The 57671-nt window shown below is 37.5% G+C and carries 46 protein-coding genes, 3 riboswitches and 2 other annotated features (2 of these 51 cut by a window edge); of the genes, 15 read left to right on the top strand and 31 right to left on the bottom strand.

The window, feature by feature from the left end; all coding sequences use genetic code 11:
* From ACFOY7_RS06910 to ACFOY7_RS06895, 4 genes are all read right to left on the bottom strand, one after another.
* Positions 1-409: the 5' portion of an aminopeptidase gene (locus tag ACFOY7_RS06910; protein WP_390250729.1), read on the bottom strand. The gene continues 833 nt to the left of window position 1, outside the view; only the first 409 of its 1242 coding nucleotides appear in the window; it begins with the start codon at positions 407-409; its stop codon lies beyond the left edge, outside the window.
* 3 nt (positions 410-412) lie between these two features.
* A complete protein-coding gene (locus ACFOY7_RS06905) occupies positions 413-2296 on the bottom strand; it encodes an ABC-F family ATP-binding cassette domain-containing protein (RefSeq protein WP_390250727.1) in 1884 nt (627 codons plus the stop codon).
* A gap of 32 nt (positions 2297-2328) precedes the next feature.
* Positions 2329-3771 (bottom strand): cardiolipin synthase, encoded by a 1443-nt coding sequence (gene cls / locus ACFOY7_RS06900; RefSeq protein WP_390250725.1) that lies wholly within the window; start codon positions 3769-3771, stop codon positions 2329-2331.
* Positions 3772-3838: 67 nt separating this feature from the next.
* On the bottom strand, positions 3839-4306 hold the full coding sequence (locus tag ACFOY7_RS06895) for an Hsp20/alpha crystallin family protein (protein ID WP_390250723.1): 468 nt from the start codon (positions 4304-4306) through the stop codon (positions 3839-3841).
* Between the two features lie 168 nt (positions 4307-4474).
* Positions 4475-4589, top strand: a riboswitch (SAM riboswitch).
* Positions 4590-4668: 79 nt separating this feature from the next.
* Here ACFOY7_RS06895 and ACFOY7_RS06890 point away from each other — a divergent pair.
* From ACFOY7_RS06890 to ACFOY7_RS06875, 4 genes are all read left to right on the top strand, one after another.
* Positions 4669-6384, top strand: coding sequence for a PLP-dependent aspartate aminotransferase family protein (locus ACFOY7_RS06890; RefSeq protein ID WP_390250721.1), 1716 nt, complete (start codon positions 4669-4671; stop codon positions 6382-6384).
* Positions 6385-6659: 275 nt separating this feature from the next.
* Positions 6660-7589 carry a GDSL-type esterase/lipase family protein gene (locus ACFOY7_RS06885; protein WP_390250719.1) on the top strand — a complete coding sequence of 310 codons (930 nt, stop codon included), beginning with the start codon at positions 6660-6662 and terminating at the stop codon, positions 7587-7589.
* Positions 7590-7604: 15 nt separating this feature from the next.
* Complete coding sequence (locus ACFOY7_RS06880; protein ID WP_390250717.1) at positions 7605-8213, top strand: YpmS family protein; 609 nt, start codon at positions 7605-7607, stop codon at positions 8211-8213.
* 321 nt (positions 8214-8534) lie between these two features.
* Positions 8535-8744, top strand: a complete 210-nt coding sequence (locus ACFOY7_RS06875; RefSeq protein ID WP_390250715.1) for a hypothetical protein — start codon at positions 8535-8537, stop codon at positions 8742-8744.
* A gap of 192 nt (positions 8745-8936) precedes the next feature.
* Here the strand turns inward: ACFOY7_RS06875 and ACFOY7_RS06870 are convergent, their stop codons facing one another.
* From ACFOY7_RS06870 to ACFOY7_RS06845, 6 genes are all read right to left on the bottom strand, one after another.
* Complete coding sequence (locus tag ACFOY7_RS06870; protein ID WP_390250713.1) at positions 8937-9569, bottom strand: response regulator; 633 nt, start codon at positions 9567-9569, stop codon at positions 8937-8939.
* Positions 9569-10597, bottom strand: coding sequence for a sensor histidine kinase (locus tag ACFOY7_RS06865; RefSeq protein ID WP_390250711.1), 1029 nt, complete (start codon positions 10595-10597; stop codon positions 9569-9571). Before ACFOY7_RS06865 ends, ACFOY7_RS06870 begins: the two co-directional genes overlap by 1 nt.
* Entirely contained in the window at positions 10594-11313 is a 720-nt protein-coding gene (gene liaF / locus ACFOY7_RS06860) for a cell wall-active antibiotics response protein LiaF (RefSeq protein WP_390250709.1), read from the bottom strand. Before liaF ends, ACFOY7_RS06865 begins: the two co-directional genes overlap by 4 nt.
* A gap of 124 nt (positions 11314-11437) precedes the next feature.
* Positions 11438-12067 carry a PspA/IM30 family protein gene (locus tag ACFOY7_RS06855; RefSeq protein ID WP_390250707.1) on the bottom strand — a complete coding sequence of 210 codons (630 nt, stop codon included), beginning with the start codon at positions 12065-12067 and terminating at the stop codon, positions 11438-11440.
* A 22-nt stretch (positions 12068-12089) separates the two neighbouring features.
* A complete protein-coding gene (locus ACFOY7_RS06850) occupies positions 12090-12410 on the bottom strand; it encodes a lmo0954 family membrane protein (RefSeq protein ID WP_390250704.1) in 321 nt (106 codons plus the stop codon).
* Between the two features lie 259 nt (positions 12411-12669).
* The gene (locus tag ACFOY7_RS06845) at positions 12670-13245 is read right to left on the bottom strand and encodes a hypothetical protein (protein WP_390250702.1); all 576 of its coding nucleotides are present in this window, start codon (positions 13243-13245) and stop codon (positions 12670-12672) included.
* A gap of 334 nt (positions 13246-13579) precedes the next feature.
* On the opposite strand from ACFOY7_RS06845, the gene ACFOY7_RS06840 reads away from it, so the two are divergent.
* Positions 13580-14512, top strand: a complete 933-nt coding sequence (locus tag ACFOY7_RS06840) for an aldo/keto reductase (protein ID WP_390250699.1) — start codon at positions 13580-13582, stop codon at positions 14510-14512.
* 72 nt (positions 14513-14584) lie between these two features.
* Here ACFOY7_RS06840 and ACFOY7_RS06835 read toward each other — a convergent pair whose 3' ends face one another.
* Positions 14585-16753: a DNA topoisomerase III gene (locus ACFOY7_RS06835; RefSeq protein ID WP_390250697.1), complete on the bottom strand. Its 2169-nt coding sequence runs from the start codon at positions 16751-16753 to the stop codon at positions 14585-14587.
* Between the two features lie 221 nt (positions 16754-16974).
* Here ACFOY7_RS06835 and mgtE point away from each other — a divergent pair, with 221 nt between their 5' ends.
* Positions 16975-18333: a magnesium transporter gene (mgtE, locus tag ACFOY7_RS06830; protein WP_390250695.1), complete on the top strand. Its 1359-nt coding sequence runs from the start codon at positions 16975-16977 to the stop codon at positions 18331-18333.
* A 51-nt stretch (positions 18334-18384) separates the two neighbouring features.
* Here mgtE and ACFOY7_RS06825 read toward each other — a convergent pair whose 3' ends face one another.
* Positions 18385-19743 (bottom strand): TrkH family potassium uptake protein, encoded by a 1359-nt coding sequence (locus tag ACFOY7_RS06825; RefSeq protein ID WP_390250693.1) that lies wholly within the window; start codon positions 19741-19743, stop codon positions 18385-18387.
* Between the two features lie 30 nt (positions 19744-19773).
* Positions 19774-20430, bottom strand: coding sequence for a potassium channel family protein (locus ACFOY7_RS06820; RefSeq protein WP_390252056.1), 657 nt, complete (start codon positions 20428-20430; stop codon positions 19774-19776).
* Positions 20431-20568: 138 nt separating this feature from the next.
* A riboswitch (cyclic di-AMP (ydaO/yuaA leader) is annotated at positions 20569-20716 on the bottom strand.
* Between the two features lie 262 nt (positions 20717-20978).
* Between ACFOY7_RS06820 and ACFOY7_RS06815 the strand changes: the two genes are divergently transcribed.
* On the top strand, positions 20979-22361 hold the full coding sequence (locus tag ACFOY7_RS06815; protein ID WP_390250691.1) for a F510_1955 family glycosylhydrolase: 1383 nt from the start codon (positions 20979-20981) through the stop codon (positions 22359-22361).
* 86 nt (positions 22362-22447) lie between these two features.
* Here the strand turns inward: ACFOY7_RS06815 and ACFOY7_RS06810 are convergent, their stop codons facing one another.
* From ACFOY7_RS06810 to ACFOY7_RS06800, 3 genes are all read right to left on the bottom strand, one after another.
* A complete protein-coding gene (locus ACFOY7_RS06810) occupies positions 22448-24550 on the bottom strand; it encodes a heavy metal translocating P-type ATPase (protein ID WP_390250689.1) in 2103 nt (700 codons plus the stop codon).
* Entirely contained in the window at positions 24537-24902 is a 366-nt protein-coding gene (locus tag ACFOY7_RS06805; protein WP_390250687.1) for an ArsR/SmtB family transcription factor, read from the bottom strand. The genes ACFOY7_RS06810 and ACFOY7_RS06805 overlap by 14 nt, the downstream gene beginning before the upstream one ends.
* Before the next feature lie 99 nt (positions 24903-25001).
* Positions 25002-25562, bottom strand: coding sequence for a redoxin domain-containing protein (locus tag ACFOY7_RS06800; RefSeq protein ID WP_390250685.1), 561 nt, complete (start codon positions 25560-25562; stop codon positions 25002-25004).
* A gap of 221 nt (positions 25563-25783) precedes the next feature.
* Here ACFOY7_RS06800 and ACFOY7_RS06795 point away from each other — a divergent pair, with 221 nt between their 5' ends.
* Complete coding sequence (locus ACFOY7_RS06795) at positions 25784-26440, top strand: YczE/YyaS/YitT family protein (RefSeq protein WP_390250683.1); 657 nt, start codon at positions 25784-25786, stop codon at positions 26438-26440.
* Positions 26441-26658: 218 nt separating this feature from the next.
* Here ACFOY7_RS06795 and ACFOY7_RS06790 read toward each other — a convergent pair whose 3' ends face one another.
* A complete protein-coding gene (locus ACFOY7_RS06790) occupies positions 26659-28884 on the bottom strand; it encodes an alpha-galactosidase (RefSeq protein WP_390250681.1) in 2226 nt (741 codons plus the stop codon).
* A gap of 336 nt (positions 28885-29220) precedes the next feature.
* Positions 29221-30102, bottom strand: coding sequence for an AraC family transcriptional regulator (locus tag ACFOY7_RS06785; protein ID WP_390250679.1), 882 nt, complete (start codon positions 30100-30102; stop codon positions 29221-29223).
* Between the two features lie 95 nt (positions 30103-30197).
* On the opposite strand from ACFOY7_RS06785, the gene ACFOY7_RS06780 reads away from it, so the two are divergent.
* Positions 30198-30518: a hypothetical protein gene (locus ACFOY7_RS06780; protein WP_390250677.1), complete on the top strand. Its 321-nt coding sequence runs from the start codon at positions 30198-30200 to the stop codon at positions 30516-30518.
* A 76-nt stretch (positions 30519-30594) separates the two neighbouring features.
* Positions 30595-32214 carry an ABC-F family ATP-binding cassette domain-containing protein gene (locus ACFOY7_RS06775; protein WP_390250675.1) on the top strand — a complete coding sequence of 540 codons (1620 nt, stop codon included), beginning with the start codon at positions 30595-30597 and terminating at the stop codon, positions 32212-32214.
* A 115-nt stretch (positions 32215-32329) separates the two neighbouring features.
* Here the strand turns inward: ACFOY7_RS06775 and trpA are convergent, their stop codons facing one another.
* The 12 genes from trpA to ACFOY7_RS06715 all read right to left on the bottom strand — a co-directional run bounded on the left by trpA (position 32330) and on the right by ACFOY7_RS06715 (position 45273).
* The gene (gene trpA, locus ACFOY7_RS06770) at positions 32330-33118 is read right to left on the bottom strand and encodes a tryptophan synthase subunit alpha (protein WP_390250673.1); all 789 of its coding nucleotides are present in this window, start codon (positions 33116-33118) and stop codon (positions 32330-32332) included.
* Positions 33111-34316: a tryptophan synthase subunit beta gene (gene trpB, locus ACFOY7_RS06765; RefSeq protein WP_390250671.1), complete on the bottom strand. Its 1206-nt coding sequence runs from the start codon at positions 34314-34316 to the stop codon at positions 33111-33113. The genes trpA and trpB overlap by 8 nt, the downstream gene beginning before the upstream one ends.
* A complete protein-coding gene (locus tag ACFOY7_RS06760; RefSeq protein WP_390250669.1) occupies positions 34303-34929 on the bottom strand; it encodes a phosphoribosylanthranilate isomerase in 627 nt (208 codons plus the stop codon). The genes trpB and ACFOY7_RS06760 overlap by 14 nt, the downstream gene beginning before the upstream one ends.
* Before the next feature lie 2 nt (positions 34930-34931).
* Complete coding sequence (gene trpC, locus ACFOY7_RS06755) at positions 34932-35711, bottom strand: indole-3-glycerol phosphate synthase TrpC (protein ID WP_390250667.1); 780 nt, start codon at positions 35709-35711, stop codon at positions 34932-34934.
* Between the two features lie 2 nt (positions 35712-35713).
* Positions 35714-36739, bottom strand: coding sequence for an anthranilate phosphoribosyltransferase (trpD, locus tag ACFOY7_RS06750; RefSeq protein WP_390250665.1), 1026 nt, complete (start codon positions 36737-36739; stop codon positions 35714-35716).
* Complete coding sequence (locus ACFOY7_RS06745; protein ID WP_390250663.1) at positions 36736-37323, bottom strand: anthranilate synthase component II; 588 nt, start codon at positions 37321-37323, stop codon at positions 36736-36738. The genes trpD and ACFOY7_RS06745 overlap by 4 nt, the downstream gene beginning before the upstream one ends.
* Entirely contained in the window at positions 37320-38699 is a 1380-nt protein-coding gene (gene trpE, locus ACFOY7_RS06740; RefSeq protein WP_390250661.1) for an anthranilate synthase component I, read from the bottom strand. Before trpE ends, ACFOY7_RS06745 begins: the two co-directional genes overlap by 4 nt.
* Before the next feature lie 78 nt (positions 38700-38777).
* Positions 38778-39005: a binding site (T-box leader), on the bottom strand.
* 27 nt (positions 39006-39032) lie between these two features.
* Positions 39033-39287 (bottom strand) — a binding site (T-box leader).
* Between the two features lie 74 nt (positions 39288-39361).
* Complete coding sequence (locus tag ACFOY7_RS06735) at positions 39362-39910, bottom strand: 3-dehydroquinate synthase II domain-containing protein (protein WP_390250659.1); 549 nt, start codon at positions 39908-39910, stop codon at positions 39362-39364.
* A gap of 346 nt (positions 39911-40256) precedes the next feature.
* On the bottom strand, positions 40257-41546 hold the full coding sequence (locus ACFOY7_RS06730; RefSeq protein ID WP_390250657.1) for a Gfo/Idh/MocA family protein: 1290 nt from the start codon (positions 41544-41546) through the stop codon (positions 40257-40259).
* Between the two features lie 239 nt (positions 41547-41785).
* Positions 41786-42586, bottom strand: coding sequence for a LysM peptidoglycan-binding domain-containing protein (locus ACFOY7_RS06725; RefSeq protein ID WP_390250655.1), 801 nt, complete (start codon positions 42584-42586; stop codon positions 41786-41788).
* 210 nt (positions 42587-42796) lie between these two features.
* Positions 42797-44350 carry a bifunctional metallophosphatase/5'-nucleotidase gene (locus ACFOY7_RS06720; RefSeq protein WP_390250653.1) on the bottom strand — a complete coding sequence of 518 codons (1554 nt, stop codon included), beginning with the start codon at positions 44348-44350 and terminating at the stop codon, positions 42797-42799.
* 356 nt (positions 44351-44706) lie between these two features.
* On the bottom strand, positions 44707-45273 hold the full coding sequence (locus tag ACFOY7_RS06715) for a nitroreductase family protein (RefSeq protein ID WP_390250651.1): 567 nt from the start codon (positions 45271-45273) through the stop codon (positions 44707-44709).
* Positions 45274-45444: 171 nt separating this feature from the next.
* A riboswitch (SAM riboswitch) is annotated at positions 45445-45550 on the top strand.
* 87 nt (positions 45551-45637) lie between these two features.
* On the opposite strand from ACFOY7_RS06715, the gene ACFOY7_RS06710 reads away from it, so the two are divergent.
* Together ACFOY7_RS06710 and metE are read left to right on the top strand one after the other, a co-directional pair.
* Positions 45638-47482, top strand: coding sequence for a bifunctional homocysteine S-methyltransferase/methylenetetrahydrofolate reductase (locus ACFOY7_RS06710; protein ID WP_390250649.1), 1845 nt, complete (start codon positions 45638-45640; stop codon positions 47480-47482).
* Between the two features lie 27 nt (positions 47483-47509).
* Positions 47510-49801, top strand: a complete 2292-nt coding sequence (gene metE, locus ACFOY7_RS06705; RefSeq protein WP_390250647.1) for a 5-methyltetrahydropteroyltriglutamate--homocysteine S-methyltransferase — start codon at positions 47510-47512, stop codon at positions 49799-49801.
* 271 nt (positions 49802-50072) lie between these two features.
* On the opposite strand, the gene ACFOY7_RS06700 is transcribed toward metE, so the two are convergent.
* Entirely contained in the window at positions 50073-54704 is a 4632-nt protein-coding gene (locus ACFOY7_RS06700) for a 5'-nucleotidase C-terminal domain-containing protein (RefSeq protein WP_390250645.1), read from the bottom strand.
* 209 nt (positions 54705-54913) lie between these two features.
* Here ACFOY7_RS06700 and ACFOY7_RS06695 point away from each other — a divergent pair, with 209 nt between their 5' ends.
* The 3 genes in view from ACFOY7_RS06695 to galT are tightly spaced (at most 2 nt apart) and all read left to right on the top strand, a layout consistent with a single transcriptional unit that may run on beyond the window.
* Positions 54914-56098 (top strand): galactokinase, encoded by a 1185-nt coding sequence (locus tag ACFOY7_RS06695; RefSeq protein ID WP_390250643.1) that lies wholly within the window; start codon positions 54914-54916, stop codon positions 56096-56098.
* Entirely contained in the window at positions 56099-57094 is a 996-nt protein-coding gene (galE, locus tag ACFOY7_RS06690) for a UDP-glucose 4-epimerase GalE (protein WP_390250641.1), read from the top strand.
* 2 nt (positions 57095-57096) lie between these two features.
* Positions 57097-57671, top strand: partial view of a UDP-glucose--hexose-1-phosphate uridylyltransferase gene (galT, locus tag ACFOY7_RS06685; RefSeq protein WP_390250639.1) — the 5' portion only. The gene runs 913 nt beyond the window's last position; the window shows 575 of its 1488 coding nt (coding positions 1-575); it begins with the start codon at positions 57097-57099; its stop codon lies off the right edge, out of view.

Raw genomic sequence — 57671 nt, 5'->3', positions numbered from 1 at the left:
CATTCATTGTATATTGGCGGAATTCCTTCATCGCCTCACCGCTGGCTTTATTCGCTTTCGCAACTTTAGCTGGGTCAATATCTTTCAGTAAATCAGGATTTGTTGAACGGATCGCAAGTAATGCTGCTCCATCTTTTGCAAAATCTAAATGTTTTTCGACTTGCCATGCTGGAATATCTGTTAATACATCTTCCGGTGCATATTGGAATTTTAATAATGTCAGTTCATCATCCGTCCAATTAATATGTACATTTTTTGCACCTAACTCGTACGCTTTCCGTGCAACAATTCTAGTGAATTCTACTCCTTCAATAGACGAGTTGATCACTAATGCCTGGTTTTTTTGTAAATTGACGCCTGTTTTTAATGCTAATTCTGCGTATTTTTCTAATAATTGCTGTTGTGCCATTTGTTATTCCTCCTTCAATTGTTCCACTAATAGAGACAGTTCTTCCCAGCGCTCCATTTTCATTTCTAATTGCTCTTCTAATTCATTTTGCTTTTCAAATAATGGATTAATTTTGCCGATATCACTGCCAGCAGCTTCAATCTCCCCTTGAATTAACTCCAGTTCTTCTTCTAATGAAGTAATATCTTCCTCAATTGTTGCCCATTCCTGCTGGTCTTGATAGGAAAGTCTTTTCTTTCTGCGACGCGGAGATTGATTATTCACTTTTTCTTCTTTCTTTTGCACTTCTTTCCTATTAAATTGTTCCCTGAATTCTGTATAGTTACCATAAAAATGTGTCAATGTTTCGGTACCCGTGAAGGCTATCACTTGATCAATTGTCTTATCAAGGAAATAGCGATCATGGGAAACAGTAAGCATAACCCCTGGAAAGCTTTCTAAATAATCCTCCAAAACAGCCAAAGTTTCGGTATCTAAATCATTGGTTGGTTCATCCAGAAACAGAACATTTGGTTCTCTCATTAGTACTGTCAGTAAATATAATCTACGGCGTTCGCCACCAGACAATTTACGCACATATGTCCATTGCTGGGATCTTGGAAAAAGAAACCTCTCCAGCATTTGCTCTGCTGTTATGACGTCCCCATTCACTGTATGGACAACTTCTGCTACTTCCCTGACTAAATCGATCACTTTTACCGTCTCATCTAATGGAGGATGGTCTTGAGTATAGTAGCCAATTTTAACCGTTTCACCCACTTCTATTTTTCCATTATCAGGTGTAATCTTTCCAGCCAGAATATTTAGTAAAGTTGTTTTCCCACTCCCATTCGCCCCAACAATCCCGATTCGGTCGCCAGGTTTTATTAAGAAATCGAAATCGCGGAATAAGATCTTCCCTTGATAACTTTTCGACAGACCTTCTGCCTCTATCACTTTTTTGCCTAATCGAATGGAACCAACCTGAAAATCTATTTCATCCTTATTTGTATGAAAACTAACTTCTTTTAATTGCTCTGCCCGATCAATTCTTGCCTTTTGTTTCGTTGTTCGTGCTTTTACCCCACTGCGAAGCCATGCTATTTCTTTTTTCAATAGATTCTGATGTTTTTTCTCTGCTTGTATTTCCTGTTCTTCCCTCATCGCTTTTTGTTCAAGAAATGTTTGGTAGTTCCCATTGTATGTATAGAGATTCCCATTACTAAGTTCAAAAATCCGATTCGTTACACGATTCAGAAAATAGCGGTCATGGGTTACAAGCAATATCGCCCCTTTATATTGTGGTACATATTCTTCTAACCATTCAATCGTATCATTATCTAAATGGTTTGTCGGCTCATCTAAAATCAATAAATCAGCTGGTTGAATTAAAGCCTTTGCAATGGCCACCCTTTTTTTCTGACCGCCAGAAAGCTCTTCCACCTTCTGATTCATATTCGTTATCCCTAATTTAGTCAGTACCGTTTTTGCAACAGTCATAGCATCCCATGCATCCAGATGATCCATCTCTGCTTGCATTTGAAGTAACTTTTGCTGCAAGTGCGTATTCTCCGGTTCCCGCTCTAATTCTAATACAGCCCGCTCATAATTTCGTAGTGTCACAATTGTTTTTGCCTCACCATAATAAATCTGGTCAAGGACAGATAATCCGCTATCTAATTTCGGTTCCTGATCTAAGTATTCCATTCGATAATCATTTGGGTGGTCCATCCCGCCAGATTCAGCTGTGTCTAATTTTGCTAATACTTTCAGTAATGTAGATTTCCCTGTTCCATTTACACCAATCAACCCGATCCGGTCATTCTCACTTACGGAGAAAGTGATACTGTCAAAAAGCACTTTTTCCCCATATGTTTTTGTTAATCCTTCTACTTTCAAGCCTCGCAATGCGGTCAACTCCTTCTTTCAGACATTCCTGATTATAAAATAGGCGATATCAACCGTGATACCGATTCTTTAAATCGAATCCATAACGGCCTTTTTTGATATAGCGCATAAGTTAGTTGTGTTACATTTTCCATATCTTTCTCAAATTCATCCACAAGCATTTCTGCCAATGTCTCATTATATATAAAAGCATTCACCTCAAAGTTCAGACGGAAACTTCTTACATCAATATTTGCCGTTCCGACAGATGCAATGGCTCCATCTACTATAATCATCTTAGCATGTAAGAATCCCTTCTGATAAATATAAACCGTTGCCCCTGCTTTCAGTAATTCACCAATATAAGAGTATGTTGCCCAATAGACAAACGGGTGATCAGGCTTGTTCGGTATCATAATTCTAACATCAACACCGGACAAACATGCTATCTTTAATGCATCTAGCAGACTCTCATCTGGAATAAAATACGGTGTTTGGATAAAAATATATTTCTTTGCAGACATAATCATTTTCATATAGCCATGCTTAATTTGCTCCCACTCCGAATCAGGACCGCTTGAAACAATTTGCATACCAATTTTACCTGCAGGCTTTGTTGCATAATAACGCTTATGGTAATCAATGTCATTGCGAGAAGCCTGATTCCAATCAAGAATAAAACGTGTTTGCATATGGTTGACTGCACTGCCAACAACCCTTAAGTGGGTATCCCGCCAATAACCAAATCGTTTATCAACACCTAAATATTCATCACCAATATTAAAACCACCGATATAGCCGATTTCTCCATCAATGATCGCCAATTTACGGTGATTCCGATGATTAATTTTCAGATTAACTTTTGGAATTAATGGGGGAAAGAATCCTTCCACCTCTGCCCCTGCTTGACGCATTTTCCGTATTAATTTCCGGCTTAACTTCCTTGATCCCATATCATCATACAGAAACCTTACTTCCACACCCTCTTGCGCTTTTCTCATCAGCACATCCGCTAACCGCTGTCCCAAATGATCTGATCTCACAATATAGTAAACTAAGTGAATATGATCTTTTGCTTTCTCAATATCTTCTATTAGTGCATTAAACTTCCGATTCCCATCAGTAAACACTTTTACATCATTATCTTGTGAGAAGATGGCATCATTGTTCCGTAAATGTAAGTAAAACAAATCCTCATATGCATGCATTCTTTCATCATTTACTTGAAACTGTTTTGATTCAATCTCTCTCAATTGGTGTTGTACAGCTGTTTTTACACCTAATTTACTCTTTGTATCCCATGTAAAGATCGTCTTATTACTAAGCTTTCGACCGAAAATTAAGTATAGAATAAATCCAAAAATAGGAATGAATGTTAAAACCATAATCCATGCCCATGTTGATGTTGCATTTTTTCTCTCTAAAAAGATGATCGCTAAAGATAATATAATATTAAAAATTAAAAGAAAACTTATTACTAATTGATAAACACCCATCTGATGCCCCCCTTTCCTTGTCTTAATATAGCATACTTTTCCCTAATACGAGCGAATCAACACTTCGTTAATCAATGGACAAGTATTTTTCGTCTGGACTATTCTTTGGACCTTTGATTTGTAATACGCCATTAGTAAACGTTACTTTGACTTTATCCTTATCAATCATGTATGGTAATGTAATCGTTCGTTCCTTATACTGTTCTTTTCTCTCTTTTCTGTAATAGTGATACGTTTGATCATAATGCTCGGTTTCTTCCTTATGCGAAATATTTATCAATAGTTGACTTCCATGAACAGCTAACTGAATCTGTTCTTTCTTAACACCAGGCAAATCAACACGGACCAGCCATTCTTTTTCTGTTTCTAAAATATCTGCCGGAATTCTCTCAGGGCCTCTTGCTCTTTCAAAAAACTGGTCAATTGTCCCCATAATATTTCGTGTTGGTTTATCGTAGATAAATGCATCCAGCTTTCTAATTAGTTCATCTCCCCAAACCGGGAGTCGTTCTGATCTTTTTTCTTTATTATCCATTTTTATCACCTTTCTTTTTTTATTTTTATACTAGTCTATGCACCTGTAAAGAGAGTGTAATAGGTATTTGCCTAAAAAAATTAATGGAGCTGATTGCAAAAATTGATCATTATGATTGACGCTTACATTCTTTTCACTTATAATATGATTAATAATTTCATTAATAGACTCTTATTGAGAGAGGCAGAGGGACTAGGCCCGTTGAAGCCCGGCAACCGTCAGTTTGGAGCATCCAAGTTGAAAAGGTGCTAATTCCTACAGGTGCAAACCTGAAAGATAAGAGGAGGATATAAGTTAACACAAACCTCTTCTTACCTGGATAAGAAGAGGTTTTTTTATTACATATTAATTGGAGGGGTATTATGACACATTCATTCGATTTTACAGGCAATGAAACATCATTGCTTCATGGCGGCCAACAAGTAGATCCTGCCACTAATTCACGTGCTGTCCCTATTTACCAGACAACATCTTATGTATTTAATGACACAGAACATGCACAGAACTTATTTGCTCTAGCAGAACCTGGCAATATTTATTCGCGAATTATGAATCCTACAGTTGATGCATTCGAACAGCGTGTGGCATTACTGGAAGATGGTGTTGCTGCTGTTGCCACATCCTCTGGAATGGCGGCAATTACTCTAGCCATTCTGAATCTAGCAAATACAGGTGATGAAATTCTTGCTGACAGTAATTTATATGGAGGAACGTTCAATTTATTTAACAAAACGTTACCAAAGTATGGAATTGATGTGAAATTTATCGATGGATCGAATCCAGAGAATTTCCGCACTGCGATCACACCTAAAACAAAAGCAATATTCGGAGAAATTATTACTAATCCAAGCTTAAATATTTTCGATATTGAAGCTGTTGCTGATATCGCACATGAAAATGGTATCCCGCTTATTATTGATAATACTTTTGCTACCCCATATCTATGTAAACCAATTGCATGGGGTGCAGATATCGTTGTCCATTCCGCAACAAAGTGGATTGGAGGTCATGGAACAACCATAGGTGGCATAGTAGTTGATAGTGGCAAGTTTAATTGGAACAGCGACAAGTTTCCAGGTTTTGTTGAACCTGACGAAACATACCATGGCATTCGTTTCGGTATTGATATTGGACCGCCTGCCTTCGCCATTAAATTGCGTGTGCAGTTATTACGTGATATTGGTGCATGTCTAAGCCCGCAGAATGCTTTTTATTTCTTACAAGGGCTAGAAACATTGCATTTGCGTATCGAACGTCATAGCGAAAATACAAAAGCGGTAGCAGAATATTTAAATGATCATCCACAAGTTGAATGGGTAAATTATCCAGGTTTAGAAAATCACCCTTCACATGAATTAGCGAAAAAGTATTTACGCAATCATTTTGGTTCCATCATTACTTTCGGAATCAAGGGTGGCAGAGAAGCTGGACGTGGTATTATTAATAACATCCAGTTATGGTCACATGTTGCAAATGTTGGTGATGCGAAGTCATTAATTATCCACCCCGCCTCAACAACTCATCAACAATTATCCGCAGAACAGTTAAAGTCATCTGGTGTGACAGAAGAACTTGTCCGCTTATCTGTCGGGATTGAAACAGCTGATGATATTATTAAAGACTTAGATCAAGCAATTGCTAAAGCAACAAATAGTGAACCGACAATTAAAATAGATGCTGAAAAAGCGATTGTATGGGCGTTATCTTCACCATATGCCAGAGAGAATGCCGGAATCCGCCAAAAAAATATTGCAGTAGTAGGCTATAGTGAGGAGGCTGCAAATACTGTTGCTAATTTACAAAAGCTAGGTTTTCAAATTACACCTGTCAGTGAACAGGAAAGCACCCTTTATGGTGTTCCAGCAGTTAGTAACCCTTCCGATGCAGAAGGAGACATTGATATAGTATTAGTAGTAGAATCTAATAATCCGAATCTAGTTTCGGGCAAAGCTAAAATCGTGTGGTTTAGAGAAGAAGCTGATAGCACAATTAAAGCAAATGCGGAAGCAAAAGGACAAATTATTGTAGAAAACCGTTGTCCTTACCAAGAGGCTGACCGCTTACGCCGTGGAGAGTAATCCCCTTCCCTATCCGTTATTCAAGAGAGAATAACCGTGGATCTTTATTGATTCACGGTTATTTCTGTTTACCCGGATTGCTTACTGTGATAAAATACACTCATTTATTATTGCCAGAGCAGTGAATGAACTCCCTTAAGCATTTGCCCTGGCAAATTACATATCACATGTTTTCCCTGTTTGATGCATATATTATAACGTGTGAAAAACAAGAAAGATGGGTATAGAAATATACAGTAGAACAATCTAAGAATGTCTAATCGAAGGTGTGTGCAATGAAAAAAATCCTCATAAGTTTGCTTGTCCTATTAATAATAGGCAGTACAGCCAGTGCGCTGATAATAATAGATTTCGGTACTAATAATCAAGACAATATATCAACATCCTCTCCTGACACGAATCAGACAGAAACGAATGAACTAAATATAGATGATCATGATCAGGAATCAGACAATGAAAACCTTTCACAAGAGCTGGAAGAAGAAATTGAAGAGGAAACGGAAAATTTTGGTGATGCAATGAAGGATGTTTTTATTGATGCATTAACTTTCTTCAAGAAAGATACACATATTGTCGCAATTGGCGATTCACTGACTCAAGGTGTTGGTGATGAAACGGATAACGGTGGATATGTCGGTGTATTAGAAGAACACTTCGACAACGAAGAAGCAAAGGTTACCATCGATAATTTCGGTAAGCGGGGAAATCGAACAGATCAATTGTTGAAACGTTTAGAAAATGAAGAAATTGTCACATCGATTGAAGATGCTGATATCGTGCTTATCACCATTGGAGCAAACGACATTATGAAAGTGTTGAAGGATAATTTTATTGATTTAACGGAGGAACCTTTCATTGAAGAGAGAGGGCCTTATAAAGACCGTTTGGGCCAAATTATCAATAGAGTTTTTGAAATTCAACCAGATACAGAAATCTATCTGCTAGGTTTCTTTAACCCTTTTGAACAATACTTTAGTGAAATTGAAGAATTAGAAGTAATACTAACAAGATGGAATAACGAAAGTAGAATGATTGCCAACAATTATGACAAGGTAACATTCATCCCAATGCAGGATATTTTTCAAAACAGATCTGAAAATATGTTTGCAGAAGACAATTTTCACCCGAACAGAAAAGGATACGAATTAATGGCGAAACGTGTTTGGACATATTTACAAAATAATGAGAATCTGACAACTAACTAGAAGGTGTGAGAATAGATGAAAGAATCCCGATTTACTAATTGGAGGAGACTATTTATCATTTTGGCTGCAGTAAATATAGCAATTATACTGGCTATTGTTATATTTATCATGTGGCCTGTAGCAAGTGAAGAGTATCCTGACAAAGAATATATAGAAGAAGCTGCCGGAGCAGAGTTCACCGTTCAATCCAGCAAAGATAACTTGTCACACTTAGTGAATGAATATATTGATAAATTATTAAAGGATAAAAATGACAATTACGCGATTAGCCTTGATCAGGAAGTACATTTAATGGGTACGATCGAGGCATTCAGGTCTGAAGTACCTGTTAATATCACCTTTGACCCTGTTGTTCAAGAGAATGGTGATATTATCCTGCAATCAACAGAAATGTCTTTAGGGTTATTAAGACTGCCGAAAGATAAAATATTAAAATATGTAAATGATAAAATTAACACACCGGAATGGGTGGTTATTGACCCAAAAGAAGAAACCATTTATATCGCTCTAACACAAATGGACTTAAAGAGTAATTATAAAGTAAGGGTTCAACAATTTGATTTAAAGAATGATCAGCTGACATTCCGTATCAAAATACCGAACGAAACATTGGGGTTGGAATAACTATCCTCTTTAGAGCCTGGGATCTAACTAGCCCTAGCAGAATGTTTTTCTTTTGTTCTAGTAAGCGTGGTATCTACACCATTTTAACATGGAGGATATCACGCTTATTTTCATTTATAGAGATTTAGCAATTACACTCATTCCTTACATATCAAAAAGGCAAAATATATGCTGGAAAACTCCAGACTTTCCATTACGGATATTCAGGTTATAATGATCCATCTTATTCCATAAAGTTTTTAAAAGAAATCGAATCTTCTGCTTCATATTTTTTGTATGAAAATAACAAGGTTGCTAAAAGATATAGTGGAGGTGATTTTCATGAAAAAAGAGCAAAAAGGAAATTTTCAAATGCCTAATCCAGCAAATCAGGATGGAGAAATTGGTATAAGAAAAGACATGAACCCATCACAGCCTGCGGATACTATAGAACGTTATGCGGGTGATTCGGTTGATTCACATAAGGATTTAGAGGAGGCTAACGAGTATATTGCTAATAAAGAGATAGGTCAAGTGAGACATAATTCATAGTTAAAGAGCACGAAGACTTCTGTGGGAATGCACGAGCTGAAGATCCCACTATGTAAATGTTCTCCTTCACACAGCAGGTGAAGCCGTGCCCACGGAAATCGAAGTGTTTTGCCGGAAGGAATTGTGCTCAACTATCCATGTTCGGATTCTCTTTTCCCAACCTGCTTATACTTTTATCAGTAAAACAGAAGATTATTTTATAATCCCTTGCTGATAAGCATAAACAGCCGCCTGGGTTCTATCTTGTACTTGCAGTTTGCTGAGTATATTACTTACATGTACTTTCGCTGTCTTTAATGCGATAAAAAGCTCTTCAGCAATTTCCTGATTAGTTTTTCCTTTGGCAATCAGCAGCAAAATCTCCATCTCACGATTAGTTAAACTTTCATGTAATGCTGTCTCGTTTGATCTTCTGAGATTGGCCATCACTTTTGCTGTTACTTCTTTTTCTAAAACGGCCTCACCTTTATGAGTATCTCTGATGGCTTGTGCAATAACATCCGCTTTCGATGTTTTTAAAATATAACTTGCAGCACCTGCTTCTAAAGCTGGATATACTTTATCATCATCAATAAAACTGGTCACAATTAATATTTTCGCTTCAGGCCACTGCTCAATAATCTGCTTCGTTGCTTCAATTCCATCCATCTCATCCATGACTAAATCCATTAAAATGATATCAGGACGCAGCTCTAATGCCAGATCTACCGCCTTTTTCCCATTCTCAGCCTCTGCTATTACATCAATATCGTTTTGTGTGGATAAAAATGCACTAACACCAATCCGTACCATTTCATGATCATCAACGAAAAGAACTCTTATCATCATCTTCCCCCCTCTATCATTGGCACACGAACTTCCAGACGTGTCCCTTTTCCGGGAATACTAATCATATGAACATGTGCCCCCATTTCTGCTGCACGTTCATACATATTGGATATCCCGTAAGATCCTGCCTTCTTTTCTTTCATATCAAAGCCTACACCATCATCTTTTACCCGCAAGATGACAAAACCATCGCGTTCAATGAGGATGGTGTCAATTGCCTCTGCTTTTGCATGCCGTAATGCATTAGACAGAGCTTCCTGTAATATTCGAAATAAGTGATCTTCAATGCCCTTATTAACAAAAACATCTTCAATCTTCCATGTGATACCAAGAGGAACCTTTGCTTTTAACTCTTGGAGTAACTTTTCCATGCCTTCTTTTAAGGTATTATCTTTAAGTGGTACTGGTCTTAAATGCAGTAACAATGCTCGCATTTCTAATTGCGCCTGCTGGATCATTGACTCAATTTGTCCTAATTGTTTGGATATTAATGGATCATGACTCGTATTATTGGCATTTACTGCTGAAACTAACATAGACGCTGCAAATAACTCCTGACTGACAGAATCATGTAATTCTCTTGCCAGTCGATTTCTTTCTTCAGAAATTACTTGGTTCAATTGCTCTTCCTGGTCCTTCGTCCGTTCTTCAATAAGTTTCTGTGTTCGTATTGTCTGCTGTAGAATATAGTCTTGCACATCTTTCATTTTCTGATTAATAACATCTATCTCTTCAAAAACGGGATTTTCTGTAAATGATTGATTTTTCATCACCATCGTTAAACTTTTTTCTAAAAATTTTATCCGTTTTCTCACAACATATGAACCGACTAAACCAATCAACAACCCAAATAATAAGGTCATTGTAGGAACCATGAGGATAAATGGTACCTCAAACACCTTCACTTGCCAAAGTAATTCCCAATTGTTTATTGGAAATGCCAGATAGAATAATAAACTAACCAATACGAGGAAAGTGAATGTTAAAATAACACTTACAACTGCTAACCTTGTATATATTTTCACCCTCTTTTCACCTCAAGCTTTCCCACCAAAACTTGAGTAAATATCTTTACCTTTTGCGGCGCATTCTCATAACCTTCCGTTTTCATGTAAATATTGCGATTTAGTGCATGCTGCTCGATATGATCCATTACAGTAATGTCTCCAAATAATACAGAATGTTCCACAATAACTTCTATATCATATGGTACAACTATTTGAACATTTCCAACTAACTGCCTGATAACAATTACAGATTCCTTTTCCGGGAGGACAGTATTATTTAAATCTATCGTGATATCACTCACAAGAGATTGTAAATTAATATCATGCCATGCAAATGGTTCATTGCCCTTATCAAACGTTCCAAACCACTTATTATTGTATGCAGTTCCTTCTTCCGCACGACTTGATGAAAACCGCGGGATATATAGTGGGCCACCATCCCGTTGATCCTTAGACTGATACCATTTCCAGACGAAATATACAATCACTGCTAATAGGATAAATCGTACAGCAATGGTATCTATAACTATCATAAACAAGAAGAACAATCCCCCAAAAAATATCGTCTTTCCACTTGTTTTATGATAATTATGTTTACCAAAGTAAATGGCTACAGATGCTAACAAGATAATAAACAGGAGGCCTGTGTCGATAAAGATAAACTCAATAACAAATAAAATACATCCTATTATCAGCAATAGACGTATTAAATCTGTAGTACTTAATTTACGCATCTCACTTTCCCCTCCTGTCTAAAACTCTATCTACTCAATCTATAATAGGAAAATTACTTTCTTCTACTCTAAACAGAAAAATTTAGGTGCAGTTATTCCTGCACCTATTTAGAATATCATGTTTTCAGTTCATGTTAGAAGCTTTTTTTTCCAATTCAGCGAATCTTGCATCAAGTGTGTGTAAACGATATTCTGTATGGACACGTTGTTCTATTCTTTCAATATAACTTTCTAATTCTGCAAATTTAGAAGCACTTTTTGAAACGAACTCTGTTTCCAGCACTCTGTTCATACCTTGTTTTGTTCTGGCGATATTTTCGCGGCTTTTCAGCTCTAAACGTTTCACATAAAGATCTTTGAGCTTCTGCTTCATTTGGACATACTGGGTTTCCAGGGTTTCGAGGTCCTCCATTGATCGACTTTCCATAGATTCCAGCTGGTTTATTCTAGTTTCAAACTTTTCTAAATCTACCTTTGCTTCATTTGCTAATTCGGTTTCCTCCAAAGAGGTTGCTAAGTCAAACTGTTTCTTACGTTTCTCGACCATTAATTTTGCCTGCCCTAATTCTTGAGAAATATCATAGTTAATTTCGTATTGTTTTTCTACCAGTTGTTTAATTTTCTTCACCTCATGCTCACATTCACGAATATACTGATTCACATGTGCAATTGGATTTTTTTCTTCCTTCTGGTCCATCATTTCATGTAAGTCTGCCATCACAGAGTCTTTGATACGTGTAAATAGATTTGTCATTATGTTTTTTCCTCCTTTTATTTTACAATTCGTCCCAACTTAAATCGTTTGGTGTATAATTCTTCGTTTCTTTCTCTTGTTTCCACTTCTTATAGGTGTAGTAAAGTACCACTAATGCAACTACACCAATCATTGCAGGGATATTTGACAAGGAAATTGACACACCGATCAGGATGACAATTGCCCACCAAACTTTTGCACCAGTTGTTTCTGCAAGGATGAATTTCTTCACACCATAGTAGGCAATAGTTATACTTATTGCTAACATAATCATTGGACCTACATTTGCTAAAAACATGATCCCTGCTATTACTGTTAAACAAATGAGTAAAAATGTTTTCATTTGTGTTCCCTCCTTCCATAACTCTATGATAGCTCTTCGACAAGTTTTTCATAACTGGCTGTGGATATAATTTCAACTAAGTCTTTGGGCTTATATTTTGATTTACCTTTTAACTAAATGATGTATACTAAGGCAGGACTAACCGAAAAGAATAAAAAAACGTGAATCTCTTCGAAGAGATCCACGTTTTATAACACATATTTAGGGTAATAATAAATAATTACATATTAGTGCGATGAATATTCTATATCTATATCCATTAACTGTATAACCTGTTCCATGGTGTAACCGCCACATCCACTATACGATGCTTTTGCAAGTATACAACAAGGTCACCATGATAGATTAACGTTAATTCATGCCATTCTTTTAAATCTTGTGGTTTTGTCAGACAAGCTGGTTTTGTATCCGTATATATCCCCGCTTCTCTTAACATTGTGGCAACAAATTCCGAACAGAAAAATGCCCGCTCTCTCTGCCATTCCAGATTTAATAAAACACCGATTAAACCTAATAAATTGTATCGGTAATGATCTGTTTCTTTTTCCATTCTTTTCACTCGATCCAGTAATCGTTCATATGTTTCTTCTGTTATGGACAGTTGATAGATTGCACACGTTGCTTTCCTAAAAAAAGGTGCACGAACATTTTCTTTAACAAATCCTCCGCTTAATGGATTGTATGGCTGCCTCCGTCCGAAACTGTAGACCTCTGTCATAGCCTCATCAAAGCTGATGGAAGCATGATTAAGTGAAGATTTTGTAAATAAATTAATGATTCTCGATAAAAATGTACCTGTATCTGTGAAAAGAAGATAAACTTTTCTTTTTTTCACTCTCGCCACCCCTTGTATTTCATATCTATGCATTCGAATTCCTCAGCATCTTTGCCACTATATGCAATGGCTTTCTGACAAGGGTTCTTATGCTTTCACATCTTCATACGTGGTAAAAAATGCAATAAATAGTGTATTTTAAATATAGTATATGTCAGAGACAAGTGCAAGATTGAATTAACCTTTTTTTAATGGAGAGACCGCAATATCAAGCACCAGAATGGTCCGACCTCTCCATCTATCTTTTTTATATGAGCAAATCTTTTCTTCATGACCTTAATATTTGTTACAATTTTCCTGAAAGATAAATAACGGATAAGGGTGTGGATTTTATATGAAGAAACAAGTTCAATTAGGGAAGTCTGGTCTTTTTGTCAACCCGATCGGCCTTGGGGCAAATGCTGTAGGCGGACATAATCTTTACCCGAATTTAGATGAAGAACAAGGGATGAATGTAGTACGTCAGGCAATTGAAAATGGTATCAACTTCATCGATACTGCTTATATCTATGGACCAGAAAGATCGGAAGAACTAGTCGGACAAGTTGTCAAACAGAGTGGCAACCGTGACGAAATCATTATCGCAACTAAAGCTGCTCACAAAATAATTAATGAAGAAACACTTATCGATAACTCACCACAATTTTTAAAAGATTCGGTAGATCAAGCCCTTCGAAGATTACAAACAGATTATATTGATCTGTTCTATATACATTTTCCAGATGAAAATACTCCAAAAGATGAAGCGGTTGGAGCATTAAAAGAATTAAAAGATCAAGGAAAGATTAGGAGCATTGGGGTATCTAACTTTACTGTTGAACAATTGAAGGAAGCGAACAAAGATGGTTATGTTGATGTCATTCAATCGGAATACAATTTATTTAAACGTCAAGCTGAAAAAGATATGCTGCCATATACGGCAGAAAACGGTATATCTTTTGTACCTTATTTCCCGCTGGCATCCGGCCTATTAGCTGGCAAGTACGATGAGAATACAACATTTAATGACCTGCGTGCAAATGACCCGCTTTTCCAAGGTGAAACATTTAAGGAAAACTTGAGCAAAGTGGAAAAATTAAGACCAATTGCTGAACAGAAAAATGTCGGTATTCCCCACATTGTTCTGGCATGGTACCTGACTCAGGAAAGCATTGATGCCATCATCCCTGGAGCTAAACGGGTTGACCAAGTTTTAGATAATTTAAAAACACTGAATGTGGAGCTTACACCAGAAGAAATTGGCCAAATTTCGACTATTTTCAGTTAATTATCCATTAAAAAACCCACGGAGGAAAAGAAAGGCTCCGTGGGTTTTTTGAGGCTTGGGGATCCTCTTTTTTTATTTATCCTTCAGCTTCGCCAATGCATCTGCTAATGCTGTGTTTGCAAAACCATCATCTTGCTTTTTCATGTATTTATTAACATCTCGCTTCGTTGCTTTACTTTGTCCTTGCTTGTTTTTCCTTTTCTGAAAGGCAGATAATTTCTCCCGATAACCGCAGGCACAAGAAAAGGTTTGGGCATCTCCTTGACCACGCATTTCCATTCGCTTATGACAGTTTGGACATCTGGCATTGGTTTTTTTCGCAATCATTTTGCGTTCACCGCAATCACGGTCCTGACAAACTAACATGCGCCCATTTTTTCCATTCACTTCAAGCATTAATTTGCCGCAATTCGGACATTTTGTTCCTGTCATGTTATCATGCTTATATTTTGCATCACTTGTCTTTACTTGGTGAACAACTTCCTTCGTATAACCTTTAATCTCTTTAATAAATGCATCTTTTGATAACTTTCCATTTGCGATCTCTGCTAACTTTTCTTCCCACTTTGCTGTGAGTAAAGGTGAGCGCAAATCACTTGGTACTAATTCTAATAATTGCTTTCCTTTTGACGTTAGATAAAGGTATTTCCCTTTTTTCTCCATGTAAAAAGTATTAAACAGCTTTTCAATAATATCTGCCCTTGTAGCAACTGTTCCTAGTCCGCCTGTTTGCTGCAATGTTTTTTGGGCATGTTTTTCATTCTTCTCTAAAAATTTTACAGGGTTTTCCATCGCTTGAAGCAATGTACCTTCCGTTAATCTTTCTGGTGGTTTAGTTTCACCTTCCGTTAAAGATAGCTTCGGTTCCTTCCAAATATGGGTTTGAGAAATATTAGATATTTGCTGATCTTCTTCCTGTTCATCCTCTGTGTGATCATAAACAGCCTTGAATCCCTGATCGATCACATTTTTGCCGCTTGCAGTAAATATCTCCCCTTCCATTTCTGCTGTTAATTGAATATGTTCAAACTGAAATGGTGGCAATAGTACAGCCAAAAACCTCTTAATGACAAGATCATAAATTTTACGCTCTTGATCGGTAAGTTTCGATAGATAAACAGGCTCTTCTGTCGGAATAATCGCATGGTGGTCTGATACTTTTTTATCATCAACAAAAGATTTATTTGCTTTAATTGGCTGCTTTTTAATTTTGGCTGCAATGGCAGCATATGGTCCAATCCCGCAACTATCAAGACGCTCTTTTAATGTTGGGACAATATCTGTTGAAATATATTTCGAGTCGGTTCTTGGGTATGTTAAAATTTTGTGTTGCTCATAAAGTTTCTGCATCAGCGACAGTGTTTGTTTTCCGGAAAAACCAAAAATTCTGTTCGCATCCCTTTGTAAATCGGTTAAGTCATACAATGTTGGTGCATAGTTTTTCTTTTGCTTTTTTTCTATCTTAGTTACTTTCAGTGATTTGTTTTTCAAATGTGCTAATAAGCTGTTCGCTTTTTGCTGATCGAATATTCTGGATTCACCTTTCGCATTCTTCCATAATAATTTGATCCCGTCATTGGTACGAGCCTTTAATTGATAAAATGTTTTGGGACGGAATTGTTTAATTTCTTCTTCCCTTGCTGCAATCATTGCAAGGGTAGGTGTTTGAACCCTTCCACTTGATAACTGTGCATTGTACTTTGTTGTTAAAGCACGCGTAGCATTCAAGCCGACATACCAATCAGCTTCTGACCTTGCAACAGCTGAATGATATAAATTGTCATACTGCCTGCCTGGTTTTAAGTTTTGAAATCCCTTTTTTATCGCCTGATCTGTTACCGATGAAATCCACAGTCTTTTGACAGGTTTATTGGTACGGACTTTTGCTAAGATCCATCGTGCGACAAGTTCTCCTTCACGACCAGCATCTGTCGCAATAACAATATCTTTTACATCTTTGCGCAGCAATTGGGTTTTTACTGTTTGGAATTGTTTTCCTGTCTTTTTAATTACTACAAGCTTCAAATGATCAGGAAGCATTGGTAATTCGTCAAGCTTCCATGTTTTATATTTATCGTCATATGCTTCAGGGTCAGCAAGTGTCACTAAATGACCTAGTGCCCATGTAACAATATAGTTTGCACCTTCCATATAACCATTTGCTTTCTTTGTACATTTAAGTACCCGTGCTATATCACGTCCTACAGACGGTTTTTCTGCTATTACTACTGTTTTGCTCATTTTCATACATCCCTTTCCGAGCTTCTGTCCTCTAATATAACACACCAAATAAAGCATTAGTAGAAAAAATAATTTTCCCCATGTTTATTAAATTATTTTCCATATTTTCAAGCAATAGATGGATTACTCTTATACATATTTAACTATTTATAAAGCAACCTAATAGCATTATAATTATTTTACAAATAGATAGAAATTCTTCTTTAGAGTGGAGGGGCAGGATGTCTTTAAATATGACCGAAAATGAAATTACTTTAGCCATTATACAATCAGTTAAAGACGGAAAGAAAAGGAACTTTCAAGAGCTTATTGATGAATTGCAACCATATGATATGTCCAAACAATATCATTACCTGCCAGTTAAACATCGAAATAAATTTCTACTTTATTTATCCATTGACCAGCTAGCAGAACTATTACAAGAACTGGATAAAAAAGAACAGTTAGATGTGTTAACTAAATTAGGAATAGAGAAGTCATCAAAAGTACTTGATCTGATGCAAAATGACGATTTAGCCTCATTACTTACAGACATGGAACCAGAGGTAATGGACGAATTCCTGTCCGAAATGAAACAAGAGGAATCTGCTATTGTTAAAAATCTGATGAATTATCCGCCGGAAACTGCCGGAAGAATTATGAACAACCGATTTGTCTGGATTCCGGAACATTATACGATTCGCGAAGCGGTTGATAAGTTAAAACACTTCGCTGAATTAGCGGAATACTTAAATTATTTGTATGTTATTAATGAAAAAAAGAAATTAGTTGGGGTTGTCTCTTATAAAGATTTACTGTTAGCTGATTTGAATGAACTCGTGCAAGATATTATGTATAAAAGAGTTGTCAAGACTGATGTATACACAGATCAGGAGGAAGTTGCAAATTTAATAAGCCGGTATGATTTCGTCTCACTGCCAGTTGTAACAGAAGACAATACATTAGTTGGAGTAATTACCGTTGATGATGTTATTGATATTGTTATCCAGGAAGCAAACGAAGATATTGAGAAACTTTCTGCATCCGGTAAAGCTATCGATTTTCAAACAAAACCAATTGTAGCCGCATATCGACGGCTTCCCTGGCTGATTTTGCTCCTGTTTATCGGTTTAATTTCAGGCGGAATCATCAGCAGGTTTCAGGAGACATTGCAAACTGTTGTTGCTTTAGCCTTTTTCATGCCAATGATATCAGGGATGACAGGAAACACAGGAACACAGTCACTTGCTGTTGTCGTTCGTGGGCTGGTATCTAAAGATTTGAACTTCAAACAGGTTGTGCAACTAATTTTCCGTGAACTGTGGGTAGGTATTATTATCGGTGTTACTTGCGGTATCCTCATTTCCTTCATTGCATATATATGGCGCGGTAATTATGTTTTAGGTTTGGTTATTGGCAGTTCTCTTCTAATAACATTAATTATAGGCACACTCGCAGGAACCATTATTCCCTTAATATTATACAAGCTCAAGGTAGACCCTGCAGTTGCCTCTGGCCCTTTAATAACAACGATTAATGATATACTCTCATTACTGATTTACTTCGGAATTGCCAGTGCATTTATTACAAAATTAATGTAATCAATGGATATACACACGCTTGGAAGGTTGGTGTGTATATCCATCATTCGTTTAACCCACGATAATTCTCTCTTTTGGATAATGGTAGTTTACATTATGGTCCTTCGTATGGAAAATAAAGATAAATGATAGAATCCCGATTCTTCCAATAAACATAAGCATTGTAATCACTATTTTCCCTATATCACTTAATTCCGGCGTAATGCCCATCGACAGACCTGTTGTTCCGAAGGCGGAACTAATCTCAAAGAATATTTCCATCAAGCTGAAGCTCTCGGTTGCTGATAATATAATCAGTGCAACAAAACATATCACTAAAGCCAGAAAGGTAACTACTACTGACTTCCTAATATCCTCCTCATCAATCTCCCGCCGGAATACTTTAATACTCTTTTGCCCTCTAGCAAAGGAAATGATTAATAACAGGATGACGGCAAAGGTAGTCGTTCTAATTCCACCGCCTACTGAACTAGGGGAAGCCCCAATAAACATAAGAAAACATAACACTAATAATGTCGGCACAGTGAATTCACTTATATCCATTGTTGCCAGTCCCCCATTACGTGTTGTAGCGGACTGAAAGAAAGCATAGAAGAAAGATTCATGCCAGGATTTATCAGCAAAGAAATGATTCGCTTCGAAGATTAAGAGAATAATGGTACCAAATAACATTAACGAGAAAAAAGTGACAGTTGTTATTTTGGTATATAAACTGAAGCTTGTATGATGATATTTACTGCCATTTCTTAAATAATCTTTCAGCTCTATTAATACAGGGAATCCGATCGCTCCTAGTGTTAATAAGATAATATTAATAAATTGGACAAAGTAATCATTAGCAAACGGAATTAATGAACTTCCTGTAATATCAAAACCTGCGTTAGTTGTGGCACTTACAGAGGCGAACAGCCCTTGTAAATATGCCTCTTGCCATGAAGGAAAGTAATTCAGAAAGTAGGTTCCCAAAATGAAGGCACCTATTAACTCAATTATTATAATGATGCTAAGGATTTGCTTCATCAATCGGACTAATCCGGATAGATGTGTCTGGTTTTGGTCCGTACTAATTAGTCTTCTTTCCCTTAAACCGATTTTCTTGCCAATTACCAGCCAAAAGAACGTTCCTAATGTCATTATTCCAATTCCGCCAAATTGCAAAATAAACATCAAGATGAATATTCCATAAATACTAAATGTATCAGCAGTAGATACTACTGTTAATCCTGTAACACTTATGGCACTTACAGCAGTGAATAGAACGTCTAGAAATGACCAGTGGATACCTGGCTTTAATGCGATAGGAAGACTTAACAAACCAACAGATATAATGATGGCACACAGATAGAATAAAACAATGATTTGTGCTGGTTTCAAGTAATCCTTTTTCAACATTTTTAACATCACGTACATCCCCTTAGTTTCTGTTTATATGAAAAAGTATTATAATCCTTTCTCTTCAAACTTCTTCAAATCCTGATTTTTCCCCATCACAATTAACACGTCATCTTGATAAACCGTATCATCGGATGATGGGGAAAGGTTCAGATCCGTATCATGCTTTATGCCAAGTAATGTACAGCCATATCTATCTCTAATATCTAATTCACGAATCGTTTTCTCAGACACCTTATTTGTTGCAACCAATTCAATAATGCTATATTCATTTGATAATTCGATATAATCAATAATCTTATCAGAGTCAAGCTGGTTAGCGATTCTAATTCCCATTTCATATTCCGGATTGATGATTCGATCTGCACCAACTTTTTCTAAAACCTTGTGATGTTGTGCATTATGGGCTTTTACCCAAACTTTCTTAATCCCCATCTCTTTCAAGATCAATGTACACAATATACTTGGTTGTATATTGTCACCAATCGCTACAATAGCATGGTCAAAGTTTCTGATGCCTATTGATTTAAGTGTTTCTTCATCAATTGCATTAGCCACAATAACGTGGGAAGCATGTTTCGACATTTTTGCTACATTTTCCTTGTTACTGTCAATCGCTAACACTTCATGCCCTAAATGATGTAACTCTTTGCAAATAGTACTTCCAAACCTCCCTAATCCTATTACAATAAATTGCTTTTTCACTGCTTTTCCTTCTTTCTGTTTCAATCTAGTAGTTAAGTTTCCTCTATATAGACAATTCCCTGTCATCAATCACACGATATAAAATATTGCAGGCACAAAAAAGACCACTACAAAATAAAGAGTGGTCAAGTGACCCTTCTCTCCACTAAAATTACGCTTGCGAGGTTAGCTGTCGGATTAGGGATTGAGAGTACCCCCTCCTACTATTGTAAGATTCACCCCAAGATAGGTTACCCTATCAATTATGGTTCCCCCGCTCAAGAAAATGATTCAGCGATATAAGGTATTTATTCAATTATAACAACACTTAATCTACTCCTGTTTCTTTCACTTGTCAATAAAAAATCACAAAAAAAATGTCATTACTTTTTCATCTGTAAATACATGTTTATTCTATTTTCCCTAATCATTTATGTATTGCAAAACCGCTGTTTGAACAAGATACGAAAAAGGGATATAATCATCTCTGTTACAGTTGAATAGATAGTATGATCATTTGTTTGGATTTTTCTAGCTAGGTATACTTGTAGATAAGAGGAGGGTAATTTATGAAACAACTACTATTGGTTACTATGACTTTATTCACACTGACAGCATGTTCCAACAATTCAGAACCCGCTGCCTTTGAGCAGGAATTAGAAGGAAGTTTAACCCATGTACACGGAATGGGCTTTAATGAAACTGGTGATAGATTATTATTCGGAACACATGAGGGGTTGAAATTCTCAGAAAACGGTAAGTGGTTTGAAACAACAAAAAATATGCACGATTATATGGGGTTTGTTGCTGTTGATCAAGGATTTTATACATCTGGACATCCAGGAAAACAATCAGATCTGCCAAATCCTATTGGCATCCAGAGAAGTTTTGATGACGGAAGATCACTGGAAAGCATAGATTTTGAAGGTGAATCAGACATCCATTTCCTTGCTGTCGGTTATTATAGTCATGATATATTTATTTATAATCCTGATGCGAATTCTAAGTTAGAGGCAGGGTACTATTTAAGCGAAAATAATGGAAAAACATGGACAAAACTGAATGGTTCCAATATTAAAGGGAACTTATTTCATGTCGCAATCCATCCACATGAATCGCAATATTTAGCTGCAGCTACAACCGATGGAATTTATTTCTCTAAGGATAAAGGAAAATCATTCAATCTGATCACCAATCAGAGTCAAGGTACAGCAGTATATTTCAATGAAGACACATTGTTTTATTCTACGGATAATGGGCAGCCTTCCCTAGTTGCTTATAATTGGGGTACAGGGAAAGAAACCAACTTGAACTTACCTGAGTTAAAAGAAGATGCTCCATTATTTATTTCCCAGAACCCGCAAAGTGATGAAGTACTTGCGATTTATACTATCAAAGGATCGGGGTTTATCAGTACGGATGGTGCAAAGTCATGGCAAATGATTATTAATCAAGAAACAGTGGAAGACGTCCACGATCATGACCATTCATCTAACTCGGCTGACAATACTCACCAACACCATTCCTCTACAGGTGAAGTCCCTGATGAGTTAGAGAATGCCGAAAATCCAACCTTTGAAACAGGAAGTAAAGCAATGATCCGAACAGATCATATGCCTGGTATGGATGGAGCTGAAGCTACTATTTCCGGTGCCTATCATACCACTGTTTACGCTGTATCATACGATCCTGTAAATGGTGGCGAACGTGTGGAAAATCATAAATGGGTGGTCCATGAAGAATTGTTAGATGCAGGTACAGAACCATTGGCAATTGGCGATACAGCAGTTATCAACACAGACCACATGCCAGGAATGAAAGGGGCAACCGCAACGATCGATTCCGTTGAAGAAACTACTGTATATATGGTTGATTTTATCGCAACAGACAGTGGTGAAGAAATTCTGAATCACAAATGGGTAACCGAAGATGAGTTAGAATCACTCGATTAGACAGTTTTTTAAAAAAGAAGCGTCCTCTTATCTCAGGGAGAAAGTAAGAGAACGCTTCTTTTTGTATTTTTTCTATTAGTTTATGCTTATTTTTTTTTTAGTTTTAATAATCTTAAAGAATTTAGTACAACGATAAGTGTTGCCCCCATATCAGCAAAGATTGCTAGCCAAAGTGTTAACCACCCCGGAACGATAAGGAGAAGTGCCAGAACTTTTAATCCAAGTGCCAGAACAACATTTTGTTTAATAATTGTCATTGTCTTCTTGCTTAATGCAATGGTATATGGTAACTTCTCTAAGTCGTCTGCCATTAATGCGATATCCGCCGTTTCTAATGCAGTATCCGTTCCAGCTCCACCCATTGCAATACCGACATTTGCTGTAGCAAGTGCTGGTGCATCATTGATCCCATCGCCTACCATTGCAATTTTGCCATGCGATTCTTTTAATTGTTCAATAAAAGATAATTTCTCCTCTGGCATTAATTCTGCCTGTACGTCTGTCATCTGGAGCTTTTTGGCGATTGCCTTACCACAAGCCTTGTTGTCCCCTGTAAGCATGACCGTATGGGTAATTCCAAGTTGCTTTAATTTTTGTATAATCGATGGACTCTTTTCGCGAATTTGATCAGCAACAGCAATTAATCCAATAATACTCTCGTTCGTTCCTATTAACATGACAGTTTTTCCTTCATTTTGCAAATGACTAATTGAATCAATTTGTTCGGGCTCATCTAATACTTCCTCAAACAAATGAGGACTGCCAATAAGGTATTCTACTTGCTGGATGGTGGCTTTTGCACCTTTTCCTGTTAATGATTGAAAATTGGTTGCAGCTAATCTCTTAACATTTTCTTCTCTGGCTTTCCGTAATACAGCCGAAGCAAGCGGATGACTGGAAAACGATTCTATTGATTCAGCCAATGCAAGTATTTCCTGTTTCGTTTGGTTTGTGAATGAAACGATATCGGTAACCTCTGGTTTTCCTTCTGTAAGTGTTCCCGTTTTATCAAAAGCAATGGCTTGTAATTTTCCTGCCTCTTCTAAATGAATGCCACCTTTTATTAATACACCATTCTTGGCAGCATGACCGATTGCTGTAACAATTGCCACAGGTGTTGAAATGACTAATGCACATGGACAACCAACAACGAGTACGGCGAGACCCCGGTAGACCCATTCCGACCAGTCACCCTCAATAAGCAATGGAGGAAGAACTGCCACTAATAATGCAATCATCATAATGGCAGGTGTGTAATATTTAGCAAATGAATCGACAAATTTCTGGGAAGGCGCACGTTCTGCCTGAGCTTCCTCCACCAAATGGATAATTTTTGAAAGTGTCGTATCTTCCACCAATTTCGTCACTCGAACTTCAATTGAACCTTCTTCGTTTAAAGTTCCTGCAAAAACTTCGTCACCTTTGGATTTAAAAACAGGGATAGATTCCCCTGTTATTGCTGCTTGATTAATGGATGTATCACCAGCTGTTACTATTCCATCAAGTGCAATTTTTTGACCAGGCTTTATAACCATTAAATCACCAACCCGGACATCCTCCACATCCATTTCGATTCGTTCATTACCACGTTTGACTAAGGCTCTGTTTGGTGCGATGTCCATTAATGATTGAATCGACCGTCTCGCTTTTTCCATCGAATAGGATTCCAATGCTTCACTTAATGCGAATAAGAAGACAACAACAGCGCCCTCCATCCATTCACCAATAATCACAGCACCAATAATTGCAATGGTCATCAATGTTTTCATATCAAATTGGAGTCTAAATAAATTCGAGAGCCCTGTTCTAAATAAGTCCCAGCCGCCAATAACAATGGAAAGGCTAAACAGTATAATGACAGTTACATTATTCTCCTCAAGAAAAAGTGATAGCAAATAACCAATGATCAGGAAGAAAAGGGAAATAGCTGTTGTTACATTTGCTCGTTTTTTCCAAAAGGGTTCTCGTCTTGGCCTTTGCCTTTCCGGATAAACTTTTATCCCGTCAAATGCCCCTGCTTGCTCTAACTGTTCAATGGATACATCACCATTAACCGTCAATTTGGATGCACCAAAATTCAAATGAACATCTTCCACTGTATTGATCGCACGGATATTCTTTTCAAATTTGGCTGCACAATTGGTACATGAAAGGCCTTGCAAACGGTACACATTCTTATTTGTTTCCATTTTTCTCACCTTCTTTGGCATGAGTCATAGCTATTTGTACTAATTGACGAACATGTTCATCTTCTAAGGAATAAAAAACCAGCTTTCCTTCCTTGCGGTATTTTGCCAGACCCATTTTACGTAATAGACGGAGATGATGGGATGCTGTAGCTGTCGATGCATCGATAATGTTCGCAACATCGCAAACACAGAGCTCTTCATCCAGTGTGAGGGCATAGGCAATCTTTATCCTTGTCGCATCTGCCAATGCTTTAAAGATCTTGTCCACTCCAACTACTTCATTTATTTTCGGCTGGATCCGATTGACTTTTTCCTCATCATAGCAAAATATATCACAAGTATCTTTGGACATAAAAAACACCTCAATCAAATAATCGTTTGATTATATTGTATGAGGTGGATGGAATGGTTGTCAATGATATTATTCAAATGAATATTTGAATAACGATATTTAGTTTAGCTTTTCATATTCATTCATCATCATCTCGTAATCCATTGGTCCGTACGTATGATATTGAATCACGCCATGAGAGTCTATCAGATAGGTGGTAGGAATTGGGCGAATTCGATAAAGATCGGAAGCCTGATTCCCATTATCTAATAATATTGGGAAAGTTAATTGGTTTTCTTCCAGAAATGCTTGAATATTTTGAAATCTCGATTCTGTCTCCACAAGGTTAATCGCCAAAATTTCAATATCACTATCTTGATAAAATTTCTCCATATCCGGCATTTCTGCTCGGCATGGGGGACACCATGTTGCCCAAAAATTTAGCATCACTTTCTTTCCTTTATAATCGGACAAGCGGATAAAATCACCGGTCGTTGATTGTAATTCAAAGCCAGGTGCTTTGTCACCTACATTTAATCCAATCCTTTCATCTTTTGCCTGAACATTTTTATTTGCTATTTCATAGTTCCATTCACTTGTTCCAAAACTGTCCCTAAAAAAATTGAAAATTGCAAACACTAACATGCCAATCAGAATAATACTGATAATTTTCCTTTTCATGAAGTCTTCCCCCCCTGTTCTTTCCTATGTAGCATCGTATGATGAATTTCCAAAAAGATAACGATAAGCACCCTAATAACTAACTTTTTTAACATTCCTACTTCCTATTTTCTCTCCTATTTTTGTATACTATACGAAAGGTCTTTTCAAAATATTATGGTCATTTCTTCAAAGCTAGTATGTTAGTTAATGAACTCATTTCATATACCTGGAGGATTGTGATGAAAACGATAACTTGGCGCCGTCTTAATATGATGATTATTGGTAATCTATTTATTGGTATTGCTGTTGCACTGCTTAGAATCAGTGCACTCGGCACAGACCCTTTTTCAACGATAAATCTCGGGTTGAGTGATTTTTTAGATATTTCATTCGGGATGTATCAATTAGGATTTAATATCCTGCTTTTCCTTGTTATCTTCATCCTTTACAGAAGTTCTATCGGAATCGGCACACTTGTGAACATGGTTGGAATCGGTTTCATATCCGATTTATTTGTATTCGGATATTTCTTCTATTTTGACGATTCGACCGTTATGCTTGTTCGTATTGCTATGATGATTAGTGCTGTCTTTTTCGCTAGTTTGGGTGTTGCTTTATATATAACTCCTAATCTAGGCATGGCACCATACGATGCGTTAGCTTTTGCGATTGAGAAAGTCTCCAGACAGAAAATCCGTTTCCCTGCAGCCAGAATCATGACAGATGTTGCTTGTGTTGTTATCGGATTTTCTTTTGGTGCCATTGTCGGAGTTGCTACTGTCATCTTTGCTTTCTTTACAGGACCGTTTGTACAGTATTTTCGCAAAAAGATAGCTGAGCCTATGCTGGCACAGGAAAACAGCAACAAAGTAAAACCAGCTTTTGGACATAAATAGGTTTGCACAGTGTCGTTTTATCAAAACCAGGCACAGCTTTTTTATTCTCTGGATCTGATTCACCCGTTATGTATTGTGCTGTTTCAGCGTATATAGGTGGAACGCCACGGAAAGCAGTTAATGTTTTGATTACAAAAAAAAACCGAACAACTTCGAATAAAACATTCGATCATCGTTCGGCTTTTCTTTGGCTGAAACTTTGTTGTCCCGGCCTTTCTTTACTTCTTATGCAGGATAAATAAACGTGAGGAGAAATCACCTGTAACGTTATGCTCCTCATCTACTCTGAAACGTTCATGGTCCAGCTGGATACCGATTTCCATTAATTCATCCCCATTATATTCCCCATCAATACCATCAATTGTATAGATGAAGTCTTCATTTAAACCCTTTAGTAATAGTCTTTTAAAGCTCTGATTAGGTTTACATAGAATATGATAATCTCCAACTATTGCTTTTGACTTGTCTTTCGCAGCAACCATCCATGTTGTTCTATTACCATCTCCTTCAAACGGACTGGTAATGCGATAAAATGTACCAAATTGAAATAACTCACGATGTTGTTTGAAGAAAGCAATCTGTTCTTTCATTTCCAGCTTTTCCTCGACTCCCATTTCTGTTACATCCAATTCATAACCAAATGCGCCGAAATACGCAACATTTGCACGGGTTTTTAAACTTGTCACCCGACCTACCTGATGATTTGGTACTGCTGATACGTGTGCCCCCATGGAACTGATTGGATAGACGAATGAGGTACCATATTGAATCTTCAGACGCTCTACCGCATCGGTATCATCACTTGTCCATCCTTGTGGTGCATAATACAGCATTCCCGGATCGAAGCGGCACCCGCCACTAGCACAAGATTCAAACAATATATCAGGGAATTCTGCCGTTAATCTCTCATACAGGTCATAAACACCTAAAATATAACGATGTACTACTTCTCTTTGGCGATCTGCTGGCAAAGCAACTGACCCTATCTCTGTCATATAGCGATTCATATCCCATTTCACATAAGAAATTGGCGCATTTCTTAAAATATCGGACATCATTTTATACAATGCGTCAACTACTTCATTCCGTGAAAAGTCCAGGACATATTGATTTCGCCCATGTGACTGGTTACGCCCTTTTACATGAATCACCCAATCTGGATGTGTTTCATATAACTTGCTTATTTTCGATACCATTTCCGGTTCAAACCATAACCCGAAGTCCATACCTAATGCTGTAATCTTCTCCGCTAATCCTGTAATCCCATTTGGCAGTTTCTCATAATCGACAAACCAGTCACCTAAAGAAGTGGTATCATCATCACGTTTCCCAAACCAGCCATCATCTAACACAAATAATTCAACACCAAGTTCTTTCGATTGTTTCGCCATATCGACAATCTTCTCTTCATTGAAATTAAAGTAGGTCCCTTCCCAGTTGTTCGTCAAAATGGGACGTACCTTATCACGCCACTTCCCTCTCGCAAGTCGTGATTGATATAATTCATGATAGCGCTGGCTCATACCGTTTAACCCTTGATCAGAATAGACCATGACAGCTTCAGGGGTTTGAAAGCTTTCTCCTTCTTCAAGTAACCAGTTAAAATCAAAAGGATTGATGCCTATACTAACACGGGAAACATCTAAGTAGTCGACTTCCACTTGGGCTAAGAAGTTAGCACTGTAGACAAGATTGAAACCAAACACTTCTCCAAGAAATTCGTTCGTTTCCGGACGCTTTAATGCTAAAAATGGATTCTGGTGTCCACTGCTCGCCCCCCTTGTACTGGAGATGTTTTGTATACCAGCTTCCAGCCTTCTGGTTTTCACATGTCTTTCTCTGGCCCACGCTCCTGAAAGCTGAAGCATTTCATAGTTTGCATCTATCAAATCAATATTGGCACTCATTGCTCTAGTTATATTTAAATGTTGTTTACTGTGATTAATAAATTTAGCACTTCTTGTGATCGCATCATAGTCTTCATAAACAGAATACAAGAGGATTAATTCTGCATCCATCAGACGATCATACAACGTAATCTCCACTGTCTCTACATTATCTCCCTTTTCAGCATAGGTTGCAGGTAAACCAGCTAATTTTGGTTTACCTTCGAAGATCCGGTGACTTTTATATTGAAAATCAGTAATTCGACTGCCATCTTCTTGGATGATTTGAAAAGCTGGCTCACGAAAGTCTGTGGTTCCATAAGAAGGGTATTCCTGCTTCGTCTGTTCTAAGGTGAAGCTCATATCGCCCTCTTTTAAATATGGTGTATTGGGACGATTTCCTTGAACAAATAAATGTTCAAAAGAATTTTTATGGCGGACTTTTTTTCCATAGAATAAATGTCCCAGCTGATTGTTTTCTAACACACGAAAAATATAACTGGATTTTGCTGTTTGCAGGTGGAATTCTCTTGTTTTTTCATTATAAAAAATAGCCATTTTCATCCTCCTTTTTAATTTTTCTTTATAAACTAAGCCTTTTCATATCGAAAAACAAATTTTGAAATTAGTTATATTCCGGCAGCTATATGTGGGGTTCTGAGTCTTTCAGTCTCTCATGATCCATAACAAATTCTGTAATGCTTCCACTGTCATACAGTCACCAAGTTTTTGCAAAAACTGTACTCCCGGCACCGAGAAAAGTAAGTTTAGACATTAGCAAATCCCCTTGTAATATATTGCGTTTCTAAAAACTTTATATAAATTATATTAAAAGGATTTAGAAGCGTTTACAATCGCAAATTAAATGGATATAGGTAAAATATTGCTGTGAATTCAATCAATAAACATACGATCAACAGGCATAAAAGATTGACTATTTCGATAATCGCTTGGTGTTACATTAAGTAAACTCTTAAAAACTTTACTAAAATAGTTTCCACTTGTATATCCAGTATTTTTGGCGATTTCTTCAATTGATAGTTCACTTTGCTGAAGCAAATCAGCTGCATGCTGAATTCGAATTCTTGTTAAATATTGTATCGGTGTTTCATTTAGTGTTTTTGCAAACAGTCTTGTAAAATGATATTTCGATAAACCTGACACATGAACAATATCGTTTAAAGATATATCTTGCCCATAATTTTTTTCCATAAAGGAGATAGATTTAGCGATCGCTACAGGCAATTCTTCTTCCCTTTTTTGGTCGTGCTCTAAATATTGCATACATTCCATAAGAAAAGAATAGGCATAGCGTGAAGCCTCATATGCATGTGATATACCCGCTGTCTCTATTTTTTCAAGCAACCGGCAGATATAGTTTAGTGGACGGGCATTTGCGGGCATATGTAAAATATGGCCATACTGTTCGACAATGATGTCATAATAATGAACTGCCTCTGCTCCAAACAATGTGATAAAAATAAACTCCCAATGTTCTGAACTTTCGGGGAGATAATAACAATGGTCACTTGGAATGTTAACGAAGAATGCCTGGCCTTCCAATAAAGGAAATACCTCGCTCCCAATCCTAATTTCACCTTCCCCGCTTAGTGTGTATTGAAATACGATCCGGCCTTTTTCCCCTCGCTCCAGACCATTCCAAATATATGTCTCCTCTTTTCTTCTTTCCCTTCCGATAGAATCGAGCCCGGCAACTCTATCCTGATGTGTCCCTTTCAATCGAAAACCATATGTTTTATTTACAGGATGGCTCATACAATCCCCCCACTTTTAACAATAATTTTATCTAATATTGCAACTAAATTATGGTAAAATGTATATAAGTTTATTTTATTACAAGGAGTGAAAACATGATTGTCTCAGGTATTTTGAAACTTCTCGGTGCAGTGTTTGAGTTTTTCCTCGGGATCCCCGGTCTTGGAGGTTCACTTATAATATCATTGTTATGGACACCGCTCTTATTCATGCTTATATACTATATTATAACACTAGTTCTCTCTAAGACATTTCGTGCACCAATCTGGGGACCTGTTATCGGTATTATTGCAAGTACTATTGGTATCATACCTATTTTAGGAATGATGTTACATTGGGTTGCTTTTATCTGTCTGTTAGTTGATGGTATCCAGACACTCACGAAAAAAGATGTACCAGAAACTGCGAAACTCTAGCCTTACTTGATTGACTTCCACCCTTAAATTGTTTAAGCTTGCTTTATGATATGAGATAATGGAGGAATTACGCTATATGCTACAAGCGACAAATGTTAGTTTACGTTTTGGTGACAAAAAGTTATTTGAAGACGTTAATATTAAATTCACTGCAGGGAATTGTTACGGGTTAATTGGTGCGAATGGTGCCGGGAAATCAACTTTTCTAAAAATTCTCTCTGGAGAAATCGAGCCACAAACAGGTCATGTTTCGTTAGGTAAAGGGGAGCGTCTTGCTGTATTGAAACAAGATCACTTTGCATATGAGGAACATGAAGTATTAGAAACAGTAGTCATGGGACATACACGTCTATATGAAGTGATGAAAGAAAAAGATGAGGTTTATGCAAAAGCAGATTTCACTGAAGAGGATGGCATGCGTGCAGCAGAACTAGAAGGCGAATTTGCGGAAATGAATGGTTGGGAAGCTGAGTCAGACGCTGCCATTTTATTAAAAGGGTTAGGAATTGGCGAAAATCTTCATTCGAAGAAAATGGCTGAACTTACGGGTTCTGAAAAAGTAAAAGTATTATTAGCACAAGCTTTATTCGGTAATCCAGACATTCTATTATTAGATGAGCCTACAAACCACTTGGATATCCAGGCAATTCAATGGTTAGAGGAGTTTCTAATTAATTTCGAGAACACAGTAATTGTAGTATCACACGACCGTCACTTCCTTAATAAAGTATGTACACATATCGCTGATGTTGATTATGGAAAAATCGAATTGTTTGTCGGTAACTATGATTTCTGGTATGAATCCAGTCAGCTGGCTCTGCAGATGGCAAAAGACCAAAATAAGAAAAAAGAAGAAAAAATGAAAGAATTACAAAACTTTATCGCACGATTTAGTGCCAATGCATCGAAATCGAAACAAGCCACTTCCCGTAAGAAAATGCTTGAAAATATTACATTAGATGATATTAAACCATCATCACGCCGATATCCGTATGTAGCCTTTCAACCAGGCCGCGATATTGGTAATGACTTATTACGTGTCGAAGGCATTTCAAAAACGATTGATGGAGAAAAAGTTTTAGACAATGTCAGCTTTATTTTAAAACCATATGATAAGGTCGCTTTTGTTGGTCGGAATGAACTGGCGAAAACCGTTTTATTTGATATTTTAATGGGTGAAATGGAACCAGATGAAGGAACCTACACATGGGGTGTTACAACATCTCAATCCTATTTCCCTAAAGACAATTCAGCGTTTTTCGAAGGAAATAATATGTCCTTAGTTGAATGGTTGCGCCAATACTCTCCGGAAGACCAGACGGAAACTTTCTTACGCGGATTCCTTGGACGTATGCTTTTCTCTGGAGAAGAAGCATTGAAAAAAGCGAATGTCTTATCAGGTGGTGAGAAAGTACGTTGTATGCTGTCTAAAATGATGCTTAGCAATGCGAATGTACTAGTTTTAGATGAGCCTACAAACCACTTAGATCTAGAGTCCATTACATCTGTGAACAATGGGTTGATTAATTTCAAAGGTTCCGTCTTATTTACATCACATGATCAACAATTCATTAACAGTATTGCGAATCGGTTAATTGAGATCACACCAACGAAAGTAATCGATAAGGAAATGTCATATGATGAGTACGTAGCAGACCAAAAATTACAAAAAGAAATTGCAGAATTGTATGCATAAAGAATCGGCGGAGTCAGCTTTGGGAGCTGACTTCTTTTTTTGTGCGTTTTCCAGCACTTCATGCATCTCTATGAAAAAATAACCCTGCTTCCAATTAAGCAGGGCATCCTATCATTTAATTCACTTTTGAAACCCGGGCTGATCCGATTAACTCCTTAATTGTCTCCCTTTCCCCTTTATGCAGTAAGTCTACAATTCTGCTGCCAACAACAACACCATCACAATGTTCAGTTAATGAAGCAACATGCTCTGGTGTGGATACACCAAAACCTGCCAATACGGGAACATGACATACTTTTTGCAATTTTTCTAAATGTTCTCCTAAATTTTCTTTAAAGGAAGAACGCGCTCCCGTTGTGCCAGTTACGGTAACAGCATATAGAAATCCTTCCGTACGTTTCGCAATCTCAGTTAAGCGATCTTCTGTACTCGTAAGTGCTGCAAGTCGAATCAAGGCAATTTCGTTCTCTGCCAATGAATCAGTCACTAAACCTTCTTCCTCTAAAGGCAGATCTGGAATGATTAAGCCATCAACACCAGCTTCTGCACAACTTGTGGCAAATTCCCTTACACCATACGTATGAATGGGATTAATATATGTCATCAATACAATGGGAATATTTCGTTCATTTTTCTTCTCTTTTAATTTATTCAACACGGCACGTAATGATACACCATTTGCTAAGGCGCGCAGACCTGCCTCCTGTATTGTTGGACCATCAGCTACCGGATCAGAAAAAGCAATTCCTAATTCAACAACTGTTGCTCCTGCTTCTTCTAAAAATGCGAGTTGATCATCTAATTGATCAAGCCCTCCATCACCTGCCATAATGTATGGAACAAACGCTTTGTCGCCACGTTCTTTCACTTTTTGAAATGCTTGTGCTAACTTCTCCTTACCCATTCACTTCACCTCCGAGCGCATCACGTACTGCCTCCACGTCTTTGTCACCACGACCTGACAGACAAATCACCATAACTTCCTCTTTAGTCATTTCTTTGGCAAGTTTCATCGCATAAGCAATAGCATGGGAACTTTCCAATGCTGGAATAATCCCTTCTGATCTGGATAATTCCTGTAATCCTTCTAATGCTTCTTTATCTGTAATATGGACATAATTTACCCGGCCAATATCGCGGAGATGACTATGCTCGGGTCCTACTCCAGGATAGTCCAGACCTGCTGAGATCGAGTGCGCCTCCTGAATTTGACCATTATCATCCTGCAGCAAGTATGTCATTGTTCCATGAAGGATTCCTTTTTTTCCATAGGTAAGTGTAACAGCATGCTTGTCTGTATCAACACCTTCACCGCCAGCTTCGACACCATACAGTCGGACATCTTCATCCTCCACAAACGGATAGAACATTCCCATTGAATTACTTCCCCCGCCAATACATGCAACTACAGCATCTGGTAAGCGGCCTTCTTTCGCTTGGATCTGCTTCCTCGTTTCAGTACCGATCATGCTTTGGAAATCGCGAACAATTTGCGGGAATGGATGTGGTCCCACAACTGATCCAATGATATAATGGGTATCCTCTACATTACTAACCCAGTAGCGCAAAGCTTCATTTACCGCATCTTTTAATGTCCCGCTTCCCTGGTCAACACTCTCCACACGAGCACCTAATAATTCCATTCGGAAGACATTTAACTTCTGGCGTCGTACATCTTCTTTCCCCATAAAAATCACACATTCCAAACCTAATAATGCACAGACTGTTGCGGTTGCTACACCATGCTGACCGGCGCCTGTCTCTGCAACGACCTTTTTCTTGCCCATTCTTACTGTTAAAAGTGCTTGTCCGAGTGCATTATTAATCTTATGTGCACCAGTATGGTTGAGATCCTCACGCTTTAAATAAATTTTCGGTCCACCTAATTTTTCCGAAAAACGTTCTGCATAATATAGAGGTGTTTCACGACCGACATATTCTTCTAAGTAATAATTGAATTCATCTAAAAATGCTTCATCCCTGATTGCATCCTTGTACGCTTTTTCTAATTCCAATACGGCCGGCATTAATGTTTCTGGTACAAAGCGTCCACCGTAATCGCCGAAATGTCCTGTTTGGTTCGGTTCATTATATGATCCCATTTCTCTCACCCTTCTTTGCGGCTAATATAAATGCCCTTATTTTATCTAAATCCTTTACACTATCTGTTTCTACACCACTTGATACATCGACACCTGTGGGATTCACTTCCTGAATAGCCTCTTCCACATTCTCAGCATGCAGCCCTCCAGCAAGTAATATCTTTTTATTCAAGAAGTCTTGTTCCTTAGTAATAGACCAATCAAACTTCTCCCCATTGCCTCCGCGGTATTTCCCTGCAGGGCTGTCTAATAAATAATAATCACACTCATATGACGCGACGTTATCCAGATCTTCTTTTGATGCTACATGAAATGCTTTAATTACAGGTAATCCAATTTCTTTACAGAAGGCTGGTGATTCATCGCCATGGAGCTGGATATAATCTAATCCCACTTCTCTAGCGATATCCTGAATCACTTCCAGCTTTTCATTTACAAAGACACCAACTTTTTTAACATTGGGAGGAATATATTTCGCCAGCTCTGCTGCCTTTTCTTTAGTCACCTGTCTCTTGCTCTGTGCAAACACAAACCCAATAAAATCCGTCCCTGCATCAACTGCTGTCAAAATTGCCTCTCGATTCATTAAACCGCATATTTTTACTTTTACCATGATTACTCTCCTAACGGAATACGTAATTGGTCAAATGTTTCCTTTAGATCTTTTGAACGCATCATTGTTTCCCCGACCAATATTCCCCTTGCTCCTGCTTTTGCGACTCTTTCCACATCAGCACCAGTTTTCATTCCACTTTCACTAATTAACAAAGTTTCCTTTGTATCAACCATATCTGCTAATCTTTCTGTAATTGCGAGATCTACTTCGAATGTTTTTAAATTTCGATTATTGATTCCAACAATTTTTGCTCCAATTCTTTTAGCTACAAGCATTTCCTCTTCATTGTGAACTTCAAATAAAATTTCCAGGCCCTTTCTCTCTGCATATTGATAGAGTTGTTGTAACCGGGGTTCTGGAAGTGCTGCAGCAATTAACAGAATTAAGTTCGCACCAGCATCATATGCTCGTTCAATTTGTATTTCATCAATAATAAAATCTTTATTTAATACTGGGATATTTACAGCAGACCGAACTGCTTGCATATCCTCGATCGTCCCTTTAAAAAATGGCTCATCTGTTAATACAGAAATAGCACCAGCACCACATTCTTCATATAATTTCCCTTGGTCAGCAGGTTCTACGCCATCATTAATTAATCCTTTCGATGGCGATGCACGTTTCATTTCAGCAATAATACTCATTTTATCTGCTTTCATAAAAGTATCATATAAAGATACATCAACTTTTTTCGCTTGAAGCGAACCTTGTCTGTAATGTTGTTTTAAAACTTCAACTTCCTTTTCTTTTTCGGCTAAAATTTTATCTAAAATTGTCATGATTACACCTCTTGCTTAATCTTATTACTTATTGTGATAAGATTATCCAATTTTGCTAATGCGGCGCCAGAGTCAATTGATTCACGGGCTAATTCTACCCCTTTTTGCACAGTTTCCGCTTTTCCATTAGCAAAAATACCTAAACCAGCATTCAGTAACACTGTATCACGATGAGGGCCTTTCTTTCCTTCCAGAATACTGCGAAGAATTTCTGCATTCTCTTTCGCATCGCCACCCCTTATCAACTCATTATCGACGACTGGTAAGTTTACTTCTTCTGGTTTTAGTGTGAATCGTAATATTTCTCCACGGTCTAATAATACCAAATGATTCTCACCGGCTAAAGATGCTTCATCCATATAACCTGCTCCATTTATGATTAATGATCGTTTGCGGCCCAATTTATGCAGCACACTTGCCATTGTTTCTAATGAATCCCTTCGATATGTGCCCATCAATTGGGATGTCAACTTAACAGGATTGGTCAATGGGCCAATGACATTAAAAATTGTTGGAACCCCTAATTCTCTTCTTACTTTCATTGCACGCTTCATTGCCGGATGTACATTTGGAGCAAACAAAAAGGCAATCCCATTTTCTTTTAAAATTTCATATGTTTGTGGGCGGGTAAATTCTAGTGGAACACCAAGATGCTCTAACACATCTGCACTTCCAGTTTTACTGGAAATACTTCTGTTGCCATGCTTTGCCACAGTAATACCAGCACCTGCAATAACAAATGCGGATGTTGTACTCACATTAAAGCTTTGAGATCCATCCCCGCCCGTACCGCAATTATCCATGGCATCTGTCAGATCATCCGGGAGAGATAATGGAGAAATTTCTAGCATGACATTTACAAGCCCTGTAATTTCATCTACTGTTTCTCCTTTTGCCTTCAATGCAGTTAAAAATGCACCAATAGCTATATCACTTGTATCCTCTGAAAATAGTAATCTTGCTGCTTCTTCCATTTCCTGCAGTGTCAAATTCTCTTTTTCCATTACTTTTTTTAAATAAGTTTTCATACCTTCTGCTCCTTTCTTATTGCTTCGAAGAAATTATTTAACAGTTTCTTACCTTTCCCTGTACCGATCGATTCCGGATGAAACTGCAGTCCATATACAGGTAAATACGTATGCTTCACTGCCATTATCTCCCCATCATCCATTGCAGTTGCTGTTATTAACAGTTCCTCGGCAATTGTTTCCCGTTCGATCACTAACGAATGGTATCGCATCACTTCTAATGGTTGTTCCAAATAGTTAAAAATCTCATCATTATTATGGCGTATCATTGATGTTTTCCCATGCTTTATTTGATCCGCATGGATTACTCTGGCACCAAACGCTTCACCAATTGCCTGATGGCCTAGACAAATTCCCAGAATCGGAAATTTGGTTGCAAGCTGCTTCACCACTTCAATACAAATTCCCGCTTCCTTCGGGCTTCCAGGTCCTGGAGATAAGATGATCGCTTCAGGATTTTTTTGTTCAATTTCCTGAATGGTAATTTTATCGTTTCTAATTACTTCTACGTCTTTTCCTAGTTCAGAAATATACTGAAACAAGTTATATGTGAATGAATCATAATTATCGATTAATAAAATCATATTTTGTTTACCTCCAATAAGGATTTGGCTTTATTTAATGTTTCCTGATATTCTGATTCAGGATGAGAATCATACACAATCCCCGCACCTGCCTGCACATAACCTGTATTTTCTTTGATTACCATTGTGCGAATTGCCAAAGCCAAATCAAGATCACCGTTCATATTTATATAACCGACTGCTCCTGCATAGACCCCGCGTTTCTTGTTTTCCAGCTCATTAATAATTTGCATTGCACGGATTTTAGGTGCACCTGAAACGGTCCCGGCAGGCAATGTAGATACTAGCGCATCTAACCCTGTGTAATCTCTTGTTAATTCCCCATGGACTTCTGACACAATGTGCATGACATGCTGATATCTTTCAATTGTCATATATTTCGGAATAGTAATCGAGCCTACTTCACAAACCCGCCCCAAATCATTTCTGCTTAAGTCAACCAGCATTTTGTGTTCTGCTAATTCCTTTTCATCTGCAAGTAATTCTGTTGCGAATTGTTGATCTTCTTCCACTGTCTTTCCGCGTGGACGTGTTCCTGCAATCGGGTTTGTAACAACATGCTTACCAGTTGTTTTAATTAAGCTTTCTGGCGATGCGCCTAATACAATATAGTCATCAAAATCAATGTAATACATATATGGCGATGGGTTGGCTACTCTTAATTTCCGATAAAAAGTAAATGGGTCAGCATCAAAGGTTGCTTTCATCCGCTGTGATAACACCACTTGAAAAATATCTCCATCAACAATATGCTGTTTTGCTTTTTCCACCATCTCAAGGAATTGATCCTTTTTAAGTGATGTATCGAAATGAAGATTCAAGTCTTTATCCTTAGTGGTTTTTTCTGGTGTTCCGATTTTTTCTGTTAGCTTTTCTAATTGATTCTCTAAAATATCTTCATCTCTACTACCATCTAAGTTAATTGTTAACAGGGTTACTTTTTGTTTCTTATGGTCAAAGACAATGACATCCTGGTAAAACAGCATATGGACATCCGGCATATCCATCTCATCATCCAACATTTCACCAATGTATTCATATTGTCTGATCGCATCATAGCCAATGTAGCCGATTGCCCCACCATAGAAAGCATATGGTAAATCTAAGGCTTCATTCGGTATATGTGCCTTTACTGCCTCTAATGGTAATTGCTTGCCTGTTTCTTCAGACCCTGTTACATGATTTACTATCTTTGTTTGTGCACCAGATCCGATAATTTCTTTATATGGATTGAAACCAATGAACGAAAAACGGCCTTTTTCATTGTGGTTACCAGAGCTTTCCAACAAGAACTTTTTCTTCCCATCAATTCGATTAAACACTGATATTGGTGTTAATGTATCCCCATTTAATGTTCTGCTTTTATATTTCACCATTTTGTGCAGCTCCTTTTCATTAAATTTATATCCTTTGTCCCTATATAGAAAAAGTCCCTATATATATCTTCCGATATATATAGGGACGGTTATTTTTGACCGCGGTGCCACCACTATTTGAAGTAATTCTCTTACATGATTTACTTCCACTCATACATCCGTTAACGAGGATGAGCCGTCACTCTATACTAGATTTCCAGAGCACTCTCAAAGGTCCATTCAACTTACGTTGTATACTGGTTTCCAGCATTCCCAGCTCTCTAGAATACAAAACATAAGCATACTAATCCTTCTCAGCGATTTTTAAATATACAAAAAGGGTTCCCTCTCCTTAAAAAGGACGAGGAAACCCGTGGTACCACCTTTATTAACTGCAATTAATTAACAGTTCTCTTCTCACGTCAAGCTTTATCGCTTATAACGCTACCCCTTTGCAACGAGTGGGTCTCTCGCCAAAGCCTACTTAACAAATTATTGTTCGGTTTGGGGCTCAGAAGTCCATTCACTTACTTTCACACACTGGTTTGCACCATCCACCAGCTCTCTACAGTGCTTCATTAAGCTACTTCTCTTCGTCTTAGCCAACGATTTGTAAATGTTGATACTATCATAGTATGGATTAATACTATTTGTCAATGCATTTGCATAAATTTTCTGAATTTTTACATTTCTACAATTTCTTCTTCTATTTTTTCCCCGAGATGCCTGCCTGGCTGATCGAACCTTACCATGATTCGGTCACCTTGCTGCAATTGAATGGCTTGTTTTTCTGTATCATCATGACCTAGCAGATGGACACTATCTGCCTCTTGTAATGTGGCGGAAATTTCCTGACCATCCACATTTACAACAATACGAATAAATGACCTTTTTTCAATTTTGACTCTTCCAATCGCTATTTTTCTTGTATATCCTTCGGTCGACATTACCGCCACATGATCTCCTGGCTTCAATTCAGCTAAATAGGCAGTTTTCTCTTCATCTACGACGGCATACTGGTGGATCGCCCCTGCATTAACTCGAAACGGACGAGCTGGATAGGTTTCTGTTGTTCTATTTTCTGCTAGCACCATAATATAACCATGACCCGTATTACCAACAAGTATTCCTTCTGTTGGCTGTAATTTGTCCACAAAGTCTAAACACACTCTTGAGCCTTCACCGATCGATTTCATACTAATTACTTCCGCTTCCTGTAAGTTGGATGCCATTATAACCCTCCACTCCAATTTATACAGTTTTTCCATAAATTTTTCATAGCTATTTATTGGATAATCATATACAATATGAATTGATTTGACAAATGGGAGATAAATGGGAGGGGTATTCATTGCGTAAATTTCTAATAATGCTATTTCTTCTATTAATAGCAAGCTTTAGTTTTTTCGGCTACAGCAATGCGATTCAATCCACTGAGAACGAAATCATCGAGATTGAGGAATAGAAGAAATGCAGCATATCCATGTATATTAAAGGAGATTCGGCCATTTTTTGAAAAACAATCGAATCTCCATTATATATGACTAAATCGATGGAACAAAAGAAGCTGTTCTCTCGTTACCTTTTTAAATCAACTAAATCTTCCACTCTTACTGCTTGGCCTGTTTGTAATGATTTGTTGCCAGCAATTCCTGTAAGAATGGAGATCGCCCCATCAACATGAGATGCAGCACGGTTAAATTCATCTTCTTTCGGTACCCCAAACAGATCGTTTAATAATTCTGGATCACCACCACCGTGGCCGCCTTCTTTCTCCTCTACTTCTACTTCATACGGCTCACCAAACATTGGCAGAACACGTAAAACTTTCTCTTTCAGCTTACCTTCATCACCTTTTTCTCCACCTGAGTTGATGTACGATTGTTCACGAACCTGTACTTCTATTCGCCCTTTTGAACCATTAAAGGCAATCTGGAAGCCTTCCCATGGTAAATAAGCATTTAATGAATAGGTTAAAATCGCTTTATTTTTGTATGTTACGACAACACCTAATGTATCCTCAATATTAATTCCGTCACCAAACACACTCTGATCACGTTGGTAACCATCCTCTTTTTCTGCTTCTAAGTACATTGATCGCAAATGGTCATTTGCTTCTAGATCAATTGCAAACGGATCATCTTTCGCCTGTTCATTCCCATGAGCTCTCTGATAGAATTTCGTTTCACCACGGCGTTCCGCATTCTCTTTTCCATAAAAGCGAAGCCCGCCAGTTGCATAAACAGTTTCAGGCTCTGTATCTAACCAGAAGTTAACTAGATCAAAATGGTGAGTAGATTTGTGTACAAGAAGGCCGCCGCTATTTCGTTTATCTCGATGCCAACGACGGAAATAGTCCGCTCCGTGTTGTGTATCTAATGCCCATTCAAAGTGTACAGAATTCACTTCACCAATCACACCATCACGAATCAATTCACGAATTTTCGTGTTATGAGGTGCATAACGGTAATTAAATGTTACACGAACTTGTTGTCCCGTTCTTTCAATTGCATCAATAATTGCCTGTGTCTTTTCCGCATCAACGGTCATCGGTTTTTCTGTAATAACATCACACCCTAACTCCATTGCACGTATGATATAACGGTGATGGGTTCTGTCTACAGATGTTACTATAACAATATCCGGTTTTTCTGTTTCAATCATTTCATCAAAACGATCTGCTGTATATGTGTTGATTTTTCCTACACTATACTTTTCATCCAGCAATTTATTTGCATAATCTAATCTTGTCTGGTTCGAATCGCAAAATGCAACTAATGAACATGTTTCTTGGAAGTCACGTACCATTGCCCCATAAAAAAATTCTGCTCGACCGCCAGTACCAACTAATACATATTTTTTCTTCAAAGAAAACACTCCCACTTTTTTGTAATCGTTTGCAAAATAATAAATATAATAACAACGTTGTTATGATTATAAAACATTTCTCCAAAAATAGCAACTACTAATCTTTGAATTCATTTGTCTACTTTTGATTATTTTTGTTTCGTTAAATACTTCAAATAAAAGCGGATGTTTTGTTAGAAAAGAAGATGGGTAAATTATTTGTAAAGAAAAACCCTCTCATGGATGAGAGGGTAGTAAAATTAATTTAAAATAGTTACTTGTACTTGTCTTCTGCCCCAGTTTAATGCTTCTTGCTTCGTAGGAACATGAAGGTCAATTTTATTTCCGTTAATCGCGCCGCCAGTATCACCAGCAATTGCTTCACCATAACCTTCCACATATACTCTTGAACCAAGTGGAATGACGTTTGGATCGACAGCAATTACTTTCATATTAGGGTTTTCTAATAAATTAATCCCAGTCGCTGTAATACCAGAACAACCTGCACATTTTGCTGTATACGCCGTTGCTGTAACATTAATGGTTTGACCTGTTTGCTGCTGGCTGTCTTGAGTTTGTTGTTGATTATTTGTTGTTTGTTGAGCAACTTGTGCTGTTTTTACTTCAGCCGGATCTGTCGCTTCAGGTGTTGATTCAATTGTTTCCCTGTTAACTTGCTCATCTTCTTCCGTATTCTGTGGGTCTTTATCTGTTTCTTTAATTATTAATTCTTCCCCAATAATAATTAAATTCGTCTCAAGGTTATTCCATTCTTTTAAGTCAGCCACTGTAGTCTCGTGAGCTTTAGCAATCTCACTTAAAGAATCACCTTTCTTCACGATGTAAGTAATCTCTTTATCTATATTTATAATTTGCTTAGGGACAATGATATCCGATTCTAAGTTGTTCATTTCTCTTAATTTCGCAACAGATGTATTATGTTCTTCCGCAATCCCCCATAAATTATCACCTTGTTCAACCTCGTATTCGGCTGCTGATACTGGTACTACCGCTAATAAACTAGTAGCGATAACTGCTGTGGACAATAAAAACTTTTTCATCCATGTTGCCTCCTTTCATGTTGACAAGCTATACTATAACACATCAGAATACCCTTTGTGGTTACAGAGAAATTAAGAGTCTGTAACAAAGATTACGTTATATTTGGAAGCTTGTCACATTTGTCATTATGGGGCAACATTTGATAGATTTATACGTCAAGATGTAATATTTTCTACATTTATATGAAATTTCTAATTTTATATCTTAAATTATTTTTTCACAACAGAATAATTATGATTACATTTAGCCAATAATTTTTCTTTATTTAGTAAGTCGTCAGCTATTAGTTCTGTCATATCTATTGGAATATCTTTTACAACCTCTTTCCCTTGGAACATAAAATAGTTTCCTCCGCCACTGGCACGATAGTTGTTCATTACCACATTGAACTCTTTGTCTAAATCTAATGGCTCCCCTTGGTATTGAAGCTCTGTGACACGTTCCCCAATAGGACGGGATATATTTAATTCGTAATGAATTCCTTCCCACATATCATAATTGTAATGCTGTGGTTTTGGTTCAATAAATTGTGGGTTAATGGCTATTTCTCCATTGTCATCAATCTCGAAATAGCTTGCAGATAACTCCAGCGCTTCTTTTATGTCTTTCCCTTTTAATCTTAAAACCTTTAATGTGTTGGGGTAAATATAGTTGGATACAATATCTCTCATTGTCACTCTGGCAGGGAAACCTGGCGATTGGTCATGAAATAAAGCGGTACAAGAAATTGTTACATTGGCAATATCCATTTGCAATAAATTGATATATTCAACAAAAGGATGCTCCTCTAACCTTGCTTGAAATGGATCAGAAATACTCATATCTCCAACCACTTCCGTTATCGGCTGGTCCAGCCACTCCTGAACTTCCTTTTCATCCTTTTCTATTAATTCAAAAATTTCCCGATCTGTATGGATTTTCTCATCAACATAGTGCAGCTTTGACTGAATAGAGTGTACTGCTCCTCCATCCCACTCTATAGAAATTTCACCTAACGCTTGACCATTATTGCCTGTTTGGATCACTGTCACACCATTTATATTGGCTGTGATATAACGGTGCTGATGTCCTGTAATAAGTATGTCGATCCCTTCAACTTCCTGGCAAATCTGATAGCCTTGATTTTCTCCTGTAAGCGCCTCTGTTGGCTCGCCACCATCTGGGTCTCTTTCTAAACCACCATGGTAACAAACAACTAACAGATCTGGTTGTTCCAATTCTTTTACTTTCTTTACCCATTTCTTAGCAGATGTACAAGCATCTTCAAATAGCAGGCCCTTAATATGATTTGGGTCTTCCCAATTAGGAATATAGTGAGTAGTAAGACCGATAAATGCTATTTTCTTCCCTGCTGTTTCTTTGATCAAATATGGTTTACCGAAAAAAGGCTCTTTTGTTTCCTCATCTAAAATATTGGCTGATAACCATGGATACTGAGAATTTTCAATTACCGCTTGAAGATACTCTAATCCATAATTAAATTCATGATTGCCGAATACAGAGAAATCGTAGTTTAACCGGTTTGCTATATGAACTAAAGGACTCGTTTGTTCCTTATGATATTTTGCAAAGTAATATGTAAAAGGACTGCCTTGGATAAAATCGCCATTATCCATGATGATGACATCATTCTGTTCTCTTATCTTTTTCATAATTGTTGCGATTTTTGCTAGACCCATGTTTTCTTCTATCATATTTCTGTAATTTGTTGGTGCAATATATCCATGAATATCACTTGTTATACAAATGGATAGTTTCTGCATGTTATCTCTCCTCTACTAATTCATTCATCTCATTATAACGAAAAACTATTAGCAACAGGAAAAAGTTTACACTATCTTTACTCAGTTTTAACACTTAGTTTTCATTCATTTGTTATATTAAAAGTGTTCCAAATTGAGCAATGCTGCAAAGATTGCTTTCTCACAAAATGATAGCCCCTTTTTCTTGTTTGCCGATGACACGTTTCATCGGCATATTTTTATGTCCTTATTTAGCGACACTCTAATATAATCACTTGAGTGTCAGGCTAAATAGTTTCCTAACCAAGCTGTATGGCTATTATTATTAGCAATTCATACGCACAAAAAAACCACACCTTAATCAGATGTGGTCACCGTTATGATAATTCTGTTATTCGCTCTGATGCAGGTATTCTTGGCAAAGGTTTTTGATCTTTTGCCGGGTAGCCAACTTGCAATAATCCAATGACACGTTCATTTTCCTGTAATCCGATTAAATCTTTTGTTTCATCACAGAATGCTAATTTCCCGGTTTTCCAAAACACACTTAAACCTTCTTCCCATGCTAACAAGCTGAAATTCTGGATTAAACAACTAGTAGAAGCATAGTCTTCCTCAATAAACTTCTCAATTGGATTAATATGATTAATAACAAAAATAATAAAAGGAACATCCATTATTTTTTGATATCCTATCTCACCGATTTTTTCCAACTCTTCTGCTGACACAGTTTTTGCCTTTTCTTTTGCAATCTCGCGATTAATTTCAGCAAGTTTCTTCTTCGTCTCCCCTGTTACAAAAACGAAACGCCAGGGTTCTGTCATTTTATGATTTGGGACCCATACAGCAACATCTAATAGTTCTTTCATCAGATCAACTGATACGGGATCTTCTTTATATACGGAAATGGACCGGCGTTCTTTAATTAACTGCTTTACATTCATTTTCATCCACCTCTATCCCTCAATTGAGAATCATTTTCAATGATATCATAAATTCTTCACCCATACAAGTTCATTTAGCTTAATAGGGAAAATATTCAATAATTTAGAAAAACATCTTGATAATGATTTACTTTTCATGTAATATGTTGACAGCGAAAACTTTATAGCAATCTCTTATCAAGAGAGGTGGAGGGACTGGCCCTACGATACCTCAGCAACCGTCTATCACTAGACAAGGTGCTAAATCCAGCAAGCAAACATGCTTGAAAGATGAGGAACAAGGAATATTCCCATTAAGGGCCTTCATCAATCAAGGATGAAGGCCTTTTTTAATGTACTTACCTATAGAAAGGAGGTGAATAGAATGAAAGATCTTCGTAAACAATTGGAAGAAAATATCCTTATTGCTGATGGGGCGATTGGGACATTACTATACGCACATGGTGTTGATCAATGCTTTGAAGCATTCAACCTATCAAAGCCGAATGAAGTATTGCAAGTTCATCGCTCTTATATAGAAGCAGGTGCTGACATCATCCAGACAAACACATATGGCGCCAACTATATTAAACTGGCTCGTTTTGGCTTGGAAGAACAGGTGCATCAAATTAACGTAAAAGCAGTACAACTCGCTAAGCAAGCTGCAAATGAAAACACATTTGTTTTAGGAACAATTGGCGGGATAAGAGGTGTACAAAAACTAGTTACATCAAAGAAGGAAATCACACGAAGCTTTAAAGAACAGTTATTTACATTGCTTTTAGAAGGCATTGATGGAATCTTACTAGAAACATATTACGATCTTGAAGAATTAAAAACTGCTTTAAAGATTGTTAGAAAAGAGACTGACCTGCCTATCATTACGAATGTTTCGATGCATGAACCAGGTATATTGGAAAATGGAACATTATTAACAGATGCATTTTACCAATTAGAGGAATTAGGTGCAGATGTGGCAGGGATTAATTGCCGCCTGGGGCCTCATCATATGATTGAATCATTAGAGTCTGTTCCATTACTTGAAAAGGCTTATCTGTCAGCATTTCCGAATGCTAGTTTACCAGCATATGAAAACGGAAAGCTGGTATACAGTGAACAAACCGATTATTTCAAGCAATGTGCCAAAAAGTTCCGCGACCAAGGTGTCCGGCTTATTGGCGGTTGCTGTGGCACTACCCCGGAGCATATAAAAGCATTAAAAACAGGCATAAAAGGACTTTTACCGATCACCAATAAAGAAGTAAGAGAAAACCCGCTAATTATTACACAATCAGACCCTCAACTAGAGAATCATCAACCAACCTTACTTGATAAAGTAAAAGAAAGACATACTGTGATTGTGGAATTAGATGCACCTAAGCATTTAGAGATTGATGAATTTCTTGAAGGTGTGAAGCAATTAGATAAAGCTGGTGTCGATGCCATTACTTTAGCAGACAATTCCCTTGCTACACCTAGAATAAGCAACCTTGCGATGGCAATCAAAATGAAAGAACTGAATATTGGCGTAAAACCACTCATTCACTTAACCTGTCGTGATCGCAATTTAATTGGACTGCAAGCACATCTCATGGGACTACATACATTAGATTTCCATGACATATTAGCGATAACAGGTGACCCAACCAGAATTGGCGGTTTCCCTGGTGCATCTTCCGTCTTTGATGTCACATCATTTGAATTAATCCGCCTGATCAAACAATGTAACACAGGATTATCCTTTTCAGGTGCCTCCCTGCGAAAAAAAACAAATTTCCAAGTAGCTGCTGCATTTAACCCAAATGTTGCAAACTTAGAAAAAGCAGTAAAGCGAATGGAAAAGAAAATAGAACATGGTGCTGATTACTTCCTAACCCAACCAATCTTCAACCATGAGCAAATTATCGCTTTATATCGTGAAACAAAGCACTTGAAAACACCTGTTTTCATCGGCATTATGCCATTAGTCTCACATAAAAACGCTGAATTCCTCCATCATGAAGTTCCGGGCATGAAACTTTCTGATGAGGTTCGCGCAAGAATGCAAGCACAAGTCAGCCGCAATGATGCAATACAAGAAGGAATACAAATTGCTAAAGAATTGATCGACACAGCTATTAACTATTTTAATGGAATTTACTTAATTACGCCATTCATGAACTATCAAATTACGACAGAATTAACGAAATATATTATAAAAGTGAAAAACGAAAAGAAAATACTGCATTAAATTTGCGAATATAGGAGTGTGTTCATAATGACAACATATATTAGTTCAAATCTAGGATATCCACGCATTGGGAAAGACAGAGAATGGAAAAAAGCTTTGGAATCTTATTGGAGAAACGAGATAACAGAAGATGAATTAAAGACGGAAACCAAACAATTGCGTCTTGCTAATTTAAAAAAACAACAAGACCTTAACATTGATCTAATTCCTGTCGGAGATTTCTCTTTTTATGACCATGTGCTTGATACGGCATTTTCTTTTGGTCTGATTCCCAAAAGGTTTCAGGAATTAGATGAAAAATCGATTGATACTTATTTCGCAATTGCACGCGGGACAAAAGAAGCAGTTGCAGCTGAGATGACCAAATGGTTTAACACCAATTATCATTACATTGTTCCAGAACTGAATGATGTCACACCAAGGTTAATAGAAAACCGGGCGTTAACTTATTACAATGAAGCAAAAGCAGAATTAGGCATTAACGGGAAACCGGTTCTGGTTGGACCTGTAACTTTTGTAAAGTTATCCAAAGGGTATAGGGATACTAATTTTGAAGCAATCGTTGAGTCTTTCTTACCTCTTTATGAACAGGTTTTAGAAGAACTTGTTGATGCAGGTGCAGACTGGATTCAAATAGATGAACCAATCTTAGGCACAAACCTTTCCGAAAAGGAAATCGCATTGATCGCAAAAGTTTATCAACAATTAACAGCAAGTGTACCGCATGCCAAAATTATTTTACAAACATATTTTGAAACAGTACAACATTACGATGAAGTTGTGAAACTACCTGTTGCAGCAATCGGCTTAGACTTCGTTCACGGTGAACATCTTCATGCAATCAAAAAATGGGGATTCCCTAAAGATAAAATCCTGGCTGCAGGTATAATTAATGGCCGAAATGTATGGCGATCAGATTTAGACGACAAATTAGCACTTATCAATGAAATTCAATCAATTACTAATGCAGAAACGATGATCATCCAGCCATCATGTTCTTTGTTGCATGTACCCGTAACAAAAAAGACGGAAAGGAAAATAGACCAGGTGATCTTAGATGGATTAAGCTTTGCTGATGAGAAACTGGCTGAAATTAATGTTTTAGTCAAAGGTGTTAATCAAGGAGAGACCACCATTGAGCATGAATTAACTGAAAGCAGAATAGCAAGAGTTAAACTTGCTGAATCACCATATCGTCAGAATCACCAAGTTGCCAAAGAACTAGCTCAAATTGGTGATGAAGAAGTTAAACGCTCATTACCTTTCTCTGACAGGATTACATTACAACAAGACCAGTTAAAATTACCATTACTGCCTACAACGACAATAGGAAGCCTGCCACAAACCAGTGAAGTAAAAGGTACGAGAACAAAATGGCGTAAAGGGGAAATTTCTGATCAGGAATATAATAAGTTCATCGAATCTGAAACGAAAAAGTGGATCGAAATACAAGAGGAATTAAGTATTGATGTGTTAGTCCACGGAGAGTTCGAACGTACGGATATGGTAGAATTTTTCGGTGAGAAACTAAATGGATTTGCTGTTACAGAATTCGGCTGGGTCCAGTCTTATGGGTCTCGATGTGTAAAACCACCACTAATTGTTGGTGATGTATCATGGGCTGGACCAATGACAGTAAAAGAAATTGTCTATGCCCAATCCCTTACAGATAAACCTGTCAAAGGAATGCTAACAGGACCTGTGACGATATTGAATTGGTCGTTTGTACATGAGGAATTGCCTCGATTTACGATTCAGGATCAAATTGGCCTTGCATTAGAAAAGGAAGTTATAGCACTGGAAGCAGAAGGTGTAAATATTATCCAAGTTGATGAACCTGCTTTACGGGAAGGTTTACCGCTCGACCAGTTAAAATGGCCAGCATATTTTGATGCGGCAACTAGAGCATTCAGAATTTCTACATCTTCTGTCAAACCTTCCACACAAATTCATACACATATGTGCTATTCAGAGTTCAGTGAAATTTTCGAGGTGATTGATGCATTAGATGCAGATGTGATTTCCATTGAAACATCAAGAAGCCATGGTGAATTAATTGATACATTTGAAGTAAATGACTATGACAAAGAAATTGGTCTAGGAGTATATGATATTCATAGCCCAAGAGTGCCGAGTGTAGAAGAGATCAAGGCAAATATTGATAGAGCTTTACGTACCATTGATGTAAAACAATTCTGGATTAACCCTGATTGCGGACTAAAGACAAGAGGGCAAGAAGAAACTGTTGCAGCGTTACGTAATATGATTGAAGCGGCAAAGAAGGTTCGTGAAGAAGCAGGAGCAAAAGTTAACGGTTAATTGTTATTTTATCCATTAATGGAAGCGATCTTGAACAGGTGTACAATCTGGTTTCACTTTCCTATTATCATCCAGAAAAATTGAAACAAAAACAGCAAAAAGGTTCTGATCACATTTTACGATCGGAACCTTTTGCACATAAAGAATCAAATCAAGTCCTTTTCCAAAAATAAAACAGGGCCGGGACTAAAGGCTTTTTACAAATGGGTAACATCAGATTCTTTTTCCATTTTCTTAATGTCGTAACGTCATTTTTCTCGATTAGCGTGAATTAATTCATTTCTTCTTTAAATAGATGGTGACCCTTTCCCTTGCTTGGACGCTTATGCTTTTTAACTGAAACAATATCATTAGGATTTGTTGGTTTTAATTGGTAGGTGTCATTAAATTTACTGGATATACCAGTAATATTCACCTTGTCTCCATTCTCAAAGTCAAAGTCTTGAAGCGTAAGGCCAGTCCGGTTATCCACACGTACAAGCACTGATTTACTGCCTTTTGTTGCAATAAATTCAAATGTTCCATAACTGTTAACTTCTGTTAATTCTGAAATAGTAACACCTTTCATTATTACTAATTGCCCTTGATTCTTTTCCTTAAGATTTCCTGGATTAACGTTTTTCGGTTTCGGAATAGTATTTTCTCCAATAATCTCCAATGAAGAAATGGTGCTTAATTGCTTTTCCCCATTGTATTCTCCGACCTTTGCCGTAATTCTTACGAAATCTCCCGGTGATACAGTATCATCTCCAAATACATAAATTCCCGCTTTCTTGTCTTGAATATAAAAACCATTTCCACCAAATGCTCCTGGATTTGTTGTAACAGTTCCTTCAATAGTTACTGTCACTCCGTTCGCAGCTTTTCTTGCCTCTGAAATAGTTACTTCCCCTATGTCTTCCCCTTGTTCATCATCTACTGCTGCAATTCGGCCTTCCGGTCCAATGTCAATTGGATTTGCTTCGGAAGTGTTTAAATACTTTATATAATCCACAAAAGCATCTAGGTCAACCGGGCCCATCTCTTCGTTTACCCCAAGCTCTCCAATTGGACGGTATTTATCACCTAAAGATGTTGCCATATAATTATTAACTACTAATGAGTATGTTGCATTTTTATCAATCGGTGTTCCGTCAGGTAAGGTGATTTCTACTACCTTCGCTGTTTCTGTATTCCATTTGTAATGTAAACCAGCTATACTGTAGTCAGGTCCATATATTGGTGAAAGCTGGGCATCTAAAATGGTAAATAAGTCTGCACCCTTTACATCCATTTTTATTAATGTGTTGCCAAATGGCATAACATTATATAAATCTCCCCAAGTCACTTCACCTGCTAGTATGTCATCACGTATTCCTCCACCATTCATCATAGCGAAGTCTGCATCCATTGACCATCGCATTCCATCTGCAATTAAATTGCCTAATCCGTGATCCCCATCATTCGTATAACTACCTGTTAGATCTTGGTCGGTGTAGCCTAATACTTCATTCATTTTTGGTTCGATCAGATCTGTGTATTTCTGTAGTATTGCTGCAACTTCCGTGTCAGGTTCCACTAGACTCTGATCAACCCAAACTATTTCTGCTTCTTTACTGACAATATCACCTGTTTCACGGTCAATTTGTATATCCACATCAGCAAAAGCTTTGCCATATTCATTCGCCTGAACAATTAATTTATCATCGACAATACCATTCACTACTTGATGATTGTGTCCTGCAAAAATAATGTCAACAGCATCATTCACATTTCTTGCAAGATTAGCAGCATCTCCAGTAACCGTTTCGCCATTTTGTTCTGCTGGTAAGTGGGCTAATACAATAATCGCTTCTACGCCTTCTCCTTGAAGAGCCTCTACTGATTCATTTACAGCAGTTACTTCATCCGTAAAATCAATATCTTCAATCCCTGCCGGCATAACCATCCCTGCAGAAGCCTGAGTATTTATACCGATAAAGCCTATCTTTTCCCCTTCTATCTCTGTAATGGCATATGGTGGCAAGAATGTTTCTCCTGAATCTTTATATACACAGTTTGCACAAAGATTAGTAAAATCCATCCCATCATAACCTGTCGTACCTAATCCTTCCGGGTGCTCTCCGCCATTTACCATCCGCAACAGTTCTGTCGTACCCTCATCAAATTCATGGTTACCTACTGTGCCGAAGTCAAACCCAATCTCTTCCATAATTTCTACTGTCGGTTCATCCTGGAATAACCCTGAAACTGGTGAGCTTCCACCTATCATGTCACCTGCATGAACAATTAATGAATTCGGATGTTGTTGATCACGAGCTTTTAAGTATGCAGCAACATAATCCATTCTTCCGTATACGCCATCGATTTCACCATCATTATTAATATCCAGCTCATATTGCTGATCAATTTTACCATGGAGATCATTCATACTAAGCAGTTGAACATCCAATAATTCCCCAGTTGGCTCATCTGTTGCTGCTGTGTAACCTTGCGCTTCTGCTTCTTGCGCGCTTGAAAAGAAAATCCGCTTTTCAACAGGTACAAGTTCATAATCTGTTGGTGCGACATATTTTTTTGTATCTGAATTACCGACATAACGATGGAAATCGCCGCCTTCCGTGATTGCGCGATACTCAAAAGGCAATTCTTTAAGCGGATTCTCCGGATTCCAAATTCCTATCTCAGAATCGATGGCGGACTTCATCGTGTTTTGATAGATTTGGTAATTTGCCTCATCGCCAATTGGCCAAATGAAATAGGTGCTCGCAAGTCCTTCTTCCACCATTTGAAGATTTGTATTCACTCCATCTTCATTAATTACCTCTGCTAATAATCTACCGTAAGCATCGGTAGGTTCTTGTCCCAATTTTAATGTAACTTGAGATCCTTCTGGTAATAATTCTTTCAATCGATCCGTCGCATATTCCCCGTGTTCTTTCTGATTTGCTTCATCCACACCATTTGCGCCTGCTACAGTTGTCTCTGGTGTGTCAATATTTAAAAAACGTACTCGATCTGCGCCTAAAACTGGTGTTTCTAAACGAATCGTATCCCCATCTGTCACATATTTAACAGTGGAAGTATATTCACCGCTAGCATCAGGTGCTTCAGGTTGTTCATCAGCCAATGAGATGTCACTAGCATCTCGCGGCAGTAATTGATAACTGTTATATTGACTTAAAATCGCTGTAATATCATACCATTTTCCCGCTTCTAAGGTTGATATATCCATCGTCCCTTCCATTACTCGCAATGTAGTTCCATTAAAGTCTGCATCCATTATGGAAATATTATAGCCGCCACCTGCCGGGCTTGACGGGATATTCTGGATATAACCATTAACAGAAACTAACTGACCTTCCAACGGTTCTGCAATTGCATCATTATTTATATCAGCAATGGTTATAGCAGCTGGTTCCGGTATTTCTGCATTATTTGCTAAGATTTCCACATCATTCGTACTTCTTGGCACGATTTCAGTCAATCCATTATAAACATCTATTTCACCTGTTAATTTAATCAGATCACCTTGTTGCAATACAGGATAACCCGTACGGTCAAAAGCAAACATGTTTATTCCCGCTGTCTCGTCTTGAATATATGTTGATAATTGTTGACTGGATGGGTTAGCCAGGTTGCTTGAAGTAACTACACCTTCGATGGTTACTAGGCTTCCTTTTTCCAGTTGACGTGCATCTGCAATACTTGTCACTTCTCCAGGTTCAGAACCTGGATCGGGATCAGGGTCTTCCGGGTTGGTATTACTTAACTTAAAATCGTCAGCTTTTGTCGGCTTCAGTTGGTAAGTGCCATTATAAACACTCACAATGCCTGTTACATCAACTGTATCCCCTGATTCATACAAAAAGTCAGCGTAGGTTAATCCAATTCTATTATCCACTCGTACAAGAACAGATTCCCCATTGTGTGTTGCAGTGAATTCAAATGTTCCAAATGTATTTACTTCCTGTATATTAGAGATTTCAAAATTTTCAATTACTGCTAACTGCCCTTGGTTACTTTCATTCACTTCACCAGGTGTGATCACTTTAGCTTCTGGAATTTCTGATTGTCCAATAATATCTAGTGAATCAATCGAACTTAACTGAATTTCGCCATTATATGTCTGTACATCTGCTGTTACTCGAACAACATCTCCCGGTTTAACCGAATCATCTTGAAAAACGTAAATACCTGCAGTTTCATCCTGGATATAAAACCCATTTCCGCCCCAGGCTCCTGGAGTAGTTGTTACCACCCCTTCTACCGTTACTGTTTCGCCGACTAATGATCTTACTTCATTAATGGCAGGATAGTCTTCTTCTCCTGGTTCTGCTCCAACTATTTCATGTTCACCAAGGTTTTCAAAATAGTCCTTTTCGTGGCTTGTCCATTCTGAAGCATCATACGTCGGATTCGGGCTGTTAATATCACTATTCCTGATTAATGTTTTATCATTTCCGAAATTCTCACGAACACCTATTTCTCCTATAACATCGATGATTGTCCCATCATTAAGAAGTGCAAAGGCATCATCCCCATTAAAATTGATTACAGTACTATTAGTCTCATCTGCCACTGCTAACATCATTTCATTGGCTTGTCCATGTGTTATAACGAACGTATCACCTGGGGACAAAATACCTTGTAAATCTGCAGATTGCGATATCTCTGTAGATCCATTGGAATATAAAGCAATACGGTAGGTTGACAAATCAACTTCAGAGCCTGTCCCATTGTAAATCTCAATTGCTTTGTTATAGCTGCTCCCCTCAATATATTCAGATATAAATAAATCGTCTGCCGTCACAGGGCTTGCTGCTTTGACACTTATAAATGGAATAAATGCACTTGTTACTTGTGTAACTACCAATATCAACGCGATAAGTAAGGCACTAACTGAACTTCGCTTAATTTTCATCAAAATCCTCCTTTTTTTAACGTAAATTTGCTTATAATTACATTCTATCAGTTAATAATTGTTATTTTATTAATTATGTGTAAACACTTTGTAAGTTTACCTTCATAAATTTAAGCAAAATTACTCTTGTCATTTGTAAGAATATCCGATAAACTAAAGTTAGTAAATTAAATTAATTAAGTCAGTAATTCTATGAAGGAGGATGAATCATGCAACTTACCACATTAATAAATAAATTTCACGACACCTTTCATACTGCAGCAACACCCAGGGCTTTTTTTGCACCAGGTCGAATCAATCTTATTGGTGAACATACAGATTATAATGGCGGGCACGTCTTCCCTGCTGCAATTTCTTTTGGAACATATGCAATCGCTTTACAAAGAAATGATAAAAAAATCCGTTTATACTCGGATAATTTCCCTGAGAAAGGAATTATTGAAGTCTCTTTGGATTCACTAGATTATAAAAAGGAAGATGATTGGGCTAATTACCCTAAAGGCATGATTCAGTATATTATTAAGGAAGGGTTTTCGATCGACCAAGGATTTGACGTATTATTTTACGGTAATATTCCGAATGGTGCTGGCCTTTCTTCGTCCGCATCCATTGAACTTGTATCAGGGGTTTTACTAGAAGGGTTATACTCATTAAAAATCGATCGCCTTCGAATGATCCAAATTGGTCAGATGGTTGAAAATCATTATATTGGTGTAAACAGCGGGATTATGGATCAGTTTGCAATCGGGATGGGAAAAGTTGATCATGCCATGTTATTAGACTGTGACACATTAGAATTTGAGTATGCTCCAATTATTTTAGAAAACCATGATATTATTATTATTAATACAAATAAGCGCCGCGAACTTGCTGATTCAAAATATAATGAACGCAGGAGTGAATGCGAACAGGCGTTAGCAGATCTACAAGAAAAACTGCCAATTAAAAGTCTCGGTGAACTAACACCAGAACAGTTTGAACAGAATAAAGCATTAATTAAAAACCCTATTCATCAAAAGAGAGCCAAACATGCTGTCTATGAAAATGCTCGTACGATAGAGGCATTAAAAAAATTAAAATCAGGTGAATTAGAGGATTTTGGCGTTTTAATTAACCAATCGCACATTTCTTTGCGGGATGATTATGAAGTGACTGGACTTGAATTAGATACCATCGCTGAAACCGCCTGGCAACAAAATGGTGTGCTTGGTTCCCGTATGACAGGTGCGGGTTTCGGCGGATGTGCGATTGCAATTGTTGAGAAATCAGAATCAAACGCATTCCAAGAATCCATTGCGAAAGTTTATGAAAAAAAAGTAGGATATGCACCATCATTCTATGTTGCAGCTATTGGAGACGGAGCAAAAGAATTAAATTTAGAGGAGGCTAATTAAATGAGAATTTTGGTATTAGGTGGAGCGGGATATATCGGGTCACATGCAGTTTATCAATTAATGGATCAAGGGTATGAAGTAGTTGTTATAGATAATTTAGAAACCGGCCATGCTAAAGCGGTTCATCCGGATGCTGTTTTCTATAATGGGGATATTCGGGATATTGACTTTTTACGAGAAGTTTTCACACATGAACCAATCGATGGTGTGCTCCATTTTTCAGCCAATTCTTTAGTTGGTGAATCGATGGAAAACCCATTAAAATATTTTGATAACAATGTATACGGTACACAAGTACTGCTAAAAGCAATGACAGAATTTAATGTTAAGCATATTGTCTTCTCTTCTACTGCAGCAACATATGGAGAGCCGGAACAAGTTCCTATTACTGAAAAGATGCCAACAATCCCAACTAGTGCCTACGGTGAAACAAAGCTAACGATGGAAAAAATGATGCGTTGGTGTGAAAAAGCGCACGATATCCGTTTCGTATCACTTCGTTATTTTAACGTTGCAGGTGCAAGGAGTACTGGTGAAATTGGTGAGGACCACAGACCGGAGACACATTTAATACCAATCGTATTACAAGTTGCACTCGGACAAAGAGACCATATTTCCATATTCGGTGATGATTATCATACACCAGATGGTACATGTATTCGTGACTATATCCATGTGGAGGATCTAATTGATGCACATATTCTTGCACTCAACTATCTAAAAAATGGTGGGGAAAGTAATATATTTAACCTCGGTAGCAGCCAAGGGTTTTCTGTAAAAGAGATAATCGATACAGCCAGAGAAATTACCAGACACGAAATTCCAGCAAAAGTTGCACCAAGACGTGCTGGCGACCCCAGCACACTAATAGCTGCATCTGATAAAGCGAGAGAAGTGTTAGGCTGGAACCCATCCAGAACAGATATTGAACGAATAATTAAGGATGCATGGAACTGGCACCAAAGTCGGCCTGATGGTTACAAAGAGGAGGCATAATGATGGCAAGCATTTCACAAATAGTTGCATCTTTAGTAACAAAAGCTATCGGGAAAGAATTAATTCAGCCAAGTGACAATGTTTATGCTAGAAATCAAATACTTGGAATTTTAAAAGTGGACACATTTGAGGAAGAGGCTATCCCTCTATGTGACCGATCGATTCCAGAATTGCTGGATATACTCGCAGATGACGCAGTAAACAGGGAGATCATTGAGAATTTGCTAGATGAAAAAGAAAAGCTTCAAGCGCTTGTAATGAATGTTTTTCTATCAAAACCATCACAAGTTAATCAATTATTCTACCAGAAGTATGAGGAAGCACCTGAAAAAGCAACCAACTATTTTTATCAACTGAGTAAAGACAGTAACTACATTCAAACAAAAAGAATCGCAAAAAATATTCAGTTTAAAACTGCATCTGATTATGGTGATTTAGATATTACGATTAATTTATCTAAACCTGAAAAAGACCCTGAACAGATTCGACGAGAGCGTGAGAGGAAGCTAGACTTAGCCTATCCAAAATGTCTGCTGTGTGCAGAAAATGAAGGGTATGTCGGAAGAATCGGTCACCC

It is taken from the genome of Gracilibacillus xinjiangensis, from assembly GCF_042651765.1.
GTDB classification, from domain to species: Bacteria; Bacillota; Bacilli; order Bacillales; family Amphibacillaceae; genus Gracilibacillus; species Gracilibacillus xinjiangensis.
This window is presented reverse-complemented; position numbering and strand designations above follow the sequence as displayed.

Excerpts from the sequence above, each read along its gene's own strand:
- ACFOY7_RS06885 (WP_390250719.1), top strand. The coding sequence starts at position 6,660 with ATGAAAAAAATCCTCATAAGTTTGCTTGTCCTATTAATAATAGGCAGT.
- ACFOY7_RS06725 (WP_390250655.1), bottom strand. The coding sequence starts at position 42,586 with ATGAAAAAGTTTTTATTGTCCACAGCAGTTATCGCTACTAGTTTATTA.
- trpC (WP_390250667.1), bottom strand. The coding sequence starts at position 35,711 with ATGACAATTTTAGATAAAATTTTAGCCGAAAAAGAAAAGGAAGTTGAA.
- ACFOY7_RS06890 (WP_390250721.1), top strand. The coding sequence starts at position 4,669 with ATGACACATTCATTCGATTTTACAGGCAATGAAACATCATTGCTTCAT.
- ACFOY7_RS06880 (WP_390250717.1), top strand. The coding sequence starts at position 7,605 with ATGAAAGAATCCCGATTTACTAATTGGAGGAGACTATTTATCATTTTG.
- ACFOY7_RS06800 (WP_390250685.1), bottom strand. The coding sequence starts at position 25,562 with ATGAAAAGGAAAATTATCAGTATTATTCTGATTGGCATGTTAGTGTTT.
- liaF (WP_390250709.1), bottom strand. The coding sequence starts at position 11,313 with ATGCGTAAATTAAGTACTACAGATTTAATACGTCTATTGCTGATAATA.
- ACFOY7_RS06825 (WP_390250693.1), bottom strand. The coding sequence starts at position 19,743 with ATGTACGTGATGTTAAAAATGTTGAAAAAGGATTACTTGAAACCAGCA.
- ACFOY7_RS06735 (WP_390250659.1), bottom strand. The coding sequence starts at position 39,910 with ATGGCATCCAACTTACAGGAAGCGGAAGTAATTAGTATGAAATCGATC.
- mgtE (WP_390250695.1), top strand. The coding sequence starts at position 16,975 with ATGTCTTTAAATATGACCGAAAATGAAATTACTTTAGCCATTATACAA.
- ACFOY7_RS06780 (WP_390250677.1), top strand. The coding sequence starts at position 30,198 with ATGATTGTCTCAGGTATTTTGAAACTTCTCGGTGCAGTGTTTGAGTTT.
- trpA (WP_390250673.1), bottom strand. The coding sequence starts at position 33,118 with ATGGGTAAGGAGAAGTTAGCACAAGCATTTCAAAAAGTGAAAGAACGT.
- ACFOY7_RS06775 (WP_390250675.1), top strand. The coding sequence starts at position 30,595 with ATGCTACAAGCGACAAATGTTAGTTTACGTTTTGGTGACAAAAAGTTA.
- ACFOY7_RS06835 (WP_390250697.1), bottom strand. The coding sequence starts at position 16,753 with ATGAGCAAAACAGTAGTAATAGCAGAAAAACCGTCTGTAGGACGTGAT.
- ACFOY7_RS06805 (WP_390250687.1), bottom strand. The coding sequence starts at position 24,902 with ATGTCCAAAGATACTTGTGATATATTTTGCTATGATGAGGAAAAAGTC.
- ACFOY7_RS06870 (WP_390250713.1), bottom strand. The coding sequence starts at position 9,569 with ATGATAAGAGTTCTTTTCGTTGATGATCATGAAATGGTACGGATTGGT.
- trpD (WP_390250665.1), bottom strand. The coding sequence starts at position 36,739 with ATGAAAACTTATTTAAAAAAAGTAATGGAAAAAGAGAATTTGACACTG.
- metE (WP_390250647.1), top strand. The coding sequence starts at position 47,510 with ATGACAACATATATTAGTTCAAATCTAGGATATCCACGCATTGGGAAA.
- ACFOY7_RS06710 (WP_390250649.1), top strand. The coding sequence starts at position 45,638 with ATGAAAGATCTTCGTAAACAATTGGAAGAAAATATCCTTATTGCTGAT.
- ACFOY7_RS06785 (WP_390250679.1), bottom strand. The coding sequence starts at position 30,102 with ATGAGCCATCCTGTAAATAAAACATATGGTTTTCGATTGAAAGGGACA.
- ACFOY7_RS06760 (WP_390250669.1), bottom strand. The coding sequence starts at position 34,929 with ATGGTAAAAGTAAAAATATGCGGTTTAATGAATCGAGAGGCAATTTTG.
- galE (WP_390250641.1), top strand. The coding sequence starts at position 56,099 with ATGAGAATTTTGGTATTAGGTGGAGCGGGATATATCGGGTCACATGCA.
- ACFOY7_RS06795 (WP_390250683.1), top strand. The coding sequence starts at position 25,784 with ATGAAAACGATAACTTGGCGCCGTCTTAATATGATGATTATTGGTAAT.
- ACFOY7_RS06695 (WP_390250643.1), top strand. The coding sequence starts at position 54,914 with ATGCAACTTACCACATTAATAAATAAATTTCACGACACCTTTCATACT.
- ACFOY7_RS06745 (WP_390250663.1), bottom strand. The coding sequence starts at position 37,323 with ATGATTTTATTAATCGATAATTATGATTCATTCACATATAACTTGTTT.
- ACFOY7_RS06895 (WP_390250723.1), bottom strand. The coding sequence starts at position 4,306 with ATGGATAATAAAGAAAAAAGATCAGAACGACTCCCGGTTTGGGGAGAT.
- cls (WP_390250725.1), bottom strand. The coding sequence starts at position 3,771 with ATGGGTGTTTATCAATTAGTAATAAGTTTTCTTTTAATTTTTAATATT.
- ACFOY7_RS06720 (WP_390250653.1), bottom strand. The coding sequence starts at position 44,350 with ATGCAGAAACTATCCATTTGTATAACAAGTGATATTCATGGATATATT.
- ACFOY7_RS06855 (WP_390250707.1), bottom strand. The coding sequence starts at position 12,067 with ATGACAAATCTATTTACACGTATCAAAGACTCTGTGATGGCAGACTTA.
- ACFOY7_RS06840 (WP_390250699.1), top strand. The coding sequence starts at position 13,580 with ATGAAGAAACAAGTTCAATTAGGGAAGTCTGGTCTTTTTGTCAACCCG.
- ACFOY7_RS06715 (WP_390250651.1), bottom strand. The coding sequence starts at position 45,273 with ATGAATGTAAAGCAGTTAATTAAAGAACGCCGGTCCATTTCCGTATAT.
- trpB (WP_390250671.1), bottom strand. The coding sequence starts at position 34,316 with ATGGGATCATATAATGAACCGAACCAAACAGGACATTTCGGCGATTAC.
- ACFOY7_RS06810 (WP_390250689.1), bottom strand. The coding sequence starts at position 24,550 with ATGGAAACAAATAAGAATGTGTACCGTTTGCAAGGCCTTTCATGTACC.
- ACFOY7_RS06875 (WP_390250715.1), top strand. The coding sequence starts at position 8,535 with ATGAAAAAAGAGCAAAAAGGAAATTTTCAAATGCCTAATCCAGCAAAT.
- ACFOY7_RS06790 (WP_390250681.1), bottom strand. The coding sequence starts at position 28,884 with ATGGCTATTTTTTATAATGAAAAAACAAGAGAATTCCACCTGCAAACA.
- ACFOY7_RS06815 (WP_390250691.1), top strand. The coding sequence starts at position 20,979 with ATGAAACAACTACTATTGGTTACTATGACTTTATTCACACTGACAGCA.
- ACFOY7_RS06700 (WP_390250645.1), bottom strand. The coding sequence starts at position 54,704 with ATGAAAATTAAGCGAAGTTCAGTTAGTGCCTTACTTATCGCGTTGATA.
- trpE (WP_390250661.1), bottom strand. The coding sequence starts at position 38,699 with ATGGTGAAATATAAAAGCAGAACATTAAATGGGGATACATTAACACCA.
- ACFOY7_RS06850 (WP_390250704.1), bottom strand. The coding sequence starts at position 12,410 with ATGAAAACATTTTTACTCATTTGTTTAACAGTAATAGCAGGGATCATG.